58 protein-coding genes (2 of these 58 cut by a window edge) are annotated in these 55,473 nt (G+C 72.4%); 33 read left to right on the top strand and 25 right to left on the bottom strand.

Going from position 1 to position 55,473, the window contains the following annotated elements:
• The 3 genes in view from DEI82_RS02945 to DEI82_RS02935 are tightly spaced (at most 34 nt apart) and all read left to right on the top strand, a layout consistent with a single transcriptional unit that may run on beyond the window.
• Positions 1-300: the end of an extracellular solute-binding protein gene (locus DEI82_RS02945; RefSeq protein WP_111010376.1), read on the top strand. It extends 1,041 nt beyond the left edge of the window; only the last 300 of its 1,341 coding nucleotides appear in the window; its start codon lies beyond the left edge, outside the window; its stop codon occupies positions 298-300.
• Positions 301-334: 34 nt separating this feature from the next.
• Complete coding sequence (locus DEI82_RS02940; RefSeq protein ID WP_111010375.1) at positions 335-1,294, top strand: carbohydrate ABC transporter permease; 960 nt, start codon at positions 335-337, stop codon at positions 1,292-1,294.
• A gap of 1 nt (position 1,295) precedes the next feature.
• On the top strand, positions 1,296-2,210 hold the full coding sequence (locus DEI82_RS02935; RefSeq protein ID WP_111010374.1) for a carbohydrate ABC transporter permease: 915 nt from the start codon (positions 1,296-1,298) through the stop codon (positions 2,208-2,210).
• A 147-nt stretch (positions 2,211-2,357) separates the two neighbouring features.
• On the opposite strand, the gene DEI82_RS02930 is transcribed toward DEI82_RS02935, so the two are convergent.
• The 4 genes from DEI82_RS02930 to DEI82_RS02915 form a co-directional block, all read right to left on the bottom strand.
• Positions 2,358-3,119, bottom strand: coding sequence for an SDR family NAD(P)-dependent oxidoreductase (locus DEI82_RS02930; RefSeq protein WP_111035744.1), 762 nt, complete (start codon positions 3,117-3,119; stop codon positions 2,358-2,360).
• Positions 3,120-3,205: 86 nt separating this feature from the next.
• Complete coding sequence (locus DEI82_RS02925; RefSeq protein ID WP_258371927.1) at positions 3,206-4,006, bottom strand: L,D-transpeptidase; 801 nt, start codon at positions 4,004-4,006, stop codon at positions 3,206-3,208.
• An 89-nt stretch (positions 4,007-4,095) separates the two neighbouring features.
• Positions 4,096-5,148 (bottom strand): hypothetical protein, encoded by a 1,053-nt coding sequence (locus tag DEI82_RS02920; protein ID WP_111035743.1) that lies wholly within the window; start codon positions 5,146-5,148, stop codon positions 4,096-4,098.
• A 306-nt stretch (positions 5,149-5,454) separates the two neighbouring features.
• Complete coding sequence (locus tag DEI82_RS02915; protein ID WP_111026542.1) at positions 5,455-5,817, bottom strand: VOC family protein; 363 nt, start codon at positions 5,815-5,817, stop codon at positions 5,455-5,457.
• 141 nt (positions 5,818-5,958) lie between these two features.
• Here DEI82_RS02915 and DEI82_RS02910 point away from each other — a divergent pair, with 141 nt between their 5' ends.
• The 6 genes from DEI82_RS02910 to DEI82_RS02885 all read left to right on the top strand — a co-directional run bounded on the left by DEI82_RS02910 (position 5,959) and on the right by DEI82_RS02885 (position 13,487).
• Positions 5,959-6,996, top strand: coding sequence for a LacI family DNA-binding transcriptional regulator (locus tag DEI82_RS02910; protein ID WP_111035742.1), 1,038 nt, complete (start codon positions 5,959-5,961; stop codon positions 6,994-6,996).
• Positions 6,997-7,120: 124 nt separating this feature from the next.
• A complete protein-coding gene (locus tag DEI82_RS02905; protein WP_111035741.1) occupies positions 7,121-8,383 on the top strand; it encodes an ABC transporter substrate-binding protein in 1,263 nt (420 codons plus the stop codon).
• Positions 8,380-9,351 (top strand): carbohydrate ABC transporter permease, encoded by a 972-nt coding sequence (locus tag DEI82_RS02900; protein ID WP_220035657.1) that lies wholly within the window; start codon positions 8,380-8,382, stop codon positions 9,349-9,351. The genes DEI82_RS02905 and DEI82_RS02900 overlap by 4 nt, the downstream gene beginning before the upstream one ends.
• Positions 9,341-10,273, top strand: a complete 933-nt coding sequence (locus DEI82_RS02895) for a carbohydrate ABC transporter permease (RefSeq protein WP_111035740.1) — start codon at positions 9,341-9,343, stop codon at positions 10,271-10,273. The genes DEI82_RS02900 and DEI82_RS02895 overlap by 11 nt, the downstream gene beginning before the upstream one ends.
• Positions 10,273-11,589 carry a family 1 glycosylhydrolase gene (locus tag DEI82_RS02890; RefSeq protein ID WP_111035739.1) on the top strand — a complete coding sequence of 439 codons (1,317 nt, stop codon included), beginning with the start codon at positions 10,273-10,275 and terminating at the stop codon, positions 11,587-11,589. The genes DEI82_RS02895 and DEI82_RS02890 overlap by 1 nt, the downstream gene beginning before the upstream one ends.
• A complete protein-coding gene (locus DEI82_RS02885) occupies positions 11,586-13,487 on the top strand; it encodes a glycoside hydrolase family 2 TIM barrel-domain containing protein (RefSeq protein ID WP_111035738.1) in 1,902 nt (633 codons plus the stop codon). The genes DEI82_RS02890 and DEI82_RS02885 overlap by 4 nt, the downstream gene beginning before the upstream one ends.
• Before the next feature lie 46 nt (positions 13,488-13,533).
• On the opposite strand, the gene DEI82_RS16435 is transcribed toward DEI82_RS02885, so the two are convergent.
• From DEI82_RS16435 to DEI82_RS02870, 3 genes are all read right to left on the bottom strand, one after another.
• Positions 13,534-14,496 (bottom strand): helix-turn-helix transcriptional regulator, encoded by a 963-nt coding sequence (locus tag DEI82_RS16435; RefSeq protein WP_111035737.1) that lies wholly within the window; start codon positions 14,494-14,496, stop codon positions 13,534-13,536.
• Between the two features lie 173 nt (positions 14,497-14,669).
• Positions 14,670-15,170, bottom strand: a complete 501-nt coding sequence (locus DEI82_RS02875; RefSeq protein ID WP_181435080.1) for a MarR family winged helix-turn-helix transcriptional regulator — start codon at positions 15,168-15,170, stop codon at positions 14,670-14,672.
• Between the two features lie 58 nt (positions 15,171-15,228).
• On the bottom strand, positions 15,229-15,600 hold the full coding sequence (locus DEI82_RS02870) for a VOC family protein (protein ID WP_111010363.1): 372 nt from the start codon (positions 15,598-15,600) through the stop codon (positions 15,229-15,231).
• Between the two features lie 82 nt (positions 15,601-15,682).
• Here DEI82_RS02870 and DEI82_RS02865 point away from each other — a divergent pair, with 82 nt between their 5' ends.
• From DEI82_RS02865 to DEI82_RS02855, 3 genes are all read left to right on the top strand, one after another.
• The gene (locus DEI82_RS02865; RefSeq protein ID WP_111012363.1) at positions 15,683-16,339 is read left to right on the top strand and encodes a nucleoside/nucleotide kinase family protein; all 657 of its coding nucleotides are present in this window, start codon (positions 15,683-15,685) and stop codon (positions 16,337-16,339) included.
• Positions 16,340-16,371: 32 nt separating this feature from the next.
• Positions 16,372-17,241 (top strand): NmrA family NAD(P)-binding protein, encoded by an 870-nt coding sequence (locus DEI82_RS02860; protein WP_111035735.1) that lies wholly within the window; start codon positions 16,372-16,374, stop codon positions 17,239-17,241.
• Positions 17,242-17,373: 132 nt separating this feature from the next.
• Positions 17,374-17,727 (top strand): helix-turn-helix domain-containing protein, encoded by a 354-nt coding sequence (locus tag DEI82_RS02855; protein ID WP_111035734.1) that lies wholly within the window; start codon positions 17,374-17,376, stop codon positions 17,725-17,727.
• On the opposite strand, the gene DEI82_RS02850 is transcribed toward DEI82_RS02855, so the two are convergent.
• From DEI82_RS02850 to DEI82_RS02835, 4 genes are all read right to left on the bottom strand, one after another.
• On the bottom strand, positions 17,724-18,968 hold the full coding sequence (locus DEI82_RS02850; RefSeq protein WP_111035733.1) for a CynX/NimT family MFS transporter: 1,245 nt from the start codon (positions 18,966-18,968) through the stop codon (positions 17,724-17,726). The genes DEI82_RS02855 and DEI82_RS02850 overlap by 4 nt on opposite strands.
• Positions 18,968-19,618, bottom strand: a complete 651-nt coding sequence (locus tag DEI82_RS02845) for an HAD hydrolase-like protein (RefSeq protein ID WP_111011957.1) — start codon at positions 19,616-19,618, stop codon at positions 18,968-18,970. Before DEI82_RS02845 ends, DEI82_RS02850 begins: the two co-directional genes overlap by 1 nt.
• A 105-nt stretch (positions 19,619-19,723) precedes the next feature.
• Positions 19,724-20,419 (bottom strand): endonuclease NucS, encoded by a 696-nt coding sequence (gene nucS / locus DEI82_RS02840; RefSeq protein ID WP_111035732.1) that lies wholly within the window; start codon positions 20,417-20,419, stop codon positions 19,724-19,726.
• A 13-nt stretch (positions 20,420-20,432) separates the two neighbouring features.
• Complete coding sequence (locus DEI82_RS02835) at positions 20,433-21,731, bottom strand: MFS transporter (protein WP_111035731.1); 1,299 nt, start codon at positions 21,729-21,731, stop codon at positions 20,433-20,435.
• Between the two features lie 83 nt (positions 21,732-21,814).
• On the opposite strand from DEI82_RS02835, the gene DEI82_RS02830 reads away from it, so the two are divergent.
• Positions 21,815-22,945 (top strand): LacI family DNA-binding transcriptional regulator, encoded by a 1,131-nt coding sequence (locus DEI82_RS02830; protein ID WP_111011960.1) that lies wholly within the window; start codon positions 21,815-21,817, stop codon positions 22,943-22,945.
• A gap of 112 nt (positions 22,946-23,057) precedes the next feature.
• Here DEI82_RS02830 and DEI82_RS02825 read toward each other — a convergent pair whose 3' ends face one another.
• Positions 23,058-24,500, bottom strand: a complete 1,443-nt coding sequence (locus tag DEI82_RS02825) for an MATE family efflux transporter (protein WP_258371926.1) — start codon at positions 24,498-24,500, stop codon at positions 23,058-23,060.
• Positions 24,497-25,930 (bottom strand): uracil-xanthine permease family protein, encoded by a 1,434-nt coding sequence (locus tag DEI82_RS02820; protein WP_111035730.1) that lies wholly within the window; start codon positions 25,928-25,930, stop codon positions 24,497-24,499. Before DEI82_RS02820 ends, DEI82_RS02825 begins: the two co-directional genes overlap by 4 nt.
• A 68-nt stretch (positions 25,931-25,998) precedes the next feature.
• On the opposite strand from DEI82_RS02820, the gene DEI82_RS02815 reads away from it, so the two are divergent.
• From DEI82_RS02815 to DEI82_RS02805, 3 genes are all read left to right on the top strand, one after another.
• The gene (locus DEI82_RS02815) at positions 25,999-27,972 is read left to right on the top strand and encodes a M13 family metallopeptidase (RefSeq protein ID WP_111035822.1); all 1,974 of its coding nucleotides are present in this window, start codon (positions 25,999-26,001) and stop codon (positions 27,970-27,972) included.
• A 45-nt stretch (positions 27,973-28,017) separates the two neighbouring features.
• Positions 28,018-28,920, top strand: a complete 903-nt coding sequence (locus DEI82_RS02810) for a serine hydrolase (protein WP_111026557.1) — start codon at positions 28,018-28,020, stop codon at positions 28,918-28,920.
• 189 nt (positions 28,921-29,109) lie between these two features.
• Entirely contained in the window at positions 29,110-29,403 is a 294-nt protein-coding gene (locus DEI82_RS02805) for a hypothetical protein (RefSeq protein ID WP_111035729.1), read from the top strand.
• A 12-nt stretch (positions 29,404-29,415) separates the two neighbouring features.
• Here the strand turns inward: DEI82_RS02805 and DEI82_RS02800 are convergent, their stop codons facing one another.
• Both DEI82_RS02800 and DEI82_RS02795 read right to left on the bottom strand, forming a co-directional pair.
• Positions 29,416-29,811, bottom strand: a complete 396-nt coding sequence (locus tag DEI82_RS02800; protein ID WP_111026558.1) for an NUDIX domain-containing protein — start codon at positions 29,809-29,811, stop codon at positions 29,416-29,418.
• 35 nt (positions 29,812-29,846) lie between these two features.
• A complete protein-coding gene (locus tag DEI82_RS02795; protein ID WP_111035728.1) occupies positions 29,847-31,130 on the bottom strand; it encodes a glutamyl-tRNA reductase in 1,284 nt (427 codons plus the stop codon).
• A gap of 104 nt (positions 31,131-31,234) precedes the next feature.
• On the opposite strand from DEI82_RS02795, the gene hemE reads away from it, so the two are divergent.
• The 13 genes from hemE to DEI82_RS02730 all read left to right on the top strand — a co-directional run bounded on the left by hemE (position 31,235) and on the right by DEI82_RS02730 (position 42,656).
• A complete protein-coding gene (gene hemE, locus DEI82_RS02790) occupies positions 31,235-32,383 on the top strand; it encodes a uroporphyrinogen decarboxylase (protein WP_258371924.1) in 1,149 nt (382 codons plus the stop codon).
• Positions 32,380-33,729, top strand: coding sequence for an NAD(P)/FAD-dependent oxidoreductase (locus tag DEI82_RS02785; protein ID WP_111035727.1), 1,350 nt, complete (start codon positions 32,380-32,382; stop codon positions 33,727-33,729). Before hemE ends, DEI82_RS02785 begins: the two co-directional genes overlap by 4 nt.
• A 97-nt stretch (positions 33,730-33,826) precedes the next feature.
• Entirely contained in the window at positions 33,827-34,087 is a 261-nt protein-coding gene (locus DEI82_RS02780) for a hypothetical protein (protein ID WP_111010349.1), read from the top strand.
• Between the two features lie 52 nt (positions 34,088-34,139).
• Positions 34,140-34,604: a phage holin family protein gene (locus DEI82_RS02775; protein ID WP_111011966.1), complete on the top strand. Its 465-nt coding sequence runs from the start codon at positions 34,140-34,142 to the stop codon at positions 34,602-34,604.
• 13 nt (positions 34,605-34,617) lie between these two features.
• On the top strand, positions 34,618-34,866 hold the full coding sequence (locus tag DEI82_RS02770; protein ID WP_111010347.1) for a hypothetical protein: 249 nt from the start codon (positions 34,618-34,620) through the stop codon (positions 34,864-34,866).
• A gap of 153 nt (positions 34,867-35,019) precedes the next feature.
• Positions 35,020-35,754 (top strand): hydrogen peroxide-dependent heme synthase, encoded by a 735-nt coding sequence (hemQ, locus tag DEI82_RS02765; RefSeq protein ID WP_111026561.1) that lies wholly within the window; start codon positions 35,020-35,022, stop codon positions 35,752-35,754.
• Complete coding sequence (locus tag DEI82_RS02760; protein WP_375334606.1) at positions 35,751-37,004, top strand: ferrochelatase; 1,254 nt, start codon at positions 35,751-35,753, stop codon at positions 37,002-37,004. The genes hemQ and DEI82_RS02760 overlap by 4 nt, the downstream gene beginning before the upstream one ends.
• Positions 37,001-37,975, top strand: coding sequence for a hydroxymethylbilane synthase (gene hemC, locus DEI82_RS02755; RefSeq protein WP_111035726.1), 975 nt, complete (start codon positions 37,001-37,003; stop codon positions 37,973-37,975). Before DEI82_RS02760 ends, hemC begins: the two co-directional genes overlap by 4 nt.
• Positions 37,976-38,035: 60 nt before the next feature.
• Entirely contained in the window at positions 38,036-38,809 is a 774-nt protein-coding gene (locus DEI82_RS02750) for a uroporphyrinogen-III synthase (protein ID WP_111035725.1), read from the top strand.
• The gene (gene hemB, locus DEI82_RS02745; RefSeq protein ID WP_375334605.1) at positions 38,806-39,903 is read left to right on the top strand and encodes a porphobilinogen synthase; all 1,098 of its coding nucleotides are present in this window, start codon (positions 38,806-38,808) and stop codon (positions 39,901-39,903) included. Before DEI82_RS02750 ends, hemB begins: the two co-directional genes overlap by 4 nt.
• A complete protein-coding gene (gene hemL, locus DEI82_RS02740) occupies positions 39,900-41,231 on the top strand; it encodes a glutamate-1-semialdehyde 2,1-aminomutase (RefSeq protein ID WP_111035724.1) in 1,332 nt (443 codons plus the stop codon). Before hemB ends, hemL begins: the two co-directional genes overlap by 4 nt.
• A gap of 102 nt (positions 41,232-41,333) precedes the next feature.
• Positions 41,334-41,828, top strand: coding sequence for a MarR family winged helix-turn-helix transcriptional regulator (locus DEI82_RS02735; protein ID WP_111035723.1), 495 nt, complete (start codon positions 41,334-41,336; stop codon positions 41,826-41,828).
• Positions 41,829-41,849: 21 nt separating this feature from the next.
• Complete coding sequence (locus DEI82_RS02730; RefSeq protein WP_111035722.1) at positions 41,850-42,656, top strand: nucleotidyltransferase domain-containing protein; 807 nt, start codon at positions 41,850-41,852, stop codon at positions 42,654-42,656.
• Between the two features lie 45 nt (positions 42,657-42,701).
• Here DEI82_RS02730 and DEI82_RS02725 read toward each other — a convergent pair whose 3' ends face one another.
• Positions 42,702-44,060 carry a 6-phospho-beta-glucosidase gene (locus DEI82_RS02725; RefSeq protein ID WP_111010340.1) on the bottom strand — a complete coding sequence of 453 codons (1,359 nt, stop codon included), beginning with the start codon at positions 44,058-44,060 and terminating at the stop codon, positions 42,702-42,704.
• Positions 44,057-44,833 carry a DeoR/GlpR family DNA-binding transcription regulator gene (locus DEI82_RS02720; protein ID WP_111035721.1) on the bottom strand — a complete coding sequence of 259 codons (777 nt, stop codon included), beginning with the start codon at positions 44,831-44,833 and terminating at the stop codon, positions 44,057-44,059. Before DEI82_RS02720 ends, DEI82_RS02725 begins: the two co-directional genes overlap by 4 nt.
• A 200-nt stretch (positions 44,834-45,033) precedes the next feature.
• Here DEI82_RS02720 and DEI82_RS02715 point away from each other — a divergent pair, with 200 nt between their 5' ends.
• From DEI82_RS02715 to DEI82_RS02700, 4 genes are all read left to right on the top strand, one after another.
• Positions 45,034-46,074 (top strand): carbohydrate kinase family protein, encoded by a 1,041-nt coding sequence (locus tag DEI82_RS02715; RefSeq protein ID WP_111035720.1) that lies wholly within the window; start codon positions 45,034-45,036, stop codon positions 46,072-46,074.
• A gap of 85 nt (positions 46,075-46,159) precedes the next feature.
• Positions 46,160-47,521 (top strand): extracellular solute-binding protein, encoded by a 1,362-nt coding sequence (locus DEI82_RS02710; protein ID WP_111035719.1) that lies wholly within the window; start codon positions 46,160-46,162, stop codon positions 47,519-47,521.
• A 2-nt stretch (positions 47,522-47,523) separates the two neighbouring features.
• Positions 47,524-48,462, top strand: coding sequence for a carbohydrate ABC transporter permease (locus DEI82_RS02705; RefSeq protein WP_111035718.1), 939 nt, complete (start codon positions 47,524-47,526; stop codon positions 48,460-48,462).
• The gene (locus DEI82_RS02700; protein ID WP_111010335.1) at positions 48,459-49,283 is read left to right on the top strand and encodes a carbohydrate ABC transporter permease; all 825 of its coding nucleotides are present in this window, start codon (positions 48,459-48,461) and stop codon (positions 49,281-49,283) included. Before DEI82_RS02705 ends, DEI82_RS02700 begins: the two co-directional genes overlap by 4 nt.
• A 48-nt stretch (positions 49,284-49,331) precedes the next feature.
• Here the strand turns inward: DEI82_RS02700 and DEI82_RS02695 are convergent, their stop codons facing one another.
• The 8 genes from DEI82_RS02695 to DEI82_RS02665 all read right to left on the bottom strand — a co-directional run.
• The gene (locus DEI82_RS02695) at positions 49,332-49,688 is read right to left on the bottom strand and encodes a hypothetical protein (protein WP_111011978.1); all 357 of its coding nucleotides are present in this window, start codon (positions 49,686-49,688) and stop codon (positions 49,332-49,334) included.
• A complete protein-coding gene (locus DEI82_RS02690; protein WP_181435079.1) occupies positions 49,685-50,863 on the bottom strand; it encodes a M28 family metallopeptidase in 1,179 nt (392 codons plus the stop codon). The genes DEI82_RS02695 and DEI82_RS02690 overlap by 4 nt, the downstream gene beginning before the upstream one ends.
• On the bottom strand, positions 50,856-51,407 hold the full coding sequence (locus DEI82_RS16120; RefSeq protein WP_181435078.1) for a TenA family protein: 552 nt from the start codon (positions 51,405-51,407) through the stop codon (positions 50,856-50,858). Before DEI82_RS16120 ends, DEI82_RS02690 begins: the two co-directional genes overlap by 8 nt.
• A 98-nt stretch (positions 51,408-51,505) precedes the next feature.
• Positions 51,506-52,255: a glutamine amidotransferase gene (locus tag DEI82_RS02685; RefSeq protein WP_111011980.1), complete on the bottom strand. Its 750-nt coding sequence runs from the start codon at positions 52,253-52,255 to the stop codon at positions 51,506-51,508.
• 11 nt (positions 52,256-52,266) lie between these two features.
• Complete coding sequence (locus DEI82_RS02680) at positions 52,267-53,349, bottom strand: phosphotriesterase (RefSeq protein WP_111035716.1); 1,083 nt, start codon at positions 53,347-53,349, stop codon at positions 52,267-52,269.
• Positions 53,346-54,356, bottom strand: coding sequence for an ABC transporter permease (locus DEI82_RS02675; protein ID WP_220037225.1), 1,011 nt, complete (start codon positions 54,354-54,356; stop codon positions 53,346-53,348). The genes DEI82_RS02680 and DEI82_RS02675 overlap by 4 nt, the downstream gene beginning before the upstream one ends.
• Complete coding sequence (locus DEI82_RS02670; protein WP_111011982.1) at positions 54,353-55,114, bottom strand: ATP-binding cassette domain-containing protein; 762 nt, start codon at positions 55,112-55,114, stop codon at positions 54,353-54,355. Before DEI82_RS02670 ends, DEI82_RS02675 begins: the two co-directional genes overlap by 4 nt.
• A gap of 2 nt (positions 55,115-55,116) precedes the next feature.
• Positions 55,117-55,473, bottom strand: the 3' end of a protein-coding gene (locus tag DEI82_RS02665; RefSeq protein WP_111035715.1) for a substrate-binding domain-containing protein. Its footprint extends 699 nt past the window's final position; only the last 357 of its 1,056 coding nucleotides appear in the window; its start codon lies beyond the right edge, outside the window; its stop codon occupies positions 55,117-55,119.

The raw sequence follows: 55,473 nt of genomic DNA, 5'->3' as shown, positions 1-55,473 counted from the left end.
ATCAAGACCATGCTCGAGCAGAGCATGACCTGGGCGCAGGGCGGTCACGTGCCGGCGTACCAGCCGACCGCGACGAGTGCGGCGTACCACAAGCTCGAGCCGCAGGCCGACTACGCCTCGGCCGCCAAGGTCGCCGTGTACGACAACCCCGCCTGGTACGGCGGGTCCGGTTCCACCTTCGAGGCCACGGTGGGCGCCCAGCTCGCGCTCGTGCAGCAGGGTTCGACGTCGCCGCAGGGCGCCATGTCGGCCATCAAGCAGCAGCTCGCCGTCTACCTCAGCACCCCCAGCCCACTGTGACCCCCTCACCCCAGAACCCCGGAGGTACGACGACGTGACCGCCACCGCACCCGTAGCGAACCGTCCCACGCTCACGACCCACGTCCCGAAGTCGCGGCCGCGGCGCGCGGCGCTCGATCGACAGGACGGGCGCAAGGCCTGGTTGTTCCTGGCCCCGTTCGGGCTCTTCTACCTGGCGTTCCTGCTCGGACCGACCGTGTGGATGATCATCACGAGCTTCTTCAACACGTCGACCGTCCACACGGGCCTCGGTACCTTCGCCGGGTTCGCGAACTACGGCGAGATGCTGACCCGCGCCGACTTCTGGAGCGCGCTGTGGCACACGCTGCAGTTCACCATCTACACGACACCGCCGCTCGTCATCCTCGCGTTCGTGTTCGCGGTGCTGACGAACCGGATCCGTCGGGGACAGTGGTTCTTCCGCCTCGCGTTCTTCCTGCCCTACATCCTGCCGTCGGCGACGATCTCGCTGATCTGGGTGTTCATCTTCACGCCGGGCACCGGCCTCTGGGCGCTGGGCGAGAGCTGGCTCGGCATCACGCCGGGGGCGGGTGTCCTCGCGTCGCCGAAGACCGCCATGATCGGCATCGCGCTCGCCACCGTCTGGTGGACGCTCGGCTTCAACTTCGTGCTGTACCTGGCGGGCCTCCAGGAGATCCCGCGTGAGCTGTACGAGGCGGCCGCCGTCGACGGCGCGTCGAACTGGCAGCAGATCCGATCGATCACGCTGCCCCTGCTCGGCCGGACCACGACCCTCGTGATCCTGCTGCAGATCATCGCCAGCCTGAAGATCTTCGACCAGGTCTACCTGATGACGAGCGGTGGGCCGGGCATATCGACGCAGGTGGCCCTCGGGCTCATCACGAACACCGGCTTCACCGACAACCGCATCGGTGCGGCGTCGGCGGCGTCGGTCCTGCTGTTCATCGTCATCGTCGCCATCGCGGTCATCCGACAGGTGATCGACCGCTCCGCAGCTCGGAAGGAGGCCTGAGATGGCCACGACCACCACAGCGCCGACCAGGACCCGCAGCAAGTCCCCGGTCTCCGCGGCAGCACCGGCGCAGAACGCGACGCGCATCGGTGTCAGCGGCCGGACGTTCAACATCGTCGCCGGCATCGTCCTGACGGTCTTCGCGATCATCTGGCTCATCCCGAGCCTGTTCGCACTCAAGACGTCGCTGTCCGACAACGGCACCGCGGCACTCGGCGCCGGCGCGATCCTGTCGCACTGGAACCCGACACTGCACTCGTACGCGTCGCTGTTCCAGGCCGGCGACATCTGGAACTGGTACCTGGCGAGCGGCATCACCTCGGTGATCACCGCGATCCTCACCGTGCTGTTCGCGTCGATGGCGGCGTTCGCGCTGTCCCGGCTGAACTTCCCGGGTCAGAACCTCGCGTTCCTGCTCATCATCCTCGGCATCATGATCCCGGGGCAGGTGCTCATCGTCCCGATCTTCCAGGAGCTCGGCGCGGTCAGCCTGCTCAACACCTACTGGTCGGTGATCTTCCCGCAGGTCCCCGCGGTGATCGCGGTGTTCATCTTCAAGCAGTTCTTCGACGGCATCCCCCGGGAGCTCGAGGAGGCCGCGCGCATCGACGGCGCCGGGCTGTGGAAGGTGTACTGGTCGGTCATCATGCCGCTGTCCCGTCCGGTCATCGCCGCGGTCGTCATCCTGACCTTCGTCGGTGTCTGGAACAACCTGCTCCTGCCGCTGTTCGTGCTGTCGAACCCGAACCTCATGACGATCCCCGTCGGGCTCGCCACGGTCCAGGGCTCGTTCGGTCAGCGGTACGCGGACATCCAGGCGGGTGCGATCCTCGCGGCACTGCCGCTGATCATCCTGTACCTGATCTTCCAGCGGCAGATCGTCGAGGGTGTGACCGGCAGCGGCCTCAAGGGCTGACGCCACCCGCACCACCGGTCCTCGAGAGGCCCCGCTCCGGCGGGGCCTCTCGTCGTGCCCGGAGCAGCGGCCGGCGAGGGTCACCCGCGCTGGTCCCACCGGCCGGGAGGGACGGGTCATGCCGGTGCCGCGCCTCCCGACCGTCGGTCAGGAGGCCCGGCGCGACGCCAGCCAGTCCGTGAACTCGGTCGCGACGATCCGTGCGTCGTGGACGTCGGCGGCCTCGTCGGACGCGAGCCACCGGATCGGGGCCCGCATGACGTCGGGGGAGAGGACGGCGAGTGCCTCGGGCCGGGACGTGCCCTCGAGCATCCCGGTCGCCGTCGCACCGCCCGGGAGGAGGATGTTCGCTCGGACCGGGGTGCCGGCGAGGTCCGCGGCGATGATCCGGGCGAGGGCCTCGGCGCCCGCGCGGGAGGGTCCGTACGGGACGAAGCCGCGGCGGTTCATCGTGCCGTGGTTCATGCTGATCGTGACCACGCGGCCCGTGCCCGTCGCGAGCATCCGCGGCACGACCGCCCGAGCGACGAGGAAGTAACCCGTCAGGTTGGTGTCGACGACGTCGCGGAAGCCATCGGGGGAGACCTCCCAGAAGTCCTGCGGCGTCGTCATGAACGCGGGGTTCACGGTGCGCATGCCGATGCCCGCGTTGTTGACGAGCAGGTCGATGCCGTCCAGCGCCTGCCACGCGGTGGCTGTGCCCTGCTCCACGGACCGGTCGTCGCGGCTGTCCATGGCGATCCCGATCGTGTCGCCGCCGATCTCACGCGCGGCGGCGGTGACCCGGGCCTCCGAGCGGCCGGTGACGGCGACGCGGGCGCCCGCCTCGACGAGTCCCTCGGCCATCGCGCGGCCGAGGCCCGACGTGCCGCCGGTGACGAGTGCGCGGACGGTGTGCAGGTCTTCCATGGCGGCCTCCCGGAGGTGTGGTGCGGTGCTCCCTCGATACGCCGTGGGGATGGCAGCGGACCGGGTGCCGGGGGTGGTGCGGCGGGTCAGATGATCGTGATCGGGGTGCCGAGCGGCAGGAGCTTCGTGAGCGCCGTGATGTCCGCGTTCTGCATGCGGATGCACCCGTGGCTGGCGTCCTTGCCGATGCTCGACGCGTCGTCCGTGCCGTGCAGGCCGATCTGCCCCGGACCGCCCCCGAAGCTCGTGAGCACGTCGGAGAACGCGGAGAGCCCGTACGCGTAGGGCCCGTACCCGGCGTTCGTCGGCTTGAGGAGCTCCGTCAGGTAGAACGACCCGTGCGGGGTGGGGGTCCCGCCGGTGCCGGACGCGACCGGGTAGGTGGCGACGGGCCTCCCGGCGCGGTAGACGGTGAGGGTGTTCGTCTCGGTGACCGCGACGAGGTGGTAGGCGACGGTGCTCAGCGCGACGTCGCTCGCGCGGACCCACCCGGTGCGGCCGTTCGGACGCGTCGGGACGTCGACCTCGACCCACCCGGACTGCTGCGCGACGACGAGGAACACGAGCGGGGCGCCGTTCGACTGCGGGTTGGGGAGGGTCGTCGTGACCGCGCCCCCGGCGGCGGCGTGGACGGCGACGCTGGCGACCTCCGCCGTCGCGATGGTCGCCGAGGCCGCGATCGGCGGGGTGCTCGGTGCCGTGGCGTCCGCGCTGGGGCTCGGCGAGGCGGTCGGACGCTGACCGAGCGCGCCGCCGACGTGGACGGTCGGCGTCGGTGTCGGGGTGTGACCGGCACGCGCGTGGTGCGGGTGGGCACCGGAGCAGCCGGCGAGGAGGAGCGTTGCCGTGACCGCGGCGACGGTCACGGGAGCGAGACGGCGGAGCACGGCGGGCCTTCCGGGGACGAGGTGGTGCCGGACAGCGCTGATCCGCCGGACGACGGGCGTCCGGCGGATCAGCGTGTGCGCGGAGGGGGTCAGCCGGTGAAGGTCGCCGTGGTGGTGACCGGCGTCGCGACCGGGGCGGGCGGGGTGGTCGGCGTCGTCACGGCCGGGTCTGCCGTGACGTCGAGCACGAACCCGACGAAGATGCCCGAGTTCTCACCGACGAGCGTGAGCGCGTAGGTGCCGGCGGTCGCGTCGGGGTCGGTGACCGTGCCGACGACGCTGCCGTCCGCGCCCGCGGTGAGGGTGACACCGGTGTCCGTGGCCGTGCCGTCCTCGGCGACGAGCGCGACGCCGACGGGCTCACCGGGCAGGAACCCGTTCGGCTGGGAGACCGCGACGCCGGTGGTGGCGAAGGCGCTCACCGACAGGGTCGCGGGCGTGATCGTGCCGGCGTCGGAGGGCCGCGGCGTGAAGTAGTCGTTCTGCCCGTCGAAGGCGATGCCCGTGACGGTGGCCGGACCGGTGGCGTCGGAGACGCCGTACTCGCGGATCGTCGCGTCGGGGCTCGTCGCGGCGAACTGCGCCTGGAACTGCGCGAGCGTGGCCGGGGTACCGGCGGGGATGGTCCCGACCGGGGTGAACGAGGTGTACTCGCCGTCGATGCCCTCGTCGCCCGCCGTGACCGCGACGAGCGCTGCGTAGTTCTGGTCGGCGATCTCGCCGTCGCCGTCGAGGTCCACCACGAGGGTGAAGTCGGCGTCGCCGCTGCTCACGAGGTCGGCGGTGCCGAGGTCGTTGTCGGTCGAGCTGGTGATCGACGTGAGGTCGCTCGCCGGGTGGCCGTCCGTCGAGTGCAGGAGCACGCCCGGTCCGGAGAACGTCAGGCCGGACGGGCCGAACGTCGGCGTCGTGAACCCCGTCGCGGTGCCGGTGTACCAGGTGCCGGTCGGCGGCTCGCCGGTGCCGCTGTAGGTCTGGAGGTCGGCGCTCGTGATCCAGGTCGACGACTGGGTCGAGGCGTCGAGCAGGCGGGGGCTGACGCCGGCGGTGGTGGCGGCGTCGGCGGTGGCGGTGCCGGTGAGCACGGCGGCGCCGGCGACGGCGGTGGCAGCGACCGCTGCGAGGACGGGGAGACGCTTCACGGGTGGTTCCGTTTCGGGACGGGCGGATCGGGTCCGCGGTTTCGGTGGTGGTGCGTCGTGGGTCGGCGCGCCGGTGCCGCCACGTCTCGGGCCGACGCGGCGGCAGAACCGAAAAGCCCTCAGAACCTCCGGATCTGTGAGGACCCTATCCCCAACCGGGCCGCAGCGGTACTCCCGATCGGATGTCAGAACGGAGCGTCGCACACGACATGTCGCACGGTCGGCCGGGTCCGGGTCCGGGTCCGGGCCGGTGCCCAGGCGCTGGGCCGTTCCGGCGGTCGGACCGGGTGGTGGCCGGGAACGTTGTCATCCCCAACAGAGGCAGAAGGGGTGGCCCGACGGGTCCGCGTAGACCTGGAACCCCTGCGGCGCCGTCGGGTCGTCCGCCGCCTTGAGGAGCCGTGCTCCGACGGCGACGGCCTCCTCATGCGCAGGACCGATGTCCTCGACGTACAGGTCGAGGTGGATCTGCTGCGGTTCGCCGTCCGGCCAGTCCGGCCGCGTGTGGTCCGGCGCGAGCTGGAACCCCATCCGCGGCTGGCCGTCGACGTACAGGCTGTGCCAGTCGTCCTCGGCCTCCACCCGTCCGCCGAGCAGCCGCGCCCAGAACCCGCTCTCGGCCGCGAGGTCCGCCGTGTCGAGGACGACGATCTGCCGTGTGATCTCCATTCGCGGCATGCTGCCACTCGCAATCGGAGCGGAGAAGACCCCGATGAGCTTGTTGAATCGATAAAGCAGCGCTACAGTTCCAAGAGTCGGGGCGGTTAATCGATAAAGCAGCCCGACCAGCAGCCGTGCGAGGAGGCACTGATGGCGAAGTCCGTGACGCTCAAGGACGTCGCGCAGCGCGTCGGCGTGACCGCTGCCGCCGCCTCGATGGCGCTGTCCGGTCACGAGCGCATCAGCGCCGCCACCCGGGACGCCGTGCGTCGCGCCGCTGACGAGCTGGGGTACGTGCCGAGTTCCGCCGGGCGCGCGCTCCGGAACCAGCGGGCCGGCGCCGTGGCCCTCGTCGTCCCGAACAGCTCGCACCACGTGTTCGGGCACATGTACTTCATGCACGTGCTCACCGGCATGTCCCGGGCCGCCAGCGCGCACGACGCGCAGGTGATCGTCTCGACCAACGCGGACGAGGAGGGTGGCGTGGCCGCCTACGAGCGCGTCATGCGCTCGCGGAGCGCCGACGGCGTGATCGTCACCAGCGCGGCGATCGACGACCGGAACATGGAGCGGCTCGTCGCGTCGGGCCTCCCGGTCGTGCTCATCGGCAACGCGCCGTCCCTGCCCGATGCGGCCAGCGTCGGGATCGACGACGTCGCTGCGACGCGGCGGATCACCGAGCACCTCATCGACGCACACCGGCGCCGCCGGCTCGTCCACGTCACGGGCACACTCGACCACCAGACCGGACTCGACCGACGCGAGGGGTTCCTCGCCGCCGTCCGCGACCACGGCGTCGACGCGCTCGTGGTCGAGGGGGACCTCGGCGAGGAGTCCGGTGCCGACGCGATCCGGGCCCTGCTCGACGCGGGCACGGAGTTCGACGGCGTCGTCTTCGCGAACGACGACATGGCGACCGGCGGCATGCGGGTGCTCCGCGCAGCCGGCGTCGACGTGCCGGGAGCCGTGTCCGTGGTCGGGTTCGACGACTTCGGTCTCGCCCGTGTCACCACGCCCGCGATCACGACCGTCCGGGTCCCCGCCGAGGAGATGGCCCGCCTGGCCACGGAGCGGCTGTTCGACCTCGTCGACGGCACGAGCGACGGTCCGACCCACCGCGAACTCCCGGTGTCGATCGTGGTCCGCGAGTCGTGCGGCTGCGGCCCGGAGCACCGCGCCGAGGACTGAACCGCCCGACCACCGGCACGTCGCCGGCCCCCGTCCCCCTCAGACCCGTTCCCCTGCCCACCATCACATCCCACCTCCGTGCCGTCCCCTCCCGAGGACGGTCCACAACGCAAAGGAGCGTTCCATGAAGAAGCGCAACACGGCCCTCGCCGTCGCCGCCGGAGCCGCCGCTGTGGCCCTGGCCCTGTCCGGCTGTTCGACGTCGTCATCGTCGTCGGCGAGCGGACCGGTCACCCTCAAGGTCTGGACCGGGTTCACCGGTGGAGACCGCCCCGGGTACGCGCAGATCGTCAAGGACTTCGAGGCGTCCCACCCGGACATCAAGGTCCAGATGACCGTGCAGCCCTGGGACACCATCCAGCAGAAGCTCCCGTCGGCATGGCTGACCGGGCAGGGTCCGGACATCGCCGCGGTGTCGAGCGACCCGAACGCGGTCGCGCAGTACGTCAAGACGAACTCGGTGCTCGCCCTGACGGACACCGGCAGTGGCAAGGACCAGATCAACACGTCGAAGCTCGCCCCCGGCACCGTCAAGGAGTTCACGTACAAGGGCAAGCTCTACGGGATCCCCGCGAACTTCGCGACGCTGAGCCTGTACTACAACAAGAAGCTGTTCCAGCAGGCCGGCATCACGAACCCGCCGAAGACCATCGACGAGCTCGCGCAGGACGCGAAGAAGCTGACGACCGGCGGCCACTACGGCATCTCGCTCGCGGACAACCAGACGATCCAGATGTGGCCCGTCCTGCAGTGGCTCGAGGGCGGCGACATCGTCAACGGCAAGGGCTGCTCGGTGCTGCAGACGAGCGCCGGCCAGAAGAGCCTGTCCACGTGGGCCGACCTCGTGGCGAAGGACAAGGTGAGCCCGGTGGGGCAGACCGGTGCCGAGGCCGACTCCCTGTTCTCCGCGGGCAAGGCCGCCATGGAGATCAACGGGCCGTGGGCCGCGCCGGGTTACAAGAGCGCGGGCGTCGACCTCGGGATCGCGACCATCCCGACCGGGGTCGACGGCACGTCCGTCACGCTCGGGTCGACCGCGCCGCTGTCGGTGTCGGCCAAGACGAAGTACCCGAAGCAGGCGCAGGAGTTCCTCGCCTACTGGACGAGCAAGTCGACGCAGGAGAAGTTCTCGCTGAAGACCGGGTTCCCGCCGCTGCGCACCGACATGACCGACGACGCCAAGCTCGCGGCCGACCCGACGGTGTCGGTGTTCGCGTCGCAGGTCGGCAACGCCCGCCTGTACCTGCCGCACGTGCCCCAGGCGACCAAGGTCGACTCGGACGGCTACGTGCCGCTCATCGGCAAGATCACGCGCGGGACCTCGGTCGCGAGCGCGACCAAGGACGCCGCGCAGACGATCGACGGCCTCACGGGCTGCTCGCAGTGACCAGCCACACCTCGGAGCGGGTCCCGTCGCGCAGCACGCGCGACGGGGCCGGCACCACCCCAGGGTCGCGCAGCGGTGGGGAGGGCCGGCGCGCGACCGCTCGTCGGTTCCGGTTCCAGCCGGCCTGGCTCTTCATGGCGCCGAGCCTGCTGATCCTGGGCGTGTTCGTGATCTTCCCCATCTTCCGGTCGCTGTACTACAGCTTCTTCGACTGGACCGTCGGGGCGAGCACGGAGCCGTTCGTCGGGTTCGGCAACTACGTCAAGCTGTTCCACGACCACCAGTTCTGGAACGCGCTCGGCGTGACGCTCGAGTTCACGATCGTGTCGGTCGTACTCCTGCTCGTGTTCGGGTTCCTGTCGGCCCTGGCGCTCCAGGGCGAGGGGATCGCGACGCGCATCGTCCGATCGATCTTCTTCTTCCCGACGATCGTCTCGCTCGTCACGATCGGCCTGGTCTGGAAGTTCCTGCTCGACCCGGACATCGGGCTCGTCGGCGGCCTCACCGCGGCGCTCGGTCTGCCCTCGATCGGGTGGCTCCAGTCGACGACCCTCGCCCTGCCGACGGTGATCTTCGTGTCGGTCTGGAAGAGCGTCGGCTTCGCCATGATCCTGTTCGTCGCGGGCCTCAAGGGCGTCCCCGGCGAGCGGTACGAGGCGGCCCAGCTCGACGGCGCCGGCCGGTGGGCCACGGTGTGGTCGATCACGATCCCGAGCATCCGGCCCACGCTGCTGTTCACCTCGATGATCCTGACCATCCAGTCGTTCCAGGTCTTCGACCTCGTCTACGTCATGACCGGCGGCGGCCCGGTGTTCCACACCGACTCGCTGGTCAACCTGCTCTACCGCGACGGGTTCGTCGACTACCAGACCGGGTACGCGTCTGCGATCTCGTGGGTGCTGTTCGCGATCATCATGCTCATCTCGCTCGTCCAGCTCAGATTGTTCAGGTACAACGATGTCGACTGACACCTCCGTGGCGGACGTGCCCCGGACCTCCCGTTCGTCACGCGGCGGCGACGACCGCGGCGACCGGTCCACGCCCACGCAGCGCAGGCAGCACGGGCCGCGGCCCGCCGTGCGCACGGTGGACGTGCTCAAGTGGGTCTACCTCGGCGTCGGGGTCGTGTTCGCGCTCGTGCCCTTCATCTGGATGGTCTCCGGGTCGTTCCGGAGCGAGAGCGACCTGTTCCACAACCCCGCGAGCCTGTTCCCGACGAGCATCACCATGCACGGGTACGTCGGCGTCTGGCAGCAGCTGTCGTTCGTCCGGCTGCTCGTCAACACGTTCGTGTTCGCGGGCGTGACGACGGCGCTGACCCTGCTGTTCGACTCGATGTGCGCCTACGCCCTGGCGCGGATGCGGTTCGTCGGTCGGAACGTCGCGTTCGTCATCGTCATCGCGACCCTCATGGTGCCGTTCCAGGTGACCCTGATCCCCGTGTTCGTCGAGCTGTTCCACTTCGGCTGGCTGAACACCTACCAGGGGCTCATCGTCCCGCGGGCGACGAGCGCGTTCGGCATCTTCCTGTTCCGGCAGTTCTTCGTCAGCATCCCGCCGGAGCTCGACGAGGCGGCGCGCATCGACGGCGCCGGGCACTGGCGGATCTACTGGCAGGTCGTGCTCCCGCTCGCCAAACCGGCGATCGCCACCGTCGCCGTGCTCAACGGGATGAACCTGTGGAACGACCTGCTCTGGCCGCTCGTCGTCACGACGTCGAACGACATGCTCACCCTGCCGGCCGGCCTGACGCTGTTCGGCGGCCAGCACGTGACCGACCACGCGATCCTGCTCGCCGGTGCGACCATCTCGCTGGTCCCGATCGCGATCGCGTTCTTCTTCGCACAGAAGTACTTCGTGGCCGGCGTCGCGACGAGTGGACTGAAGTGATGGGCGACTTCACCTGGGTCCTCGGGATCGAGGACACCTCGGTCCACCCGCCGGCGCACTTCGCGATGGCGCCGCTCGACGAGTACGACCTGACGGAGCACACCGAGCACTGGCGCGCGGACCTCACCGCCGCGCGCGACCTCGGCGCGGGGGCGGTCCGGTACGGCGTGAACTGGCCGCTCGTGCACACTGCGCCGGAGACCTACGACTGGAGCACCCTCGACGAGCGGCTCCGGTTCGCGGTCGAGGAGCTCGGGCTGACGGTGATCGCCGATCTCGTGCACTACGGCACGCCGACCTGGCTCGACGGCTCGTTCGCCGACCCGCGCTACCCCGACGTCGTCGCGGCGTTCGCGGGTGCGTTCGCGGCGCGCTACCGCGGGTTGGTCGACCACGTCACACCCTTGAACGAACCCGTCACGACGGCGTCGTTCTGCGGCCTCCGCGGCGTGTGGCCGCCGGCGCTGACCGGCTGGGACGGCTGGGTGCGCGTGACGCTCGCGCTGGCCGAGGGGATCACCCGGTCCGTCGCGGCGATCCGGGCGGCCAACCCGGCCGCGGTCATCGTGCACGTCGAGGCGTCGTCCCTGTTCGCCACGGATGACCCCGCACTCGCGGGCGAGGCCGAGCACCTGACCGCGATCGGCACCGTGCCGACGGATCTGGTGCTCGGGCTGGTCGGCGTGCAGCACCCCATGCACGGGTGGCTGCTCGAGCACGGCGCCGCACCCGAGCAGCTCGCGCGTCTCCGGGCCGACCCGGCGCGCATCGACGTGCTCGGCGTCAACTACTACCCCGACCTGTCCCCGCGGACCCTCGTCGCCGACGGCACCGACGTGGTGCAGATCGCGACGGACCGCTGGACCGACGGGCTCGTGACGAGCCTGCGGCGGTTCGAGGCGCGCTACGGCCTGCCCATGATGGTCACGGAGACGAGCATCGAGGGCACGGACGAGGTCCGGACGGCCTGGGTGCGCGACTCGGTCCACGCGGTCCAGGAACTCGTGGCGGGCGGCATGGACCTGCGCGGGTACACCTGGTGGCCCCTGTTCGACTTCGTCGACTGGTCGTACGCGTCCGGCGGTCGGAACGTCGAGGAGTTCGCGGTGCCCGACGAGGTCGTGGCCGCCCGGGTCGTCGGCGGGCGCAAGACCCCGTCGCTGCGCCGCATGGGGCTGGTCCGGCTCGAGGAGCAGGCGGACGGCTCCCTGCAGCGCGTCCCGACCGGAGCGGCAGCGGCGTTCGGGACCGAGACCGGCGCGCCGGCCAACCGTCTGTACAACGTTGTAACGGCTGCGGCAGACTGGACGCCATGACGACGCTGCGCGGCGAGGAAGCCGCTCCCCGGACCCTGTCCGTCCCCGAACCGGCGAGCCGCCAGGACGGGACCCACCCCCGGCCGCAACTCGTCCGTCCGGCCTGGGCCGACCTCGACGGGCCGTGGTCGTTCCGCCACGACGACGGCGACGAGGGCCTGGGCGCGGGCTGGTCGGCGGGCTTCCGGCCCGAGCACGGGGCGACGGACCGCACGATCACGGTGCCGTTCCCGCCCGAGTCGGTCGCGTCGGGCATCGACGAGCCGGGGTTCCACCCCGTGGTCTGGTACGCGCGCAGCATCTCGGCCGAGGACCTCGAGCGTGCCGGGCGCTCGGCCGACGCGTCCCGGGTGCTCCTGCACTTCGGTGCGGTCGACTACCGCGCGACGGTGTGGCTGGACGGGGTGCGCCTCGGCGAGCACGAGGGCGGGCACACGCCGTTCTCGTTCGACGTGACGCACGTGCTCGACGCCAGCACGGACGTCGACGCCGGCACCGACACCACGCACACCCTGGTCGTCCGCGCCGAGGACGACCCGCACGACGTCACGCAGCCCCGCGGCAAGCAGGACTGGCACGAGCACCCGCACGTGATCTGGTACCGCCGCACCACGGGGATCTGGCAGACCGTGTGGCTCGAGGCGGTGCCCCCGGTGTCGGTCGCGGCGCTCCGCTGGGAGACCGAGTTCCCCGGCTCGGTGGTCCGGGGCACGGTCCGGATCGCCGGTCGGGTGACCGCGGGCACGACACTGTCGGTGTCGCTCCGCCACGAGGACGGTGACGAGGACCTCGGCAGCGCCTCCGTCGTCGTGCCGGCGGGCGCCACGACCGTGGACGTGGTCGTCCCCGTCGCGCGGCAGACGAACGGCCAGGCGTACGACGAGATCGTGTGGACGCCGGAGACCCCGCGGCTCATCGACGCCACCGTCGTGCTCGGGCACCCCGACGGGTCCGAGGACGTCGTCGCGTCGTACCTCGGGTTCCGGTCGGTCGCGGTCGACCGGGGGGCGTTCCTGCTCAACGACCGGCCCTACGACGTCCGGAGCGTGCTCAACCAGGGCTACTGGCCGGACTCGAACCTCACCGCGCCGAGCCCGGCCGCGTTCCGTCGTGAGGTCGAGCTCATCAAGGAGCTCGGGTTCACCGCGACCCGGATCCACCAGAAGATCGAGGACCCGCGGTTCCTGTTCTGGGCGGACCGCCTCGGCCTCCTGGTCTGGGGCGAGGCGCCGGGTGCCTACGCGTTCACCCCGACGGCGGTGCAGCGGCTCATGCGGGAGTGGATGGACGCCGTGGAACGGGATGTGTCCCACCCGTGCATCGTGACCTGGGTGCCGGCGAACGAGAGCTGGGGCGTGCAGCACATCGCGCACGAACCGGCACAGCAGGCGTACGCCCGGGCGCTCGCCGACGTCACGCGGGCGCTCGACCCGTCACGGCCCGTGATCTCGAACGACGGCTGGGAGCACGCCGCGTCGGACATCCTCAGCGTGCACGACTACGAGGCCTCGGGCGAGGTCCTCGCCGCGACCTACGCCGACGACGCCGCCCGCACCCGCTTGCTCGCCGGGATGGGCCCGGCCGGCCGGCGGATCCTGGTCGGCGACGCCGAGGACCACGGCCAGCCGGTCATGCTCACGGAGTTCGGCGGGGTCAACTACCAGCCGGGTGCCGACCGCGACGACGCCTGGGGGTACTCCGTCGCGGTGGACGGCGACGACTACGTCGACCGGATCACCGCGCTGTACGACGGCATCCGCGCCAGTTCGTTCCTCGCCGGGTCCTGCTACACGCAGTTCACGGACACGCTGCAGGAGACGAACGGGCTGCTCACCGCCGAGCGCGAGCCGAAGGTGCCGATCGAGCGGATCCGCCGCGCCGTCGCCGGACGCGACTGATCGCGGCCGGGAGGGACGTGGCGGGTCCCGCCCCGTCCCTCCCGGCTCAACCGCGCAGCGTGGCGCGGGGATGCTCCCCGAACCGCGCGCGGTACGCCCCCGCGAACCGTCCGAGGTGCGTGAAGCCCCACGCCTGCGCGACCCCGGCGACGGTCGTCCCCGGTACGCCCTGTTGCAACTCCGCGTGGACGCGGTCGAGGCGGGCCTGCCGCAGGTACCCGAGCGGTGTGGTGTCGAGCACGCGTCGGAAGCCCTCCTGCAACGCCCGCACGCTGAGGTGCGCCGCGGCCGCGATCTCGGTGGTGCCGATCGGCTCGTGCACATGGGCCTGCACGTACTCCACCGCGGCCCGGATCCGTGCGTTCCGCGGCAGGAGCACCGCGGACGGCAGGGCGTCGGCGAGGGGCGGGTAGAGCCCGAGGAACGCGATCGCCGTCATCCGCGTGAGTTCGTCCCACAGCAGGGGACTGACCGGGCCGGAGCGCATGGTGTTCGACACGAGTCCCACGGTGCCCTGCCAGCTGCGGACCGCGGCGTCGGTGGGGGCGGCCGTGTGGTCGAACCGCAGGTCCTCGCCGGCGAGGCCCTGCTCGCGGGCGATGCGGTCGACGTGGTCACGCCCCAGGTGCACGAGCTTCTGGTCGTAGTCCGTGAACCGGAACACGAAGGACCGGTGCGCCGGGAACAGCAGCGGCCGCCCGGGGACCATGCGCAGGTCGTCGTGGCCGAGGTCGACCGTCGACCGCCCTGCCGTCAGCCACTGCACGACGTAGTCGCCGCCCGGCGGGACGTCGCCCTGGATCTCGCCGTGCATGCGCGAGGTCCGGAGTGTCAGGTCCGTGTCGCCCATCGCGGCGTAGCGGTAGCGGTAGGGCGTCGCCCGCGTCGGTGCCGAGGACCAGGCCGCGCCGGCGTAGAGCCGGGGCAGGTCGTCCATGGCCTGGTCGGCGTCGAGGCCGTGGGCCTCGATTCGGATGGGAGTGGCCGCCGCACCGGTCGTGGTGTCCATCGCTCCCGTGGTGTCCTCGCCGCTCGCGGGCGTCCGTCGGTCCTCGACGCAGGGCGACGAGTCGGGGAGACCGCGCAGTGACGAGGATAGGCGGAAGGAGGAGGAAAAGCAAAGAAAATTGGACAATCCGACCGGGGTACCCCCGTCGTTCAGCGGTGGCCCGTGCCCCCGGATCAGCCCTGGGGCACGCCGAGTTCCAGCGCCCGCACGACCCGGTCGAGCAGGCCCACCAAGCGCTTGCGGTCCCGCGGGCCCAGCTCGTCGAGCACCACGCGCAACGCGTCCTGCGTCTCCCCGACCGCCTCCCGCATCGCGGTCTTCGTCGTGTCGGACAGGCAGATCAACTTGCTGCGGCGGTCCGTCGGATCGACGTCACGGAGCACGTGGCCGCGAGCCCCCAGGCGCTCGAGGATGACGCTCGTCGCGGCGCTCGTCATGCCGACGTGCTGCGTGAGGTCCTTGACGCGGACGGCACGACCGACCGCCTCGGCCCGCGCGATGAACTGGAGGACGACGAGGTCCGTGCCCCCGACACCGAGCCGCGCGCGGAGCCGTGAGCGGAGCGCCGCATCCGCCGCCTCCACGCGGGTCAACGCCGCCACGACGTCGATCGCCTCGTCGATGCGTTCGTCCTCACGACGCGTGCGGTCGTCGTCGGCGGTCGGCTCGGACACGATGCTCCCCGGGGTCGTTCGATCTGCGAACAGTTTGCCACCGCGACCGTCGATGCGCTCAGCTGTCCTCCACCACGCTCATGACGTTGCCCGACGGGTCCGTGAACCAGGCGATCAGCGGCCCGCCGTGGCGGTTCACCCCCGAATCGTCCGTCAGCCCCTCGTACTGCTCGAACACCACGCCCCGCTCCGTCAGGTCCGCGACCGTCGCGGGGACGTCCGGCACCGGGAAGTTGAGGACCGTGAACGACGCCGGCTCGTGCGCGTCGCCCTTCGGGTACACGAGCACGGGCGTCCCGCCGCCGACCTCGAGCATGAGCATGCCGTTCGCCTCGTGCACCGACAGTCCGAGCACGTCCTCGTAGAACGCCCGCGCCTCGGCGGTGTCCCGCACCGAGAACCCGCTGAACGCCCTCGTCGCATCGATCATGGCCGACAGTGTCCCTCCGACCGTGCCGGAGCACCAGACCCCGCGTCCTGGCATCCGGACCGTCGGGTGGGAGACTTGCGACATGCCGCCCACCCCCGCCGCCCTCGACGTCGCGGCCGCGGTGGAGCGGGCCCTCACGCTCGTCGCCGACCGTCCGCCCGCCGGGAGGGCCGTGCTCGGCATCGCGGGCAGCCCCGGCTCCGGCAAGTCCACCCTCGCGCGCCGTGTGGTCGCCGCCGTCACCGAGGCGCACGGGCCGGGCGTCGCCGTCCAGGTGCCCATGGACGGGTTCCACCTGGCGAACACCGCGCTCGCCGCCCTCGGACGGTCCGACCGGAAGGGCGCGATCGACACCTTCGACGCCGCCGGGTACGTCGCGCTCGTGCGCCGGCTCGTCGCCGCCGACGAGGACGTCACGTGGGCGCCCGACTTCGACCGGCGGGTCGACGAGCCCGTGGCGGGCAGCATCGCCGTGCCACGCGCCGTGCGACTCGTGGTGACCGAGGGCAACTACCTGCTCGACCGGGACGAGCCGTGGGCACTGCTGCCGGGCCTCCTGACCGAGACCTGGTTCTGCCGGACCGACGACGCCGTCCGGATCGACCGGCTCGTCGGACGCCACATGCGGCACGGCCGCGACCACGCGGCGGCCCGGGCCTGGGCGACCGAGGTCGACGGCGCGAACGCCCGGCGTATCGAACCGACGGCGGACCGCGCCGACCTCGTCGTCACCACCTGACCCCCACCGCACCCGACCGGGAGGACCGGCACATGTCCGACACGACGCCCAGCACGGCGGATCCCCAGCCCGTCATCGCCGTCACCGGTGCCACCGGGCACGTCGGCGGTGCCGTCGCGCGGGCGCTCGCCGCGGCCGGCCGACCGTTCCGCGCGGTCGTCCGCGACCCGGCCCGGGCACCCCGGCTCGCCGGAGCCGAGGTCGCCGTGGCCGCCTTCGCCGACGCGGACGCCGCCCGTGCCGCGCTCGCCGGTGTCGACGTCCTGCTCATGGTCTCGGCCGCCGAGGCGGAGGACCGCCTCGAGCAGCACCGCACCTTCGTCCGCGCCGCTGCCGAGGCCGGGGTCCGCCACGTCGTGTACACCTCGTTCGTCGGCGCGGCGCCCGACGCCACCTTCACGCTCGGGCGCGACCACCACGCCACCGAGGAGGCGATTCGAGCGTCGGGCATGACGTGGACGTTCCTCCGCGACTCGTTCTACCTCGACTTCGTGGAGGAGCTCGTCGGCGAGGACGGCGTCATCCGCGGACCGGCCGGGGACGGTGCGATGGCGGCCGTCGCGAGGGCGGACGTGGCCCGCGTCGCGACCACGGTCCTCCTGGACCCGGACCGGCACGCCGGAGCGACCTACGCGCTCACCGGCCCGGAGGCCGTCACCCTGGCCGAAGCCGCGGCGATCGTGTCGGAGGTCCGCGGCCGCACCGTGACCTACTACCCGGAGACGCTCGACGAGGCGTACGCGTCACGGGCGCGCTGGGACCCCGCGCCGTGGCAGGCGGACGCCTGGGTGAGCACGTACACCGCGATCGCCGAGGGTGCGCTCGCGGCCGTCAGCGGTGACGTCGAGCGGGTGACCGGGCGGCGCCCGATGTCCCTGCGCGAGGTGCTCGCGGCGGGCTGATCGCCCGCACTCAAAAGAGGTGCTGCGCTCACCGGTGCCGTTCCATCACCCCGCTCATCAGGCATTTTCAACTGTCAACAGGGCGTGAGTAGCCGGTACTCGAAACCTACTTGAAGCCGTAGGCTCGGTCCGATGAGCGCGAACGACGTGGACCGTGCCCTCGCTGCTCCGCGCGACGAGGTCGGTCCCAAGCTGTGTGCCCTTCTCGAGGACCAGTGGTTCGACCGGAAGTCGATCCGGATCCAGGCGAAGGACCTCGCACAGCATCTCGTCGCGTTCGCGAACGCGGAAGGTGGCGTGATCGTGCTCGGTCTGAGCGACGGCCGGGTCGAGGGATTGAAAGCGAGTGCCGGGCGCCTCAACGACTTCCAGCAGACGGCGATCGACCACACTGTGCCACCCGTGCGGGCGCGTGTCGACCAGACGGCAAGTCGGAGCGAGATCCGCGAGCCGTGTGGCGGCTGCGGAACTGACCGACCTCGCTAGTCAACGTTCCGCGCCGCGATCGTCCCCGACACCCCGAGCACGAGCACCGCACCGACGACGACGAGCAGTGGCACGGTCCAGCCACCCGAGACCTCGTGCAGCGTCCCGGCGACGAGCGGACCCGCACTGCCGAGCAGGTACCCGCCGCCCTGCACCAGCGCGGACATGCGGCGCGCGTCGGCGTCGGTCGTCACGAGCCGCACGACGATGATGAACACGACCGTGATGCCACCGCCCTGGGCGGCACCGCCGCAGATCGACCAGAGGAGCCAGAGCTGCGGTGCGAGGAGCAGCCCGAGCGGCATCGCGAGCCAGAACAGACTGACGAGCACGATGATCGAGCGGGGCCGCCACCGGGACGCGAGCACGGGGACGCCGAGGGCCCCGACGACCGCGAGGATCTGGAAGACCGAGGAGCTCGCGCCCGCCGATGCCGTGTCGAACCCGATCTCGTCGTGCAGGAGCGTCGGGATCCACGCGGTCAGGGCGTAGTACGAGAACGCCTGACCCGCGAACGCCAGGACGAGGCCCCACGTGACGAGCCGCCGCGCCGGGGCTGGTGCGGTGGCGTGCCGCTGGGTCTCCGGGACGAGGACCTGGTCGATCGGGCCGGTGACCGGGAGCGGCTCGGCGCTCGCGGTGATCGGACCTCGGAGTGCGGCGCGGACGCCGACCGCACGCGACCACGCGGCAGCCGCGATGAGCACGAACACGCCCCAGATCGCGATCGCGACGGGCCAGCCGACGACCGCGGCGAGGGGGGCCGTGCCGAGCGAGGTGATCATCGACCCGACGTTGAGCGCCGACGTGTAGACGCCGGTCACGATGCCGACGCGCTCGGGTGAGGAGTCGCGGCGGATGACGACGGGCACGACGACGTTCCCGATCGTGATCGCGATGCCGATGAGCGCCGTCCCGGCGACGAGGGCCCACGACGTGCCGGCGGAACGGAGGAGCGTGCCGGCGAGCACCCCGACGAGCGACGCCGTCACGGCACGCTCCGGGTCGAGCCGGGCGATCACCCACGACGCCAGCGGGGTCGCGAGCGCGAAGCACAGCACCGGGATCGTCGTGAGGAGCCCGGCGACCGTCGGGGTCAGGCCGAGGTCGTGCCGGACGTCGCCGATGACCGGGGCGACGGCCACGACGGGACCGCGCAGGTTGAGCGCGATGAGCACGATCGCCGCGGGCAGGAGCCACGCGGCCCGCTCGCGGACCCGGGCGCCGGTGCGGTCGGACATCACAGCAGGATGGGGAGCAGGTCGAGCGGCTCGGCGGCCCGGGCGATCGTGCCGGCGGCCTCGGCGGGGGAGCCGTACCCCCACTCGGCGAACACGACCGGGACGCCGTGGGCGGCGGCGCCCTCGACGTCGTGGTGCCGGTCGCCGACGAGGACCGGCCGCGACACGTCGACCCCGCGCGCGGCGAGCCGGCGCAGTGCCTCGGCGACGACGTCGGCCTTGGCGCTGCGGACCTCGTCGTCACTCGCGCCCGTCACGACGTCGAGGTACGGCAGGAGCCCGAAGTGCTCGAGGATGTAGGTCGCCGGGGTCTCGGGCTTGCTCGTCGCGGTCGAGGTCGGCACGCCGGCCTCGTGCACGCGCCGCAGGACCTCGGGCATCCCCGGGTACACCCGCGCGTCGAGGGTGCCGTGGGCGAGGTAGTGCTCCCGGTAGACCTGCAGCGTGTGCTGGACCTGGTCCTCGTCCATCCCCATGCTGCGGAACGAGTCGAGGATCGGCGGCCCCACGAAACTGAGGAGCGTGGCGGGCGACGGCACCGGCACCCCGATGCGTTCGAACGTGTACGTGAGGCTCGACGTGATCCCGGGCGCCGAGTCGCAGATCGTGCCGTCGAGGTCGAACAGGATCGCGGAGAACGGGCTGGACATCGGTTCCAGCCTATGGGACGGGCGCTGCGTGGCCGTGGTGGGTGGGGCCTCCCGGCCGGGAGGCACGTCCCCACCCCGTCGCGTCGCTCGCCGAGCGCGCGTGGTTCAGAACAGGCGGGTGTGCCCGCCCTCGATGCCGCGCATGGCGTCGTAGTCGAGGACGAGGCAGCGGATCCCGCGGTCCTCGGCGAGGGTGCGGGCCTGCGGCGCGAACGTCTGCGCCGCCAGGACGCCCTGGACCGGGCGGAGGTGCGGGTCGCGGTTCATGAGCTCGAGGTACCGCGTGAGCTGCTCGACCGCGTCGATCGTGGCGTTGCGCTTCATCTCGACCGCGACGGCGGCACCGGCGTCGTCGCGGGCCAGGATGTCGACGGGGCCGATGGCCGTCATGTACTCGCGACGGACGAGCGTGTGGCCGTCGCCGAGGAGTTCAATCTGCTCGGCGAGGAGCTGCTGCAGGTGGGCCTCGACGCCGTCCTTGACGAGCCCCGGGTCGACGCCCATGTCGTGGGACTCGTCCGAGACGACCTCGTGGATGCTGACGATGAGGCGGTCCTGCGTCTTCTTCTGCGTGACCGTCCAGACCTCGGTGATGCCCGCGGCCGCCTGGTCCTCGTCGGGCTCGGCCGTGCTGATCGTGCAGGGCGGGCTCATCCAGTTGAGCGGCTTGTAGCTGCCGCCGTCGGAGTGGACGAGGAGCGAGCCGTCCGACTTGAGCATGAGGAGCCGCGTGGCCAGCGGGAGGTGGGCCGAAAGTCGTCCGGCGTAGTCGACGGAGCAGCGGGCGATGACGAGACGCACCCGACGAGCCTAGTCAGCGCCGGCGGGCGGGTTCGTCCGTGTCGAACCGGTTCCTTCCGGTCGAACCGCCGGATGCGGGTGTCCCACCGGAAGGGCGCGGTTCGACCTGGGGGCGGGTGCGCTCGCGGGCGGCACCCGACGCGAGCCCCGCGAGGACGATGAACACGACCACGACGAGCAGGGCGTGCAGGAGCCCGAACTGCTTGCCGAGGAACCCGATCACGGGCGGGCCGGCCAGGAACGCGACGTAGCCGATCGTGGCGACGGCGCTCACGCGGATGGCCGCGTTCCGGGGGTCGTCGGCGGCGGCGGACATCCCCATCGGGAACCCGAGCGATGCCCCGATGCCCCAGAGCACCACGCCGACGATCGCCAGGGGCACCGACGGCACGAGGATGAGCACGAGCAGGCCGACGAGGGCGAGCGCCGCACTGCCGCGGAGCACCGGCACCCGGCCGAAGCGGTCGATCACGAACACGCCACCCGCGCGACCCACCGTCATCGCCGCGACGAACACCGACAGCACGGCACTGCCCTCCGCGTTGGTCAGGCCGTGGCCGTCCACCATCGCGAGGGGCAGCCAGTCGTTCGCGGCACCCTCGGCCAGGGCCATCCCGAGGACGATGAGCCCGATGAGGATCGTGGCCGGGGACGCCCACACCTGCCAGCGGTTGAGGACGGCGACGGGCGAGGTGTCCGTCGACTCGGGGTGGGGCTCGGCACGCTCGTCGCGGAGTCGAGTGACGGCGACGACCATGCCGATGCTCGCGAGGACGCCGATGCTGCCGATGTGGATCCACACGGGAACGTCCGCGGCCTCGGCGGCGGAGCCGAGTGTCGCCCCGAGGAGGGTCCCGACGCTGAACGCGGCGTGGAACAGCGGCATGACGCTCCGCCCGCCGGCACGTTCGGCGCTGGCCCCGGAGACGTTCATCGACACGTCGCACAGACCGTTGCCGAAGCCGAACGCGGTGAGGCAGCCCCAGATCGCCCAGAACCCCCAGCCGGCCGAGACGGCGATCGACGCGCTCACCATGCCGACGACGAGCAGGACCGCGGCGACCTGGATCCCGCGTCGTGCCCCGAGCCGGGCGACGATGTGGCTCGCCGCGGACAGCCCCACGATGGAGCCGACCGACATGCCGAGCACGAGCAGCCCCATCTCGGACGTCGAGGCGTGCAGCGAGTCGCGGACGCTCGGCACCCGTCCGAGCCAGGTGGCCATGTCGAGGCCGGAGAGGGTGAACACGACGAACACCGCGTTGCGCCAGGTCCGCGTGCCCGGGGTCCGGGTGCTCGTCGGCGTGGTCACGCGGCCTCCTCGTCGTCGATCCGGTGCGGGCGGTCGTCGCTCGAATCGATTCGACCCAGGATCGGTCGTTACGCTACCGAGCCATGGACAACGCGGCAAGGGAGACCGGCGCGTCGGACGTGGGCACCGCCTCCAGGCCGCGTGGTGACGCCCGACGCCCGACGCTCGCCGCCGTCGCGCGCGCGGCGGGGGTGGCACCGTCGACCGCCTCGCTCGCGTTCAGCGGTGCCGGTCCGGTCGCCGCGGAGACGAAGGAGCGCGTGCTCGCCGTCGCGGCCGAGCTCGGGTACGACGGCCCGGACCCCCGCGCACGATCGCTCCGCCGCGGCCGGTCCGGGGTGGTCGGCGTCGTGCTCGACGACCGCCTCAGCGACGCCTTCCGCGACCCGGTGAACGTACAGACCCTCGACGGGATCGCCGAGGTCGCCGGTGCCGCGGGCGCCTCGTTGCTGCTCGTGCGGAGCCCGCTCGACGGCGCGGAGGGGTTCGGGCCGCTCGTCGACGCCCCCATGGACGCGGTCGTGCTCATCGGCTGCAACGTCCGGATCGACGCCGCGGTCGCGGTCCTCCGGCGGCGCGAGATCCCCGTCGTCGCGGTCGAGGCCGAGCACATCGCCGGTGCCGTGCCGATCATGCTCGACAACCGGGACGCGTCACGGCGGGGTGCGGAGTACCTCCGCGACCTCGGCCACACGGACGTCGCCGTCGTCGCGCTGCCGATCGACCCGGACCGCACCCGCGGGCCGCTCACGCCCGAGCTCGCCGGCCGGGCGACGTCGTTCATCGCCCTCGAGCGCCTCCGCGGCGTGCACGAGGTGTTCCCCGACGCCGCCGCCGTCGTCGCGGGCGGCAGCGCGGTCGAGGAGGGCCGCCTCGCCGGGGCGACCCTGTTCGCGGGACCGTCCCGGCCGACCGCCGTCGTCGCGCAGAGCGACCTGCTCGCCGTCGGGGTCATCGTCGCGGCGCTCGACGCGGGGCTCCGCGTGCCGCAGGACGTCAGCGTCGTCGGGTTCGACGGCATCCGGATCGACGACAGCCTGCTGCACCGCTCGCCCGTGCAGACCCTGACGACGCTCGTGCAGCCCGCGGTGCAGAAGGGCCAGGCGGCGGCCCGGGCCGCGCTCGCGATGCTCGAGGGCGAGGAGCCCGAGCCCGCGGCCTTCCGGAGCGAGCTGCGCGTCGGGGACACCGTCGGGCCGCCGCCGGTGCACTGAGCCGGGACACGGTCGGGGGGCCGCGGCTGCGCTGAGCCGCGCCGCTGCGTGAGCCGCGCCGCTGCGTGAGCCGCGCCGCGCCGGCAGGCAGTGCCGGGGGCCGCTCCCGCGGTCAGGACGCCATCGCGCGCCGGATCCACCCCGGCCGGTGCGCCCGCACGCCGAGCGTGATCGCCCGGATGCCGATGTACCCGAACGAGAACGCCGCCCAGAGCGGTACGGGACCGGAGTGGATGCCGCCGGGAGGGGCCGCGTCGGCCCCGTGGGACCCGGCCCCGTGGGACCCGGCCCCCTGCGACACCACCCACAGCAGCGGCAGGTACACGACGAGGTTCACGAGCCCCGCCAGCGCCAGGTACCGCGCGTCGCCGGCACCGATGAGCACGCCGTCGAGCACGAACACGTACCCCGCCACCGGCAGCCCGATCGCGGTCACCACGAGCAGCGCGGGCAGCAGGGACCGGACGGTCGTCGCGTCCGAGAACACCGGCCCGAGCACCCCGCTCAGCGCGGCCGTGAGCAGCCCGAGGAGCACCCCGCCCGCGACGCCGAGCACCACGAGGCGGGTCGTCACGAGCCGGACCCGGTCCGCGTGGCGTGCTCCGAGCGCGTGCCCGACCAGGGCCTGGCCGGCGATCGCCAGGGCGTCGAGCGCGAACGCCAGGGTCGAGAACACCGTGAGGGCCACCTGCGTCGTCGCGAGTCCGGCGACCCCCAAGTCCGCGGCGACCGACACCGTCGCGAGCATCGCCACCCGGAGCGACGCCGTCCGGAGGAACAGCCACGCGCCGGAGCGGAGCGCCCGCACCACGCCGGAGACCCCGGGGCGCAGCGACGCGCCGGTGGAACGGGCCCCCCGGACCGCGATCACGACGTACACGGCCGCCATCGCCCACTGCACGACCACGGTCCCGAGCGCGGAGCCCGTCACCCCCATCCCCGCCCCGTAGATGAGCACCGCGTTGAGCCCGCCGTTCACGACGAACCCCACCGTGGCCACGACCAACGGCGTGCGCGTGTCCTGGAGGCCCCGCAGCAGCCCGGTGGACGCCGTCACCACGAGGATCCCCGGCAGCCCGACGAGCGACACGAGCAGGTAGGTCGTCGCGGTGTCCGAGACGCTGGCCTGCGCGCCGAACAGCCCCACGAGCGGGCGGGCGAGCGGCCACCCGAGGAGCGCCAGCACGACCCCGAGCCCGAGTGCGAGCCACATGCCGTCGAGGCCGGCGTGCACGGCGCCCCGGCGGTCCCCCGCTCCGAGCGCCCGGGCCACCGCCGGTGTCGTCGAGTACGCCAGGAACACGAGCAGCCCGGTGGCCGTCTGCAGCACGCTCGACGCCAGTCCCACCGCTGCCAGGGGCGTCGCGCCGAGGTGCCCGACGAGCGCCGTGTCGGTCATGAGGAACAGCGGCTCGACGACGAGCGCGCCGAGGGCCGGCAGCGCCAGCCGGACGATGTCGCGGTCCACCCGGGAGGCCCGGCCCCGCCCGCCCCGTGGCGGACGTCCCGGGGTGGCCGAGCGGGCGGTGTCCTCGGGGCCGGGGTCCGGCGTCACCGCCGGTCGGTCGGCGTGTTCCGCGCGGTCGGCGCGGTCGCGGGTCCGCTCTCGGTGCCGGTGCCGGTGCCGGTGCCGGTGCCGGTGCCGGTGGGGACACCGAGTCCGTCCCGCGGACCGGTGTCGGGCCTTCCGATCGTGTCGGCGACGTCGGCGGCGCCCACCGCGTCCGTCCCGCGTGCCCGACCGATCAGGTCCATGAGGTGGTAGACGACGATCGCGGCGACGGTGCCGATGACGATGCCGCCGAAGGTCGCGCCGCCCACCCCGAACGTGAAGTCCGCGATGCCCATGACGAGCGCGATGCCCGCCGTGAGCTGGTTCTTCGGCCGGGCGAAGTCGACGCGGTTCTCGACCCAGATGCGGATGCCGATGATGCCGATCAAGCCGTAGAGCGCGGTCGTCGCGCCACCGAGCACCCCGGTCGGGACGGTCGCGATGACGGCGCCGATCTTCGGCGACAGCCCGAGCAGGACCGCCACGATCCCCGCGACCCAGTACGCCGCCGTCGAGAACACGCGCGTCGCGGCCATGACGCCGATGTTCTCGCCGTACGTGGTCGTGGCCGAGCCGCCGCCGAGCCCAGCGATGACGGTCGCGACGCCGTCGGCGAGGAGCGCACGCCCCGTCAGCGGGGTGAGGTCCCGTTCGGTGAGCTGCCCCACGCCCTTGACGTGCCCCACGTTCTCGGCGATCAGGGCGAGCACGACCGGGAGGAACCCGAGGTACACGGCGAGGTGCCCGCCGTCGAAGCGCGGCGCGGTGAACGTCGGGAGGCCCACCCAGGCCGCCCGCGCGACCGCCGAGTAGTCGATCTGGCCCGCCAGGACCGCGGCGACGTACCCGACGACCACCCCGACGACGATCGAGAGTCGGCCGATCATGCCCCGGAACAGGACCGTGCACAGCACGATCGCCGCCAGGGTGACGAGCCCGATGACGGGGGACTTCGTGAAGTCCGCCTTCGCCGTCGGGGCGAGGTTGAACCCGATGAGCGCCACGATCGCCCCGCTGACGACGGGTGGCATGAGGACGTCGATCCACCGCGAGCCCGCGAGGTGCACCACGACCCCGACCACGGCGAGCAGCGCACCGACGAGCACGATGCCGGACAGGGCCACCGGGATGCCCCCGACCTTAGTCGCCGCGGCGATCGGGGCGAGGAACGCGAAGGACGACCCGAGGTAGCTCGGCAGCCGGTTGCGCGTCACCACGAGGAACAGCAGCGTGCCGATGCCGCTGAACAGCAGGGTGGTCGACGGCGGGAACCCGGTGATGAGCGGGACGAGGAACGTCGCACCGAACATCGCCACGACGTGCTGGACGCCGAGGCCGACCGTCCGACCCCAGCTGAGGCGTTCCTCGGGGGCGACGATGGTGGTGGCGGAGACCGTCCGGCCGTCCCCGTGGAGCGTCCAGGGAAGAGGCATGGCCGAACCCTACCGGGGCCGGGCCGCAGCCCGGGGAACGCCATGGGATCGTGGCTATGGTGGTCGGCATGACTGCCGAGCGCGAGCGCCCCTCCGGGATCCAGACCGACGACATCGACGCGACGGTCCGGCCGCAGGACGACCTCTACCGGTACGTCAACGGACGGTGGATCGCCGACACCCCGATCCCGGACGACAAGGCGCGGTACGGCTCGTTCACGGTGCTCGCCGAGGCGGCGGAGGAAGCCGTCCGCTCCATCATCGAGCGGTCGCAGCAGGCCCTCCCGGGGACCGAGGCCCGCAAGGTCGGCGACCTCTACACGAGCTTCATGGACGAGCAGGCGCTCGAGGTCCTCGGCAGCGGCCCCATCGACCCCCTGCTCGGCGAGATCGACCTCGTGCAGGACGTCTCGGACGTGCTGCGACTCGTCGGCCGGTTCGAGCGCCTCGGGGTCTCGAGCTTCGTGCAGCTGTTCGTCGACAACGACCCGGGTGACCCCGAGGCCTACGTCGTGTTCCTGGAGCAGGGCGGGCTCGGGCTGCCGGACGAGTCCTACTACCGCGAGGACCGGTTCGAGGACATCCGCGGTCGCTACCGCGAGTTCGTCGGGGCCATGTTCCCGCTCGCCGGCTTCGACGAGGGCGCGATCCGCACCCAGAACGTCATCGACCTCGAGACCGCGCTCGCTGCGTCCCACTGGGACAACGTCACCACGCGGGACAGCCAGAAGACCTACAACCGAATGAGCTGGGCCGAGGCCGAGGCCGAGGCGCTCGCCGAGGGCGTCCAGCTGTCCGAGTGGGCCGAGGCCGTCGGCGCGCCGGTCGGCGTGTTCGACACGGTGGTCGTCCGCGAGCCGGGCTTCCTGACCGGGCTGGCGCACGAGCTCCGCACGCGGCCCATCGGCGCGTGGAAGGACTGGCTGCGCTGGCAGGTCATCCGGTCCTCGGCGCCCTACCTGACCACGGCGTTCTCGGCCACGAGCTTCTCGTTCTACGGCACCGCACTCACCGGTGCGCCGAAGCAGCGCGACCGCTGGAAGCGCGGCGTCTCGCTCGTCGAGGGCGCGATGGGTGAGGCCGTCGGCAAGATTTACGTGCAGGAGCACTTCGACGAGACCGCGAAGGCCGCCATGGACGCCCTCGTCGCGAACCTCGTCGAGGCGTACCGGCAGAGCATCACGGGCCTCGACTGGATGACCGACGAGACCCGGCAGCGTGCGCTCGACAAGCTCGCCAAGTTCACGCCGAAGATCGGCTACCCCGTCCGGTGGCGCGACTACTCCGCGCTCCAGGTGACGTCGGACGACCTGCTCGGGAACGTCCGCGCCGTCGCGTCGTTCAACGTCGACCGCGAGCTCGGCAAGATCGGCAGGCCGATCGACCGCGACGAGTGGTTCATGACGCCGCAGACGATCAACGCCTACTACAACCCCGGGTTCAACGAGATCGTGTTCCCCGCGGCGATCCTGCAGTTCCCGTTCTTCGACCAGCAGCGCGACGCCGCGGCGAACTACGGGGCCATCGGAGCCGTCATCGGACACGAGATCGGGCACGGGTTCGACGACCAGGGCTCGCAGTACGACGGCGACGGACGCCTCCGCAACTGGTGGACGGAGGCCGACCGCGCCGCGTTCGAGGAGCGCACGAAGGCCCTCATCGCGCAGTACGACGCGCTCGTGCCGGCCGAGGTCCCGGACGGCCACGTCAACGGTGCGCTGACGATCGGCGAGAACATCGGTGACCTCGGCGGACTCGCGATCGCGTGGAAGGCCTACCTCATCTCGCTCGACGGCCAGGAGCCCCCGGTGATCGACGGCATGACGGGTGCCCAGCGGTTCTTCCTCAGCTGGGCCCAGTCGTGGCGGATGGCGATCCGCCCGGAAGAGGCCGCGCGCCTGCTCAGCATCGACCCGCACTCCCCGAACGAGTTCCGCTGCAACCAGATCGTGCGGAACATCGACGAGTTCGCGGCGGCCTTCGGGGTCACCGAGGGCGACGCCCTGTACCTCGCTCCGGAGCAGCGCGTCGCCATCTGGTGACGAGCCGCGACCGGTCAACCCCGTCCCGAGGAGCGTGTGGGCCCAGTGGTCGAACGCGACGTGTCGCCCCGGCGGCACCAGGCACGGTCACGTGCCGCCGGGCGGCACCGCGGTGACGTCGAGGCCGCCTTCGCCGCGACGGTCGACGCGCTCGGGTCACTCGCGTACGACGGAGCCCGCGTCAGTGCGTCGGTGATCGACACGACGACGGGGCGAGCCCTGCTCGCGGTCGACGAGCGGGTGGTGCTCCCGGTCGCCGGGGTGGGGAGGCTCCTCCTGCTCATCGAGGTCGCGGCCCAGCTCGAGGAGGGCCGGCTCCACGGCGACCGGCTCCAGCGCATGGCCCGGGACACCGCCGGCGGCCCTGGGCTGTGGCAGTTCCTCCAGGAGCCCACGCTGCAGGTCCCCGACCTCGCGACCCTCGTCGGGGCGACCGCCGACGCCTGGGCGACGAACGCGCTGCTCTCCACCGTCGGCATCGAGGCCGTCCGGCTCCGCGCCGAGTCCCTCGGCGTCGACCGCAGCGCCGTGCTCGACCGCGTGCGCGACCGGCGCGGCCCGGACGACGCACCCGACCAGGCCGTCGCCGCCGCGGCGGAGCTCAGCTGGCTCATGCGGGGTCTGGCGCTCGGCGAGGTCGTCGACGAGGCGACGAGCAACCGCGTGCTCGGCTGGGTGTCGCTCGGGATGGACACCACCCTCGTCGCCGGGGCCTTCGGGCTCGATCCGTTGGCGCACCGCGGGCTCGACCACGGCCTCCAGCTCGTCGCGGTGACCGGGACCGGGCCGGGCATCCGCAGCGAGACCGGGGTGCTGCGCGGGCCGTCGTCGTCCGTCAGCTACGCCGTGACCGTCGGGTTCGAGGACGACTCCCTGCAGCGGCGACTCGCGGTCGTGGAGGCGCTCCGCACGATGGGCGCGGACATCCTCGACCACGTCCACGCCTGACGAAGCAGTCGTCGTTCGACAGCGGCACCGTCGAGACAGGGCGGAGCGGGTGGGGCCGCTGGTGCGCCGCGGAGGCCGGAACCAGGCGGGAGGGGGAGACTGGCACCGACCGGACGCGGTGCCGACAACGACGCCGGACGGTGACCACGGCCGCCCGTGCGACACGGACGGCCAGGAGGGCGGTTCCCGATGGCTGGCAAGCACGAGCAGACCCGGAACGACGACGGCGGACGCGAGGACGGCCCCGCGGTCGTCGCGGGCGAGTACGTCGACTCCGACATCCCGGGCGAGCAGCCGCAGGCCGACGCCGAGCCGGTGGGGGAGTACGTGAGCAGCGACGTCCCCGGCGAGCTGCGGGTGGGCGACACCGACCCCGCGGGCGAGTACGACGACTCCGAGATCCCCGGCGAACCCCGGATCCCGACCGAGGAGCCCATCGGCGCCTACGACGACGCGGACGTCCCGGAGGACCGCGGCGCGTGACTCGCGCCGCCCTCAATCGACCAGGTCGGCCTCGACCATGCGGCGGAGTGTCTCGACCCCGGCGGGCGGACACCGGTGCGCGTCGGCGGAGGTCACCCAGTCGACGGCGTCCACCTCGGCCGACGGCACGGGCTCCTGGCCGACGAGGGCGGACGGCGCGACGAGGAACAGGTCCATGGCGACGCGTGTGCCCGGCGCCTGGCCGTGTGCGTCCTCGGTGACCGTGCCGAACGGCTGGCAGTCGGCGGGCGTGAGGCCGAGCGCGGTCTCCTCACGGGCCTCCCGGACGGCGGCGTCGACGGGCGTCTCGCCCGGTTCCACCTTGCCGCCGGGCAGGTACAGGACGTCGCGACCGCGCGACCGCACCATGAGCACACGGCGGTCGCGGACCACGAGCACCGCGCTCACGCGCAGCGTCCGGGAGGCCGTGCCCGGGTCGGTCGTCAGGACGCGTCCGCCGCGTGGTCGCCGAGGTCGCGGGCGCGCTCGCTCAACGGCACGACGGGCGCCGCCGGTGCCTCGGGCGCGATGCCGAAGAGCGCGTCGACCGCGGCGGTGAAGTCCTCGGCACGGCCCTGCCGACCGAGGTCGCGTGCGCGGACGGACGGGCGGTGCAGGAGCACGCCGGCCAGGTGTCGGAGGGCCTGCTCGGTGCGGTCGGAGGAATCGCCGCGGTCCCGGGCGCGGGCGATCTCGGCGTCGAGGACGTCGAACACGTGCTTGCGGAGCGCGACGAGCGCGGGGGTCGCGGACTGCTCGAGGGCCGCGGTGTGGAAGCGCGTGACGGCGTCGTCGACGATCGCACGGGCCTCCGACTCGGCGTTCAGCTCGGACAGCGGGGCGTGCAGGCTGATGGTCTCGAGGTCGAGCAGCTCGACGCCGTCGACCGATGCGGCCGCCGGGTCGACGTTCCGCGGCAGCCCGAGGTCGATCACGAGCCGACGCCCGGGGTGGTCGAGGTCCGAGGCGCGGACGACGGGCACCTCGCTCGAGGTGCAGGTGATGACGACGTCGCTCGCCGCGGCCGTGCCCGCCAGGTCCGTGACGGGCACCAGGTCGTGCTTGGCGGCGAACACCGGAGCGCGCCCGGACGGCGAGTACACCGCGATGTCGGCGACGCCACGGTCGCGGAGGGCGGCGACCGTCGTGGCGGCGTACCGGCCCGTCCCGACCAGCAGCACGTGGGTGTCGGCCCAGTCCGTGACGCGGGACGACGCGAGCTCGAGCGCGAGACGGACGATGGAGCGACCGGCGGCACCGATGCGCGTGCGCGTCTTGACGCCGCGCGAGGTGTGGGCGGCCTCTTGGAAGAGCCGTTCGAGGTCCGACGTCGTGGTGCCGGCGGCACGGGCGCCCTCGAGCGCGCGACGCACCTGACCCGAGATCTCGGTCTCGCCGACGACGACGGACTCGAGACCGCTCGAGACGGCGAAGAGGTGGTGGACGACGTCGGCGCCGTCGAGCACGCGGACGGAGGCGCGGACGTCGTCGGCGGCGAGGTCGCTGGCGGCGCTCACCGCGTCGATCGTGGCCGCGACGGCGGAGTCGCGGTCGCCCGCGACGTCGAGGTAGGCCTCGAACCGGTTGCAGGTCGCCAGGACCACGGCGCCGTCGAGGACGTCCGATCCGCTCACGAGACCGTCCGCGGCAGCCGGTGCTCCGATGCTCAGTCGCTCCAGGAGGTCGAAGCTGGCGTTGCGATGCGACGCCGTGAGACAGATGAGCACGTACTCGATGGTACCGCGGCACGCCGACGGCCGGGGTCAGCGGGGGTCCCCCGGGCTGAGGACACGGCAAGGTGTGCACGGCGAGCGGGTGGGAGACTGGGCGCGTGATCGACTCCACGACCGTCGCGTTGCCCCCGACGCACCCGCTCGCCGACGGCCGGACCGCGGATGCCCCGCTCGTCCGGGCGCTCCGCGGGGACCGCCCCGAGCGCCTGCCGGTGTGGTTCATGCGGCAGGCCGGGCGGTCGCTGCCCGAGTACCGGGAGCTCCGTGTCGGCACCGCGATGCTCGACGCCTGCCTCGACCCGGCGATGGCGTCCGAGATCACCCTGCAGCCGGTCCGGCGCCACGGCGTCGACGCCGGCATCTTCTTCAGCGACATCGTCGTCCCGATCAAGCTCGCGGGCGTCGACGTCGACATCGTCCCCGGTCGGGGTCCGGTGCTCGGCCGGCCGATCCGCACCGCGGCGGACGTCGCGGCGCTCGAGTCCCTCGACCCGAGTGCCCTCACCCCGATCGCGGAGGCCGTGGCCCGGACCGTCGCGGAGCTCGGCACGACGCCGCTCATCGGGTTCGCCGGGGCCCCCTTCACGCTCGCCGCCTACCTCGTCGAGGGCGGCCCGAGCAAGGACCACATCCGTGCGCGGACCCTCATGCACGCCGACCCCGAGACCTGGGACCGCCTGCTCGGATGGGCAGCGGACGTCTCGGGGGTGTTCCTCCGCGCGCAGGTGCTCGCCGGCGCGTCCGCGGCGCAGCTGTTCGACTCCTGGGTCGGGTCGCTGTCCCGCGCCGACTACACGGCGCGGGTCGCCCCACACTCCGCGCGGGCCCTGGCGCACGTGGCCGACCTCGGTGTGCCGACGATCCACTTCGGTGTCGGCAGTGGCGAGGTGCTCGCCGACATGGCGGCCGTCGGGGCCGATGCGGTCGGCGTCGACTGGCGGATCCCCCTCGACGACGCCGCGCGCCGCGTGGCCGACGCCGACGTGACCCTGCAGGGCAACATCGACCCCGCGATGCTCGCCGCGCCGTGGTCGGTGCTCGAGGCCCACGTGCGGGACGTCGTGGCGCGCGGTGGTGCCGCGCGTGCGCACGTCGTGAACCTCGGGCACGGCGTGCCACCCGAGACGGACCCCACGGTGCTGACGCGCGTCGTCGGCCTCGTGCACGACCTCGGCGACGGCCGCCCGACCGGCGACGGCCGCACGACCGGTGCCGGCCGCAGCGCGCACGAGGGGCTCGGCGCATGACCGCCGTCGTGGTGGTCGGCGGCGGCGTGGGCGGCCTCGTCGCTGCGCGTGACCTCGCCAAGGGCGGCGCCGACGTGGTGCTCGTCGAGGCGTCCGACCGGCTCGGCGGGATCGTCGACCGGCACACGGTGGCGGGCATCGAGCTCGACCTCGGCGCGGAGTCGTTCGCGACCCGCGGGGACAACGTCGGCACGCTGGCGATCGAGCTCGGCCTCGGCAACGAGATCGTGACCCCGGACCCCCGCGGTGCCTGGCTCATGACGCGTGACGGACGGGTGGCACCGCTCCCGCAGGCGGGCCTCCTCGGGATCCCGGGGAGCCCGACGGCGGCGGACGTCATCGCGGTCGTGGGCACGTCGGGGGCCCTGCGCGCGCAGATGGACTCGCTGCTGCCCGGACCGGTGGGCGCGAAGGCCCGGACGCTCGGCGAGCTCGTGCGTCGACGCATGGGGGACCGCGTCCTCGACGACCTCGTCGTGCCGGTCGCGGCGGGGGTGCACTCGACCCACCCGGACGAGCTCGACCTCGACCGCGTCGCGCCGGGCCTCCGCGCCGCCCTCCTGCGCGAGGGGTCGCTCGGCCGGGCGGTCCTGGCGCAGCGGGCCAAGGCGCCGGCGGGGTCGGCGGTCGCGGGGATCCGTGGTGGCATCGCCCGGCTCGTCGACGAGCTCGTGGCGGACCTCGACACGTACGGGGTCGACGTCCGTCTCGGCACCCGCGCCGTCCGGATCGACCGCACGGCGGTGGACGTCGTCCCCGTCGACGACGGCAGCGGCACGGGACGCCCGGGTCCGGCCGAGCGGCTGGTGGCGGACCACGTCGTCGCGGACGTCGCGGACCCGTCCCGGCTCGTCGGCCAGCGGGACGCGGCGATCGAACTCGTCACCCTCGTGGTGGACCAGCCGGACCTCGACGCGGCGCCCCGCGGCACCGGGATGCTCGTGCACCCGGACGCCGAGCGCGTGCGGGCGAAGGCGATCACGCACGCGACCGTCAAGTGGCCCTGGCTCGCCGAGCGCGCGGGCGGACGGCACGTCCTCCGGCTCAGCTACGCGCTGTCCGCGCGCGACGGCGCGGACGCCATCGGTGTCGGCACGAGCCTGGCGGTGGATCCGGACAGCGCCGTCGCCGAGACCGCCACCGCGGACGCCGCCGCGCTGCTCGGGGTGCCGATCGACGCGGGCGTCGTGATCGGTGCCGCCCGGGTCCGCTGGCGTGCTCCGGACACCGAGCCGGCCGGCCTCGCCGAGGGTGTGCTCGGCGTCGGCGAGGCGAGCGTCGGCCGGGGTCTGGCCGGTGTCGTCGCGACGAGCAGGTCGGTGGCCGCCGGCATCCTCGACGCCTGACCGAACCGGCAGGGCGGCCGGGGGCTACTGTGGGCGGAGTCCCGTCCGTTCGCCGATGCATACCGCTCGGCGCATGCCACAACCGAGAGGTCCCAACATGCGAGGCAGACTGATCTTCCTGACCGGCGTCGGAGTCGGCTACGTGCTCGGCGCCCGCGCCGGACGTGCGCGGTACGAGCAGATCCGCTCGGCGACCACGCGCGTCTGGAACAGCGACGGCGTGCAGAAGCAGGTGCACACCATCGAGGACTTCATCGCCGACCGGACGCCCGACGTCGCGGACTTCATCGGTGAGACCACGAAGAAGGTCGTGCGCAAGGCCGGGCCCAAGGGCTCGGGCGGCTCCTCGGAGTCCTGACCGTCCGAACGGCCGAGGCACCGTGACCCCGGTGCCGGAAGGAGCAAGCACGATGTCCGATACCCGAAGCGGTGAACGCCGCTCGCGGTCGTTGTTCGGCCTGGTCAGCGACGTCCCGCGGCTGGTCCGCGAACTCGTCAGGGGCGAGCTCGCGCTGCTCAAGGCGGAGATGCTCCAGAAGGCGAAGATCTTCGCGTTCGCGGCGGCGTTCCTCATCGTCGCGGTCGTGATCCTGTTCTACGCGATCGGCGTGTTCCTGACGGCGGCGGTCCTCGGTCTCGCCACGGTGATGCCGGGCTGGCTCGCGGCGATCATCGTCGCGGTCGTGCTGCTCATCATCGCCGCGGTCCTCGGACTGCTGGGGTACCGCCGGATCAAGACCGGCCTCCCGCCGCTGCCGGCGCGCACGATCCAGAGCGTGAAGAACGACGTCAACGCCGTCCGCGGCATGGGCCGCAAGCCGAAGCCGCCGGTGCAGCAGAGCAGCCGCCGGCCGGACGTCGACGGCACCTTCTGAGACGGGACGACCAGTGAGCGACACCCACGACAACGGACCCGACTTCGCCGCGCTCGACCGCCGCGTGGCGGCCACCCGCGCGCAGCTGTTCGACACCCTCGACGCGATCGAGGACTGGTTCGACGTGCCGAAGCAGCTCGGCGTGGCGGTGCACCGCACGCGGCAGGGGTTCGAGGACCACCCCGTGCCCTACCTGGCAGCCTTCGCAGGGGGCGTCCTGGTCGTCGGGGGTATCGTCGTCTCGGTGATCCGCCGCCGGTAGGCACCGGCCGGGGTCACCCGCCCCACACGGCCCGCGCCCGGGCAGCGTGCGCGCCACCGCGACAGCAGCGGTGAGCGACACGCGGAGCAGTGCGCCGGGTGTGCGGCAACGGAGCCGAGGCGACCACCATCCGACCGAAGGACAATGGATCCCATGAGTTCCAGCGCGCCCGCGCACAGCACCGAACCCTCCGCCTCGCCGTCCGACTCCGGCATCGACGAGACCCTCCTGACCGCCTACACGCTGTGGGCGGTCTTCCGGCGTCCGGTGGGCGCCGTCGCTCCCTTCGCGGCGGACGCCGTGCCGGAGCTCGACGCCGCGGTCGCGCGGGCGGCCGAGCACGGCGTCACCGTGCGCGGCTTCTACGACGTCTCCGGGTTCCGCGCCGACGCCGACCTCATGGTGTGGCTGCACGGCGACGACGCCCAGGCGATCCAGGCCGCGCTCCGCGACCTCCGCCGCACGGCACTCCTGGTGGAGGCCGCTCCCGTGTGGCACGCGATGGGCATGCACCGCGACGCCGAGTTCAACAAGCGGCACACGCCGGCGTTCCTGCGCGGCAAGGACCCGGAGGCCTGGCTGACGGTCTACCCGTTCGTGCGGTCCTACGAGTGGTACCTCCTGCCCGAGGAGGACCGCCGCCAGATGCTCGCGGACCACGGCCGGCAGGGGGCGAAGTTCCGCCGCGTGCTCACGAACACGGTCGCGAGCTTCGCGCTCGGCGACTACGAGTGGATCCTGCCGCTCGAGTCCCCCGAGCTCGTCGACCTCGTCGACCTCATGCGGGACCTCCGGTACACGGAGGCCCGGCGCCACGTGCGCGAGGAGGTCCCGTTCTTCACGGGCCGCCGCATCGAAACCACCGAACTCCCGGAGGTCCTGTCGTGACCGAGATCACCGACACCCCCAGCGCGACCGGCATCACGAACGGTCAGGCCGTCCTGGCGGCCACGCCGGCCGCCGCGGGCGGCCCAGAGCACGTGAGCGAACCGACCGCGTACGACGCGATCCTCCTCGCCGGGTTCGGCGGACCGGAGGGACAAGAGGACGTCATCCCGTTCCTCCGCAACGTCACGCGCGGGCGCGGGATCCCGGACGAGCGGCTCGAGGAGGTCGCGCACCACTACCGGCACTTCGGCGGTGTGAGCCCGATCAACGCGCAGAACCGCGCGCTCAAGGCCGCGCTCGAGGCCGAGTTGGCCCGGCGGGGGATCGACCTGCCGGTGCTCTGGGGCAACCGGAACTGGGCGCCCTACCTCGAGGACGCCGTCCAGGAGGCCGCCGCCGAGGGCGCCACGAACCTCATCGCGATCGCCACGAGCGCCTACAGCTCCTACTCGAGCTGCCGGCAGTACCGCGAGGACTTCGCGCGCGTGCTCGATGCCACGGAGCTCATGGACACCGTGCGGATCGACAAGGTGCGCCAGTTCTTCGACCACCCCGGGTTCGTCCGGCCGTTCGTCGACGGCGTCCGCGACGGCATCGCACGGGCGATCGCCGAGAACGAGGGCCTCGACGTCGGGACGGAACTCCGGGTGCTCTTCTCGACGCACTCGATCCCGTCGAGCGACGCGGCACGCTCCGGCCCCGACTTCCGGGGCTTCGGGGAGCACGGCGCGTACGAGGCGCAGCACGAGGCCGTGGCCGGGGTCGTCCTCGACGCCGCGTGGGCCGAGCTCCTCGCGTCGCCCGAGGGCGCCGCGCTCCAGGGCTCGTCGAAGCCCGCCTGGAAACTCGTCTACCAGTCACGGTCGGGGCCGCCGAGCATGCCGTGGCTCGAGCCGGACATCAACGACTACATGAACGAGGAGCTCGCGGGCGGTCCCACCCGTGCCGTGCTCATCGTCCCGCTCGGCTTCGTCAGCGACCACATGGAGGTCATGTGGGACCTCGACGAGGAGGCCACGGAGACGGCGCAGGAGCTCGGCTTCTGGTCGATCCGGACGCCCACGCCGGGGGTCGACCCCGCGTACGTCGCCGGTCTCGTCGACCTCGTGCTCGAGCGCGTGCAGGGCACCCCCGTCGCCGACCGCCCGCACCTCACCGACATCGGCCCCTGGTACGACGTCTGCCGCCCGGGGTGCTGTGAGAACGTGCGTGCCGGGTTCAAGCCGGCGGTCGCCGGGCTCGCGCCGTGAGCCCCGAGGCCGAGGCGGGACCCACCCCGATCCGCGTCGGGACCCGCGGCAGCGCGCTCGCGCTCGCGCAGTCGCAGGCCGCGGCCGCCGCGCTCGGCAAGGCGGCGGGTCGGCCCGTCGAGCTCGTCACCGTGCACAGCGAGGGCGACCGGACGAGTGAGTCCCTGGCGACCCTCGGTGGCACGGGCGTGTTCGCGTCCGCGCTCCGCGAGGCCCTGGTCGCCGGCGAGGTCGACGTCCTCGTCCACTCGCTCAAGGACCTGCCGACGGCGCCGTACCCCGGCCTGCGGATCGGCGCGGTGCCCCGCCGTGCGGACGCCCGTGACGCCCTCTGCGCCCGCGACGGTCTGACGCTCGAGACCCTGCCCGAGGGCGCGCGGGTCGGCACGGGATCGCCGCGCCGGGCCGCGCAGCTCCGCCGTCGTCGCCCGGACGTCGAGATCGTCGACATCCGCGGGAACGTCGACACGCGCCTCGGCCGGGTCGGGGTCGACCTCGACGCGGTCATGCTGTCCGCCGCCGGCTTGGGGCGCCTCGGTCGTCTCGCCGACGCCACCGAGCTCATCGGCCTCGGCTTCTGGCCGACCGCGCCCGGGCAGGGGGCGCTGGCGATCGAGGTCCGTGGAGACCAGGGCGACCGCGCGCTCGAGCGGGGCCTCCGCGGCATCGAGCACGCGGAGTCCCGGCTCACGGTCACCGCCGAGCGCGAGGTCCTCGCCCGCCTCGAGGCCGGCTGCACCGCTCCGATCGGGGCACACGCGGTCGTCGACGCGGAGCTCCTGCTCGTGAGCGCGACCGTGTACCGGCCCGACGGCACCGAGTACCGCACCGCGTCGCACGGCGCACACCTCGAGCCCGGCCCCGCGCACGAGCGCCTCGACGAGGCCCGCGACGTCGCCCGCCGGGTCGCCGAGGAGCTCCTGGCGAACGGCGCCGCCGATCTCGCCGACTTCCACCTGAGCAGCGAGTAGGCACCGACCACGGCCAGCACGAGCGACACCGGCGCCGGAACTCCCGCGACGAGCACGGGCGTGCGCGCCGGCGGCGGTCCGGCGGCCCGGGACGCCCGGCGTCCCACCGTGCTCGTCCCGCGCGGCGGCACCTGGGGCGAGCGGGTCGCCCGGGAGGCCCGGCACCGGGCCCTGGAACCGCTCGTCGTCCCGCTCATCACCGACACCGACCCCGCCGACCCCGCCGCGTTCGCGGCCGCCGTCGACGCCCTCGCCGCCGGGACGTACGCCTGGATCGTCGTGACGAGTGCGACGGCGGTGCGGCGCGTGGCGGAGCGGTTGTCGGGCCTCCCGGCCGGAACGCGGGTGGCGGCCGTGGGCCAGGCGACCGCGGCGGCGTGTACCGACGTCGGGTGGCGGGTCGACCTGGTGCCGGCCGCGGCGTCAGCGGCCGAGCTGGCCGCCGTGGTGCCGGGCACGGCGGGCCGGGTGCTGTTCCCGCGGAGCGCGATCGCGGCCCCGACGCTCGTCGCGGGGCTGCGTGCCCGCGGCCTCGACGTGGACGACGTCGAGGCGTACCGTACCGTGGGGACCGGCACCGGACCGGTCGTGGTGCCCCGCCCACCGGACGCCGTGCTCGTCACGAGCGGCAGTGTCGCGGGCGAGGTCGCGGCCCGGCTCGTCCCGCTCGACGACCGGACCCGGCTCGTGTGCATCGGGCCCGGGACCGCCGCCGACGCCCGCGCGCTCGGCCTCCCCGTCCACGGCGTCGCCGCCGCCCGGACCACCGCATCGTTGCTCGACGCCGTCGTCGAGGTCCTCGCCCCGCTCCTCGACACACAACCAGGAAGGTGACCGTGTCCGCACCCCACTCCCCCGTCGGCCAGTTCCCCCAGGTGCGCCCGCGCCGTCTCCGCGCGACGCCCGCGATGCGTCGGCTCGTGGCCGAGACCCGTCTGCACCCCGCCGAGCTGATCCTGCCGATGTTCATCCGCGAGGGCGCCGACGCCGCGGTGCCGATCACGAGCATGCCCGGGGTGGAGCAGCACTCGCTCGACTCGTTCCGGCGCGCGCTCGTCGAGGCCGCCGAGGTCGGTATCGGCGGCGTGAACCTCTTCGGCGTGCCGCAGCACAAGGACGCCACCGGTTCGGGCGCGACCGACCCGGACGGCATCCTCAACGTGGCGATCCGCGTGGCGAAGGAGGAAGTGGGCGACGCGCTCGTGGTCCAGTCCGACCTGTGCCTCGACGAGTTCACCGACCACGGTCACTGCGGGGTGCTCGCTGCGGACGGCTCGGTCGACAACGACGCGACGCTCGAGCGCTACCGCGACATGGCGGTGGCCCAGGCCGAGGCCGGCGCCGAGCTCGTGTGCATGAGCGGGATGATGGACGGCCAGATCGCCGCCGCCCGCGACGCGTTGGACGGCGCAGGTCACCCGGGCACGGCCCTCCTGGCGTACGCGGCGAAGTACGCGAGCGCGTTCTACGGGCCGTTCCGCGAGGCCGTCGCGTCGACGCTCGTCGGCGACCGCCGCACCTACCAGATCGACTCCGGCAACGGGCGTGAGGGCCTGCGCGAGGTCGAGCTCGACATCGAGGAGGGCGCGGACGTCGTCATGGTGAAGCCCGCGATGAGCTACCTCGACGTGCTCGCCGCCGCCAAGGCGATCTCGCCGGTGCCGGTGTGGGCGTACCAGATCAGCGGCGAGTACGCGATGATCACGGCGGCCGCGCAGAACGGCTGGATCGACCGCGACGCCGCCGCGATGGAGAGCGTCCTCGGCATCAAGCGTGCCGGTGCGGACGCGATCCTGACCTACTTCGCCGTCGACCTGGCGAAGCGGCTGCGCCAGGAGTCCGGTGCGAGCGGCCGGGTCAGCGGCGCCACCCCGGCGGCCGGTGCCGAGACCGTGGAACTCTCGAGCGTGGGGAAGTCGACCCGATGACGACGAACGACGAGCTGTTCGGCCGCGCGAAGCACGCGATCCCCGGCGGCGTGAACTCCCCGGTGCGGGCCTACGGCTCGGTCGGCGGGACGCCCCGCTTCCTCGTGGCCGCGCAGGGGCCGTACGTCACCGACGCCGAGGGGCGCGAGTACGTCGACCTCGTGGCGTCGTGGGGTCCGGCGATCCTCGGGCACGCCCACCCCGGCACGGTCGCCGCTGTGCAGGAGGCCGCTGGCCGCGGGCTCTCGTTCGGTGCCTCCACGCCGGGCGAGACCGAGCTCGCGGAACTCGTCGAGCAGCGCGTCCGCGTCGGCGGCGCCGGTCCGATCGAGAAGCTCCGGCTCGTCTCGACCGGGACCGAGGCGACGATGACCGCGATCCGCCTGGCCCGTGGCTACACCGGCCGGGACCTGCTCGTGAAGTTCGCGGGGCACTACCACGGCCACTCGGACTCCCTGCTCGCCGAGGCCGGGTCGGGTGTCGCCACGCTCGCACTGCCCGGATCCGCGGGCATCACCGCCGAGACCGCCGCGCAGACCCTCGTGCTGCCGTACAACGACCTCGACGCCGTCCGGGCCGCGTTCGACGAGCACCACGAGCGGATCGCCGCGGTGATCGTCGAGGCCGCCGCCGCGAACATGGGCGTGCTCGCGCCCGAGCCGGGGTTCAACCGGGCGCTCGCGCAGATCGTCCAGGAGCAGGGCGCGCTGCTCATCCTCGACGAGGTCCTCACCGGGTTCCGCGTCGGCCCGGCCGGGTGGTGGGGGCTCGAGGCCGCCGGTGTCGTCCCCGACGGTACCGGATGGCAGCCCGACCTCATCACGTTCGGCAAGGTCGTCGGCGGCGGGATGCCCCTGGCGGCCCTGGGCGGTCGGGCCGAGGTCATGGACTTCCTGGCGCCGCTCGGTCCCGTGTACCAGGCGGGGACCCTGTCCGGGAACCCGCTCGCCGTCGCGGCCGGGCTCGCCACGCTCCGCGCCGCCGACGACGCCGTGTACGCGCACCTCGACCGCACCGCCGACCTGCTGTCCGGCGCGGTCTCCGCGGCGCTGACCGCCGAGGGCGTCGTCCACACCGTGCAGCGCGCGGGGAACCTGTTCTCGTTCGCGTTCACCGCCGAGCCGCCGCGGACCTACGACGACGTCCGTGCGCAGGAGGCCTGGCGGTACCCGCCGTTCTTCCACGCCATGCTCGATGCGGGCGTCACGCTGCCGCCGAGCGTGTTCGAGGCGTGGTTCCTGACGGCCGCGCACGACGACCGCGCCATCGGTCGCGTCCTGGAGGCCCTGCCCGCCGCCGCCAGGGCCGCTGCCGCCGCGTCGGCGTAGGCAGGGCCGGGAGCGGGCCGCTGGTCGGCCGGTCGCCGGTCGCCCGTCGCGGGTCGGCCGGCCCTGTCGCGAACGCCTCCGTTGTGTCAGTCTGGGGATCCCATGGACGCCGCCGCCGAGGACCTGACCGCCGTGCTCCCGCCGTCGGCTGCCGTGCTCGCCTCGCGGGCGATGCTCGGGATCGTCTCCGCCTCGCTCGAGTCCGCGCTCGAGCAGGTGACCGTCCCGCAGCTCCGGATCCTCGTGGTGCTCGTGGCACGTGGGCCGGTCCGCGCGGGGGTCCTCGCCGAGGAGACCGGTGCGAGTCCGTCGACGCTGACGCGGACGGTCGACCGCCTGGAGCGGGACGGCTGGGTCCGGCGGAACAGCGCGCCGAGTTCCCGCCGCGAGACCCTGGTGGTTCCGACGCGACGGGCGATCGCGCTCGTCGAGGACGTGACGCGCCGGCGGACCGAGGGGATCGAGCGGGTCCTGGCCCGGTTGTCCGACGAGGATCGGGCGGCCGTCGTGCGCGGATTCGACCTGTTCAGCGGAGCCGCCGGCGAGTTCGACCGGCGGCGGTTGCTCGGGCTCGGCATCGGCGACGAGCGCGGCTGACGGATGCCGGAGCGCTGACCGATGTCCTCCCCCCAGCACACCCTCGACGACGACGCGTTCCTCGACCACGTCGCCGATCGCCTGGCAGCGCTCCCCGGCGTGGAGGCCGTCGCACTCGGCGGTTCCCGAGCGCAGGGGACGAACCGCCCGGACAGTGACTGGGACGTGGCGGTCTACCACCGCGACGCGTTCGATCCGCAGGTCGTCCGAAACCTCGGGTGGCCCGGGCACCTGACCGGACTCGGTGGCTGGGGCAGGATCTTCAACGGTGGCGGCGCGGTCACCGTGGACGGACGGTCCGTCGACATCCACTACCGCGACCTCGACCTCATCGACGCGGTCCACGACGACGCCGTCCGCGGACGGTTCACCATCGAGCCCCTGCTGTTCCACCAGGCGGGCCTGCCGAGCACCATCCTCCTGGCGGAACTGGCCTCGAACCACACCCTCCGTGGGCAGGTGCCCCGGTGGGAGTACCCGGAGGCGCTCCGCACGGCCGCCCCGGGCGTGTGGTGGACGAACGCCGACCTGACCCTGCACTACGCGAAGGAAGGCCACGCCCGCCACGGACGGGTCGCGCAGTGCGCGGGTCTCATCAGCGAGGCCGCGTGCCACGCGGGGCACGCCGTCCTGGCACGTCGCGGCGAGTGGGTGACGAACGAGAAGCGGCTCCTCGCCCGGGCGGGGCTGTCGGGCATCGACGACGTGGTGGCGGGTCTGGGGACCGAGGTGCCGGACCTCCTCCGCGGCGCGGACCGGGCGCGGGCGTTCCTCGAGGCGGCGGTCCGGCGCGAGGGGATCGGGGGCGAGCCGCCCCGCGCCGGGTGAACCGACGGGTCGGCCCCGTCCGCCCACACGCCGGATCCCGCTCGGTCAGTGCGTCAGGACGGCCGCCACCTCGGGGATCCGCGCGACGTACCCGTCGAGCAACGAGCGCGCGACCGTGACGCTGTCGACGAGCGGATGGAGCGCGAACGCCTGCAGGGCCTCCGACCGCGACCCGGTGAGCCCGGCGGCGATCGTGTGCCGCTCGACGTCCTTGACCTGCGCCATGAGCCCGATCTGGTGGAGGTCCGGCTGCTCCGTCGTCAGCGGGTGCACGCCGTTCGCGTCGACCATCGTGGGCACCTCGACCACGGCGTCGTCGGGCAGGCCCTGGATCGTGCCGCGGTTCCGGACGTTGAGGATCATCGTCTGCCGCTCGTTCCGGCTGATCGCGGCCATCACGCCGAGGGCGACCCCCGCGTAGCCCTGGTGCGCGGGGTCGGTCTCGCGCTCCTTCGGGTCAACGGGCTCGTCCTGCGTGCCGCCCTTCGCCTCGGCCATGTACGAGGCACTGCGCCGGGCGACGGTCTCGCGCCAGAGATCGGCGACCCCGTTCCCCGCGGCCGTGGCCCGGTCGTAGAAGGCGCCCTGGGACTCGGCGAGGAAGTCACCGCGGGTCTTGCCGGAGTCGATGATCGTCCGCACGGCGTCGCGGTTGAAGTAGTAGTAGAAGAGGTACTCGTTCGGGATCGCGCCGAGGGAGCGGATCCAGTCGAGTCCGAAGACGTGGCCCTCCTCCATGGCGGCGAGGCGGGCGTCGTCGGCCAGCAGCTCGGGCAGGACGTCGCGGCCGTCGTACAGGACGCGGCGCATCCAGCCGAGGTGATTGAGCCCGACGTAGTCCATCTGCACCCGCGTGTGGTCGAGCCCGAGGGTGCCCGCGACGCGACGCCCGAGACCGGACGGGGTGTCGCAGATGCCGAGCACGCGGTCGCCGAGCACGGTCTGCATCGCTTCGGTGATGATGCCCGCGGGGTTCGTGAAGTTCATGACGTAGGCGTCGGGTGCGAGGTCCGCGATGACCCGGGCCGCCTCGACCATGACCGGGACGGTGCGGATCGCGTACGCGAGGCCGCCGGGTCCCGTGGTCTCCTGGCCGAGCACGTCGAGGTCGAGGGCGACGTGCTCGTCGCAACGCCGTCCCTCCAGGCCGCCGACGCGGAGCGCGGCGAACACGTACTGGCTCCCCGCCACGGCGTCCTGGAGGACCGTGGTCGGCACGAGTCGCGGCGCGTCCTCGAACCCGGCCGCGAGCTCGGTGAGGATCGCGACCATGGCGGCGAGGCGGCGTTCGTCGACGTCGTACAGCGCGACCTCGTCCACGCGGGGCGTGCCGGTGTCGCGGAGCAGCGCCTGGTACACGTACGGCGTGCGGAACCCGCCGCCTCCGAGGATGCAGAGCTTCATGCGATGGTGACCTCTCCGCCGGCGTTCCGGCACAGTGCGAGCGTGTCGTCGGGGGCGCCCGTGGTGGTGACCAGGGCGTCGACGTCGGTGAGGGAGCAGAGCCGGAGGGCTCCGGTCCCGGGGAACTTGGCCTCGGACGCGAGCAGGACGACCTTGTCCGACGCCGCGATCATCGACTGCTTGATGGGGGCCTCCACGGCCATGTTGTCGACGACGTGCCCGTTCGCGCGCACCCCGGTGCACGACAGGAACAGGACATCCGCGCTGATCTGGCTCAGCGCGAGTTCGGCGAGGGACCCGACGAGCGTGCGGTAGTTGCGGCGGACCACGCCGCCGAGCAGGACGAGCCGCACGGCGCGGTCGTCGCGGAGCTCGTCGAAGACGGCGAGGTTCGAGGTGACGACGGTGACGTCACGGCCGTGCAGGCGGCGCGCGAGCAGCGGCGTCGTGGTGCCGATGTCGAGCAGCACGACGTTCCCGTCGGTGACCATCGCGGCCGCGGCCTCGGCCATCCGTTCCTTGAGATCGAGGTCGCGCCCGTCGTCGAACGGCCCCTCGGCGCGGACGCGGCCGTGGTCCTCGACGGTCGTGCCGGGCTTCAGGACCGCGCCGCCGTACGTGCGGGTCAGCTCGCCGTTGCGGTCGAGCACCTCGAGGTCGCGGCGGATCGTCGCCTCGCTCACGTCGAGCGCGGCGGCGAGTTCCCGCACGGAGGCCGCACCCTCGGCGCGCAGGGCGCTGATGATGCGGTTCTGCCGTTCGCGCAGGATCATGCCGTCACTCTAACCACGCCGTGCTCGACTTCGGGCAAACCCGAGCACAACCGCACCGGAGATGAACAGGATTAACAGAACCGCGTCACTTCGGTAATGTGCCGGAAACACCGAGTGCACAGGCTTGCAGGACATCGGGCGGAACCGCGACGTCGTGCAGCACGCACCCGGACGCGGAACCGCGATGACGAGGAGCCTCCGTGACCGACAGCCAGCGCGCCGACCCCGGCGGGACGGACCTGCCCGCCACCGGCCTGCCCCCCGCCGCCGACCTGCCCGGTGCGGCCGACCTGCCCGGTGCGATCGACCTGCTGTTCGCGGGCGACGTCTTCTGCGACGTCGTGTTCTCGGGCGTCTCCGTGCCCGAACCCGGCACCGAGGTGTACGCCGACGGGTTCACCGTGACGCCCGGCGGTGTCGCGAACCGCGCGGTCGCCGCGGCCCGGGCCGGTGCGAGCACGCGGATCCTCGCCCGCCTCGGCGACGACCCGCTGGGCACCCACGTCCGCGCCGTGCTCGACGCCGAGCCGGACCTCGACACGAGCCTGCTCGAGCTGGTGCCCGGACACCAGAGCCCCGTCACGGTGGCCCTCACCGGTGCGCACGACCGGAGCTTCATCACCTACCAGGAGGCCCTCGGGCACCTCGAGCTCCCGGACGACCTCGGGCCCGTCGGCGCGACGCACGTCGGCATCGCGCACGAGCTGCCGCCATGGGTCGCCCGGCTGCGCGCGGCGGGCACGACCGTCGTCGGCGGTGTCGGCTGGGACCACACCGGCGAGTGGGGGTCGCACGTGCTCGACCGCCTCGCCGAGGTCGACGTGTTCGTGCCGAACGACGTCGAGGCGATGCGCTACACCCGCACCGACGACGCCGTCGCCGCCGCACGCGTGCTCGCCGAGCGGGTCCCGCTCGCCGTCGTCACGCGTGGCGCGGCGGGCGTCGTCGCCGTCGACGGCGGCACCGGTACGGTGGTCGAGGTCCCGACCGTGACCGTCCCGGTCGTCGACCCCACCGGCGCCGGCGACGTCTTCGTCGCCACGTTCATGGCGTCGGCATCGCGCGGCTGGGACCTCCGCACGCGCCTCCGGTTCGCGGGGCTGTGCGCGTCGATGTCCGTCACCGGACTCGGCGGTGCCGCGAGCGCACCGCGACCTGCCGACCTCGTCGCGTTCGTCGACCGGCACCGTCCGGACGGCGACTGGGCGTTCCTCCGGGAGGCCCTGCTCCCGGCCGCCTGACCGGCCCGCTCCGTCACCACCACCACACCCGCCCACCACCTCCACCGCCGCCGCGCTCCCCGCGACCCGGAGATCGGAACGAACCATGAAGACCACCAGGAAGGCACCGCTCCTCGTCGGTGTGGCGACCGCGCTCGCGCTCGGCCTCGCAGCGTGCACCCCCGGCGGCACGTCCGCCTCGAGCGACCAGAGCCTCGGCCCCGTGTCGAAGAGCGTCGGATCGGGCCGGACGACCCTGACGGTATGGGACCAGAACACCGACGGCGGCATCGACGAGGCGCAGCAGCAGCTCAACGCGGCGTTCGAGAAGGCGCACCCGAACATCACCGTCAAGCGGGTCTCGCGGTCGTTCGCGGACCTCAAGACGACGCTGAAGCTCGCGCTCTCGGGGGACAACCCGCCCGACGTCGTGCAGGCGAACCAGGGCTACCCGGACATGGGCGCGTTCGTCAAGGCCGGACTGCTCCGTCCCGTCGACGACTACGCGAAGCTGTACGGCTGGAACGACTACTACCCGACGAGCCTGCTCAAGCTCAACTCGTTCTCGTCGAACGGAACGACCTGGCAGGGCGACCACCTGTACGGCGTCTCGCAGACGGGTGAGCTCGTCGGGCTGTACTACGACAAGGCGGTGCTCGCGAAGGCCGGGATCACGAACCCCCCGACGACCGTGTCCGAGCTCACCGACGACATGGCGAAGGTCAAGGCCGCCGGATCGCTGCCGCTCAGCTACGGCGACGTCGAGAAGAGCCCGGGCATCCACCTGTACGGCTTCGTGCTCTCGGCGCTCGCCGGGCACGACGCGGTGAACGACCTCGTCACGTCGGAGCGCGGCTCGTGGACCGGCTCCGACGAGGTCACCGCGGCGAAGACGATCCAGGGCTGGCAGGAGAAGGGCTACATCACGCCGGGCGCCAACGGGGTCTCGCGTGACGACGCCGTCGCGGCCTTCGGCAAGGGGCAGTCCGCGTTCCTCGTGACCGGGACCTGGTACGAGGCGACGCTCGAGGCCGCCGCCGCCGCGAAGGACATCGGCTTCACGGCGCTCACCCCGAAGGGCTCGGACACGCCGGTCACCATGGGCGGCGAGGGGCTCGCGTGGGCGCTGACCTCGAAGACGAAGCACCCGGACGCCGCGGCCGCGTACGTCGACTTCATCACGAACGCGAAGGCGTCCGAGACCCTCGTGAAGACGGGCAATCTGCCCACGGTCGTCCCGAGCAGCGACACCCCGGCCTCGGGCACGATCTCGGGCGACATCACGAGCGAGTACAAGGAGATCTCGCAGGCGAACGGCATCACGCCCTACCTCGACTACGCGACCCCGACGTTCTACGACACCCTCACCGCCGCGGCGCAGGACCTCGTCGCGGGCAAGGCGACGCCGCAGCAGTTCACGCAGACCCTGCAGACGGACTACGCGGCGTTCGGCAAGAGCCGCGGCTGAGCATGGTCGACGCCCTGCCCCGGGTCACCGCACCCGCACCCGCGGTCCGCGTTGGGACGCAGCCGCGGCGGCGACGCAGGCGCAGCCTCGTCCCGTACCTGTACGTGCTGCCCGCGTTCGTCGTGTTCGCGGTGTTCCTCGGGTGGCCGTTCCTGCAGACGGTGCAGTACTCGTTCTTCGACTGGGACGGCCTGTCGACCGCGACCTGGGCCGGGTTCGCGAACTACGTCGACGTCGTGCAGGACGCCGAGCTCCGCGGGGCGTTCCTCCACGCCCTCGTGCTCATGGTGTTCTACTGCGCGGTGCCGGTCGCGCTCGCGTTGTTCCTGACGGCGCTCATCTCGCGGGCGAACGCGCTGCCGGGGATGAGCGTGTTCCGGACCGTGCTGTTCCTGCCGCAGGTCATCGCGTCGGTCGTCGTCGCGACGATCTGGGTGTCGATCTACTCCACCGACGGCCTGCTCAACCAGGTCCTCCGGCTCGTCGGACTCGGCAACCTGGCGCGGGTGTGGCTCGGCGACTACGGCACGGCGCTGCCCGCGATCGGGTTCGTGGGCACGTGGCTCAACGTCGGGCTGTGCCTCGTGCTGTTCCTCTCGGGCGTCGGCAACATCGCGCCCGCGCTGTTCGAGGCGGCGCGGCTCGACGGTGCCGGGGCGGCGCGCGAGTTCTTCTCCATCACGTTGCCGTCGCTCCGCGGGCAGATCGCGGTGGCGCTGACCCTGACGATCGTGTCGGCGCTCAAGACCTTCGACCTCGTGTACATCACCACGCGCGGCGGTCCGGGCAACTCGACGACCGTACCGGCGTTCGAGGCGTACAACCGCGCGTTCAACACGGGCCAGGTCGGCGCAGCTGCCGCCGTCGCGGTCACCCTGACCGTCGTGATCATGATCGTCACGGCACTCGTGAACCGGATCCAGCCGAAGGACACCGAATGAGGATCACCACGCGCGAGAAGGTCGTCGACTACGTCGTCCTGAGCCTCTTCGCCCTGTTCGCGATCGTCCCGCTCGTCGGTGTGCTGTTCTCGGCCGTCACCCCGGCGACCGAGAACACCGGCTCGTTCACGCTGCCGACCCGGATCGACCTCGGGAACTTCGGGGACGCGTGGAGCCAGGGGCACTTCGGGTCGTACATGCTGTCGAGCGTCGTCGTGACGGTGTCCGTCGTGCTGCTGACGACCGTGCTCGCGGTGTTCGCCGGGTTCGCGTTCGCGCGCCTCGACTTCGCCGGGTCCGGGATCGTGTTCTTCGTGATGCTCGCCGGGCTCATGCTGCCGGCCGAGGCGTTCATCATCCCGCTGTACTTCGACCTGCGGGGTGTGGGCCTGACGGACACGTACGAGAGCCTGATCCTGCCCCAGACCGCGCAGTCGCTCGCGTTCGGGATCTTCTGGATGCGGAACCAGTTCCGGACGTTCCCGACCGAGGTGATCGAGGCCGCGCGGCTCGACGGTGCGCGCGACGTCCGGCTGCTGTGGCGGGTCGTCGTCCCCGCGTCCATCGCACCGATCATGACGATGGGCGTGCTCCTGGCGATGTGGACCTGGAACGAGTTCCTGCTCCCGCTCGTCCTCATCACGAGCGAGGACCACCGGACCGCGCCGCTCGGTCTCGCGTTCTTCCAAGGCGAGCACCTGACCGACTACTCGCTCCTGTCGGCCGCGGGCGTGATCGTCGCCCTCCCGATCGTCGTGCTCTACTTCTTCCTGCAGCGACGGTTCATCTCGGGCATGCTCGGCGGCGTGACCGCGAAGTAGCGCGGACCGTCGGACGGGCGCCGGGCCTCCCGGCTCGTCGGGCGCGGGCTACCGCGCGATGACGAGCCGACCCGCTCGTGTGACGGACCGATCGAGGTCCGTGAGGAACAGGACCCGGAAGTCGGCGACCCACTCCTCCCACTCGGCAGCGAGACCGGCTCCGATCGTGTCGTTGTCACGGATGAAGTCGGCACGGGAGCTGATCTGGATGATCTCCACGAGGTCCCATCCGTCTGCGCCGGTGAGCGAGCCGGTGACCTCGAGGTCGAGGAACCCCTCGACCGCTGGCATGCGGAGCATCCCGTCGCGGACGATCTGCAGGCTGAACGCGCGGTACTCCTCGACGCTGCGCCCGGGGGCGAGACGGAACAGCGTGAGCGCGAGCTCCTGAGCGCTCCCGGTCACAGGATCCCCGGTGCACCGACGCGGGCGGGAGCGGGCAGCGTGACGAGCTCGCGGACGAGCGCTGTCGTCCAGACGATGTTCGTGGCGATGCCCTCGTTCGGCAGGTCCTCGGGCTGGTGGAGACGGTGCAGGTCGTTGAAGGTCAGGAACAGGGACGGCACGCCTGCCCGGTAGAAGGAGGCGTCGTCGGTGCCGGTCGTCGGCGGGAACCGGTTCTCCGTCTGCAGGGTCCGACCGGTGGCGGCGGCATGGGCGGTGATCGCGTCGTGGGCGACCACCCCGAAGCCCTCCGGCGACGCGAAGGTCTCGAGGTACGACCCGCGTCCCAACCCGTCGATGTTGACGACGAAGTCGATGGCGGCGAGCTCCTCGGGGGTCGCCGTGTCCACGTGGTGGCGTGACCCCCCGAGGTGCCACTCCTCGGCGGTGAACCAGACCAGGCGGACCGACGGGGTCGGCGCGGCGCGCGCCCACCCCTCGGCGAGGTGGAGCAGGGCGATCGTGCCACTGCCGTTGTCGTAGGCGCCGACGGTGTTGAAGAAGCTGTCGTAGTGCGCGCAGACGAGGACGTGGCCCGTCCCGGTCCCGGGGATGTCGACGACGAGGTTGTCGGAGCGGGCGGCGGCGGCCTCGTCCGTCGGCCCGGCGCTCCCGGTCAGTTCGACGGTGACGGTCCCGCCGTCGATGCACCACTCTCGGAGTTGGAGGCCGTCGATCCGACCCACGACGAGGTGCGGTACCGACAGGTCCGACCCGTGCGGCAACGGTTGCGGCGCCGCCGGCCCGACGTCCCGCGCATGCACGTACGCCACGACCGTCCCGCTGTCATCGGTCACCACGAAGCGCTGCCAGGTGATGGAATCCCCCCAGATGCCCTGCGGTCCGAGGGGCCGGAGCGTCCCGGTGACCGGGCCGTCCGAGGATCCGCTCCAGAGCATCGGCCAGACCGGCAGGACCCGCTCGATCGGTGCGGTGACGCGCAGCGTGTTCGACTCCCCGGGTTCCCACCCGGGGAGGGTCACCGTCTGCCGGGTGACGGCGAGCCCGGCCGCGGTCAGGCGATCCTCGAGCCAAACGGATGCCGCCTCGATCCCGGGGCTGCCGTGGAAGCGGATCCCGTTCGCGGTGAGGTCGACGAGGTCGCGGTGCGCGGCGTCGACGAGGGGATCAGTCATGCGTGTCCTCCTTGATGAGGGCGGAATCGTGGAAGGTGTCCTCGGCGGCGAGCATCCGTCCGAACCAGAGGTCGAGGTGCGCGTCCGGGACGGTGGGGTCGATCTCGTCGACCCGGGACTGGAGGAACGTGGCCTGGGCGGTGAACGACGGCGTCGCGTGCAGCAGGATCCACTCGGCGGCGGGGCCGGTCGGGGTGCCGCCGTGGCTGCGCACGGCTTCGAGGCACCAGCGGCTGTAGAGCGTCTCCGCCGCGCACAGGCACGTGAGCACCGCCGGGTAGCCGCTGTCGAGGGCGGCGGTGACCACGACCTCCAGTGCGTCGGCCCCTGCCGGGAGGGACACCGGGGCCGTGACCCGCGCCGCGAAGTAGTCCGTCTGCTCCCCGACGAGACCCGCGAGCGACCGGGCGTGCACGACCGCGGCGTCCCAGTCGGGCTCTCGCCAGACACAGAAGCCGAGCAGTCGTGCGGCGGTCCGGACGAACCGCTGTTCGATCGCGAGGTAGCGGGCGTACTCCGCATCGGTCACGGTACCGTCGGCCATCCGGCGGATGAGCGGACGCTCGGCGGACCGGGCGAGCGCTCCCGCGTTCCGTGTCAGGAGGGCCGTGGAACGGCGCTCTGCCGCCGATCCGCCCGACGTCATCGCGCGACGAGCCAGCCGACGACACCGTTGAACAGCGCCGTGTAGCCAGCCCACTCCTCGCAGAACGCGGGTGGTGCCCAGTGCGGCGAGCAGTCGCTCGTGAAGGCCGCGGAGCGCCCCGCGCCGACCTCGCCGACGACGAGGAGGGGGTCGTCGCCCACGCGGGCGAGGGTCTCCGTGCCGGCCTTGGCGGTCACCCGGTTGTAGCCGAGCAGCGACGGCCATTCGGATCCGGCGCCACCGAGCGCCGCGTGGTCGGGAGCGAGAACGGTGGGCACGACCCCCGCCGGCTGCTCGACGCGGTCGTCGGTCGTCAGCAGGTCCACGGGCAGGACACGGGTCAGGACGGTCTCCGCGAACGCGGCACGGGCCTGGAACCCCGAGAACGACAGGTAGCCTCCGATCATGAGGATCGAGCCACCGGCCTCCACCCAGGACGAGAGCGCCTCGAGGCGGTCCTGTCCCGGGACCGCGTGCTCGAACACCCCGGGCGCGAGCTGGAGCGAGTTCGCGCCGATGTCGGACAGGATCACGACGTCGTAGGCGCCGAGGGACTCGGCGTCGCCGGGGAAGTCGGTGGGCACCAGGTGCGCGGGGAGGTGCACGACGTCGTGGCCGCCCGACTCGAGCGCGGTCTTCAGCTGGCGGACCCCTTCGGTGTACGAGTGCACGGTGAACTCGTCCACGCCCTTGGTGTGGGTCGTGGTGGACATCCAGCTCTCGCCGGCGATGAGGATTCGGGACATGGGGGTGACTTTCAGTGGGAGGTGGACGCGGCGGCGAGCTCGAAGAGTGCCCGCACGTTGCGTGTGTTGACCCCGAGCACGGTGTGCGCGTCGAGGCCGTCGTCGATGAGGCGCTGCAGGAAGACCGCGGGGATGAACGCGAGCCCGTTCCCGCCGTTCTTGCGGAGCATGCCCTTGAGGAAGAGGTCGTGGCTGAACAGCAGGCGCTCGCCGAAGCCGTCGGTGACGAGCCGGCCGATCGCCCGGGCGGTCTGCGCGACGGAGGGGGAGTCCCCCTCGCCGGGCAGGGTGAACCGGTACGGCATACCGATCATGTCGAACTCGAGGAACACGCCGCGGTCGGCGAGCGAGCGCTGGTAGTCGGGGTCCTCGCCCGACGGGTCCATGTGGCACAGCACCACCGCGGCGGGCGGGACGCCCTCCTCGGTCAGGACCACGTCGAGCACGCGTCCGCCGTGGCGCACGAAGCCCGGGAGGTGGATGTACATCGGGAGCCCGGTCTCGCGCTGCACCCGGCAGGCGGCGCGGAGGCCCTGTTCCTCGCGCTTGGTGAACGCCGGGGAGACACCGATCTCGCCGATGACGCCGGACCGCGGCTCGGATGGGTCCCGGTCCTCCCGGTGGTCGGACAACAGGTACTCGGCGAGGACGTCGACCGGGTCGGTGGCGGTGCGCTCCGGGTGGAACCGTTCGAGGTACCAACCGCCTCCCGCGATGATCTGCACGCCCGTGCGGCGGGAGAGGGCGGCGAGGCCGGACCGGTCCCGGCCCTGTCCCTCCGATGTCACCTCGACGAGCGTCGTGCCGCCCAGGCTCGCGAAGTGGTCGAGCTCGGGGGCGACGTCGTCCGGGTGGTCCAGCGCGCAGTTGTCACGACACGCGTAGGGGTGGTCGCGGAGGAGCCAGGCGAGGTCGGGCGTGACCGGCTGGTCGAACAGCTCCGGGAACGCGGGGTCCGGCGTGATGCCGCCCGCCTCGATGCTGTTGAGCAGGTGCTCGTGCGGGAGGGTGAACCCCAGCTCGTCACTGCCGACCTCCCCGGTGACGGTGTGGACCGTGACCGGCGCCGTCCCGCCCGGACGCTCCGAGGTCACCGCAGCACCCGCTTCCGCATGAAGTCGGCGAGGTTGCCGCCGCGGAGGTTGATGAGGATGACGACGATCAGCAGGCCGCCCGTCACGATCGGCACGATGTAGGGACTGAGACCGAGGAGCGTGAGCCCGTCGGTGATGACCCCGGTCAGGATCGCGCCGACGGCCGTGCCCAGGATGCTGCCCTTGCCGCCGAGCATGTTGGTCCCGCCGATGACGACCGCCGTGATGACACTGAGGGCGAAGTCGCTGCCGCTGTTGGCGTCACCGGAGCCGAGTCGGCCGGCGGTGATGATGCCCGCGACCGCGGCGGCGAGGCCCGACAGCGTCAGTGCCATGAGCTTGATCGCGTTGGTGTTGACGCCGGCTCGACGGACGGACTCCTCGTTCGATCCGACACCGGTGACGTACTGCCCGAAGCGCATGCGCTGCAGCGCCAGGAGTCCGAGCACGACGACGACGAGTGCGATCCATGCGGGGTACCCGAAGCCGAGGAAGCTGCCCTGTCCGATCCGGGCGAAGATCAGCGTCGGTGAGATGGCGACGCTGTAGCCGAGTGTGAGCAGGAGTGCCACGCCACGGATGACGGACATCGTGGCCAGCGTCACGATGAACGACGGCATCTTCTGGTAGCTCGCGAACCAGCCGTTGACCACGCCGCAGAACGCCCCGACGGCCAGGCAGATCACGATGACGAGGGTCGACTGCATGCCCCCCTTGAGGAGCTGCGCTCCGATCACCGAGACCAGCGCGAGCGTCGACCCGACGGAGAGGTCGATCATGCCCGTCGTGATGACGAACGTCATCGCGACCGCGACGATCGCGGTGGGCGCGACCTGCACCGCCACGTTCTGGAGGTTGTGCACCGTGAGGAACGCCGGGCTCGCCACCGCGAACGCGACGAACACGACGACGGTGACGACGAGCATGACGATCGTCGACTTGTTGATCCGCTGGAAGGCCGCTCGGCGGCGTTCCTGGGCGGTCGGGAGGGCCAGGGCCGCGCTCATGCCGCGTCCTTCCGTTCGTCTCGGGTGATCATCGCGACGAGGGACTCGATGTTCAGGTCCCGGATGTCCGCGTCCTCGACGCTGCGGCCCTCGTACATGACGGTGATGCGGTCACACACGCGGAACAGGTCCTGCAGGCGGTGGGTGATGAGGATCACACCCACCCCCCGCGCCGCGACCTCGCGGATCAGTCGCAGCACGGACTCGACCTCGGTCACGGCGAGCGCGGCCGTGGGTTCGTCGAGAATGAGGATCTCGGGGTCGATCGACGCCGCGCGAGCGATCGCGACGGACTGCCGCTGACCGCCCGACAGCTGCGAGATGAGCTGGTGCGTGGACGCGACGCGGACGCCGAACTCCCGGAGCACACGGCTCGCCTCGTCGTGCATCCTGCTCACCCGCATGAACGGGCCGACGTGGGGCTCACGTCCGAGGAACAGGTTCGCAGCGACGTTCAGGGTGTCGCACAGCGCCAGGTCCTGGTAGACGATGCCGATCTTCTCGTCCTGCGCGACGCTGGGGTTCGAGAACCGCACCTCCTTGCCCTTGATGCGGATCGTGCCCCGGTCGTGCTGCACGGATCCGGCCAAGACCTTCATGAGCGTCGACTTGCCGGCCCCGTTGTCCCCGACGAGGCCGAGGACCTCACCGGGGGCGAGGGTGAGGTCCACGCCACGGAGGACGTCCACGGCGCCGTACGACTTGGTGATCCCGCGGAGTTCGACGAGCGGCGTCTGATGGTTGAGGGAGTCGGTCATCGTCAGCCCTTCAGGAAGTAGTCGTACTTCGCGAGGTTGGCCTTGGTCACGATCGTCGTCGGAACGCTGATCGTTGCCGGTACCTTCGTCCCGCCGCAGGCGAGGTCGATCGCGGCCTTGGCTGCGGCGTAGCCGAACCCGTAGGTGTCCTGCTGCACGACCTCCTTGACGAAACCCTGCTTGATTCCGGCCGCCGAGGTGGAGTCGAGGTCCCAGCCGACGATCTGCGTGCTCCCGGTCTTGCCCTGCGACCGGACCGCGGCGATCGCACCGTCGAGGGCCGGGCTGCCGGTGGCGTAGATGTACTCGAGGTCGGGGTGGGCCGTGAGCAGGTTCTCGGCGGCGGTCTGCGCCTTGTC

Source organism: Curtobacterium sp. MCBD17_019, from assembly GCF_003234555.1.
GTDB lineage: Bacteria > Actinomycetota > Actinomycetes > Actinomycetales > Microbacteriaceae > Curtobacterium.
Note: the sequence above shows the minus strand (reverse complement) of the source record. Positions and strands in the feature narration are given on the sequence as shown.

Excerpts from the sequence above, each read along its gene's own strand:
- DEI82_RS02935 (WP_111010374.1), top strand. The coding sequence starts at position 1,296 with ATGGCCACGACCACCACAGCGCCGACCAGGACCCGCAGCAAGTCCCCG.
- DEI82_RS02930 (WP_111035744.1), bottom strand. The coding sequence starts at position 3,119 with ATGGAAGACCTGCACACCGTCCGCGCACTCGTCACCGGCGGCACGTCG.
- DEI82_RS02915 (WP_111026542.1), bottom strand. The coding sequence starts at position 5,817 with ATGGAGATCACACGGCAGATCGTCGTCCTCGACACGGCGGACCTCGCG.
- DEI82_RS02910 (WP_111035742.1), top strand. The coding sequence starts at position 5,959 with ATGGCGAAGTCCGTGACGCTCAAGGACGTCGCGCAGCGCGTCGGCGTG.
- DEI82_RS02905 (WP_111035741.1), top strand. The coding sequence starts at position 7,121 with ATGAAGAAGCGCAACACGGCCCTCGCCGTCGCCGCCGGAGCCGCCGCT.
- DEI82_RS02895 (WP_111035740.1), top strand. The coding sequence starts at position 9,341 with ATGTCGACTGACACCTCCGTGGCGGACGTGCCCCGGACCTCCCGTTCG.
- DEI82_RS02890 (WP_111035739.1), top strand. The coding sequence starts at position 10,273 with ATGGGCGACTTCACCTGGGTCCTCGGGATCGAGGACACCTCGGTCCAC.
- DEI82_RS02885 (WP_111035738.1), top strand. The coding sequence starts at position 11,586 with ATGACGACGCTGCGCGGCGAGGAAGCCGCTCCCCGGACCCTGTCCGTC.
- DEI82_RS16435 (WP_111035737.1), bottom strand. The coding sequence starts at position 14,496 with ATGGACACCACGACCGGTGCGGCGGCCACTCCCATCCGAATCGAGGCC.
- DEI82_RS02870 (WP_111010363.1), bottom strand. The coding sequence starts at position 15,600 with ATGATCGATGCGACGAGGGCGTTCAGCGGGTTCTCGGTGCGGGACACC.
- DEI82_RS02865 (WP_111012363.1), top strand. The coding sequence starts at position 15,683 with ATGCCGCCCACCCCCGCCGCCCTCGACGTCGCGGCCGCGGTGGAGCGG.
- DEI82_RS02860 (WP_111035735.1), top strand. The coding sequence starts at position 16,372 with ATGTCCGACACGACGCCCAGCACGGCGGATCCCCAGCCCGTCATCGCC.
- DEI82_RS02855 (WP_111035734.1), top strand. The coding sequence starts at position 17,374 with ATGAGCGCGAACGACGTGGACCGTGCCCTCGCTGCTCCGCGCGACGAG.
- DEI82_RS02850 (WP_111035733.1), bottom strand. The coding sequence starts at position 18,968 with ATGTCCGACCGCACCGGCGCCCGGGTCCGCGAGCGGGCCGCGTGGCTC.
- DEI82_RS02845 (WP_111011957.1), bottom strand. The coding sequence starts at position 19,618 with ATGTCCAGCCCGTTCTCCGCGATCCTGTTCGACCTCGACGGCACGATC.
- DEI82_RS02830 (WP_111011960.1), top strand. The coding sequence starts at position 21,815 with ATGGACAACGCGGCAAGGGAGACCGGCGCGTCGGACGTGGGCACCGCC.
- DEI82_RS02820 (WP_111035730.1), bottom strand. The coding sequence starts at position 25,930 with ATGCCTCTTCCCTGGACGCTCCACGGGGACGGCCGGACGGTCTCCGCC.
- DEI82_RS02815 (WP_111035822.1), top strand. The coding sequence starts at position 25,999 with ATGACTGCCGAGCGCGAGCGCCCCTCCGGGATCCAGACCGACGACATC.
- DEI82_RS02805 (WP_111035729.1), top strand. The coding sequence starts at position 29,110 with ATGGCTGGCAAGCACGAGCAGACCCGGAACGACGACGGCGGACGCGAG.
- DEI82_RS02785 (WP_111035727.1), top strand. The coding sequence starts at position 32,380 with ATGACCGCCGTCGTGGTGGTCGGCGGCGGCGTGGGCGGCCTCGTCGCT.
- DEI82_RS02780 (WP_111010349.1), top strand. The coding sequence starts at position 33,827 with ATGCGAGGCAGACTGATCTTCCTGACCGGCGTCGGAGTCGGCTACGTG.
- DEI82_RS02775 (WP_111011966.1), top strand. The coding sequence starts at position 34,140 with ATGTCCGATACCCGAAGCGGTGAACGCCGCTCGCGGTCGTTGTTCGGC.
- hemQ (WP_111026561.1), top strand. The coding sequence starts at position 35,020 with ATGAGTTCCAGCGCGCCCGCGCACAGCACCGAACCCTCCGCCTCGCCG.
- hemL (WP_111035724.1), top strand. The coding sequence starts at position 39,900 with ATGACGACGAACGACGAGCTGTTCGGCCGCGCGAAGCACGCGATCCCC.
- DEI82_RS02735 (WP_111035723.1), top strand. The coding sequence starts at position 41,334 with ATGGACGCCGCCGCCGAGGACCTGACCGCCGTGCTCCCGCCGTCGGCT.
- DEI82_RS02730 (WP_111035722.1), top strand. The coding sequence starts at position 41,850 with ATGTCCTCCCCCCAGCACACCCTCGACGACGACGCGTTCCTCGACCAC.
- DEI82_RS02725 (WP_111010340.1), bottom strand. The coding sequence starts at position 44,060 with ATGAAGCTCTGCATCCTCGGAGGCGGCGGGTTCCGCACGCCGTACGTG.
- DEI82_RS02720 (WP_111035721.1), bottom strand. The coding sequence starts at position 44,833 with ATGATCCTGCGCGAACGGCAGAACCGCATCATCAGCGCCCTGCGCGCC.
- DEI82_RS02710 (WP_111035719.1), top strand. The coding sequence starts at position 46,160 with ATGAAGACCACCAGGAAGGCACCGCTCCTCGTCGGTGTGGCGACCGCG.
- DEI82_RS02705 (WP_111035718.1), top strand. The coding sequence starts at position 47,524 with ATGGTCGACGCCCTGCCCCGGGTCACCGCACCCGCACCCGCGGTCCGC.
- DEI82_RS02700 (WP_111010335.1), top strand. The coding sequence starts at position 48,459 with ATGAGGATCACCACGCGCGAGAAGGTCGTCGACTACGTCGTCCTGAGC.
- DEI82_RS02690 (WP_181435079.1), bottom strand. The coding sequence starts at position 50,863 with ATGACTGATCCCCTCGTCGACGCCGCGCACCGCGACCTCGTCGACCTC.
- DEI82_RS16120 (WP_181435078.1), bottom strand. The coding sequence starts at position 51,407 with ATGGCCGACGGTACCGTGACCGATGCGGAGTACGCCCGCTACCTCGCG.
- DEI82_RS02685 (WP_111011980.1), bottom strand. The coding sequence starts at position 52,255 with ATGTCCCGAATCCTCATCGCCGGCGAGAGCTGGATGTCCACCACGACC.
- DEI82_RS02675 (WP_220037225.1), bottom strand. The coding sequence starts at position 54,356 with ATGAGCGCGGCCCTGGCCCTCCCGACCGCCCAGGAACGCCGCCGAGCG.
- DEI82_RS02670 (WP_111011982.1), bottom strand. The coding sequence starts at position 55,114 with ATGACCGACTCCCTCAACCATCAGACGCCGCTCGTCGAACTCCGCGGG.